The sequence below is a fragment of the Lysinibacillus sp. RU7 genome, from assembly GCF_057837305.1.
Genome location: NZ_JBYQFK010000030.1, coordinates 1 through 57,671 on the forward strand (window position 1 = coordinate 1; position 57,671 = coordinate 57,671).

Consider the following 57,671-nt stretch of genomic DNA (forward strand, 5'->3'; position numbering starts at 1 on the left):
GAGGCTCAACCTCGCCCGCGGAAAGCGTCCGCCCGTAACGGAATGTGCGGTCAAGTACACGTTTTGGTGAAGAGCCTAAATAATATAATAAAACCAGACCAGACCTTATATTTATAGGTTTTGAGTTTGATTATATATAATCAAACTTTTTATATTGTCTGTTTTCGTACAGATTATTGCTTTTGAATAATAAGGGTAAGATTAATTTTGTGATACCATTAAATGTAGATGCCTTCTTCAACTAACGCAGCAGTTTAGTGAAATAAAACTAAAAGATAATGGGTATGATAAAATAAGATTTTACTTGGGCTTCTTTTCACTTTCTTAATATGAATATTTTAATAATGGTAGGAGTGTAGTTATGTTAAAAAGAACCAACAATGCTGGAATGGACGAAAATGAGTTCTGGGATATAATAGATATGTTTGAGTGGAAACACACAGGTGATGACGAAAAAGTTTTAGAGAAGGCAACTAAGTATTTATCAAAAAAGTCTGATGAAGATATATACAAATTTGACGATATTTTATCAAAATTGCTATTTGATTTAGATGGGAAAGAATATGCGAAGAATATTGGTGAAGATGCATATATTAACGAGGATACTTATTTTTCACCAGATGTATTTCTATATTCAAGATGTGTAGTGGTGGCCAATGGAAGGCAATTTTACTACGAAGTCCTAGATAATCCAAAGTCAATGCCAGAGGATATGGAATTTGAAGCACTTCTTTATATTGCAGGTGAAGCATTTGAGATGAAAAATGAAGAGGAATATGATTATTCACCAAAATTTGATTACGAAACATATTGTAACGAAAGTAAATGGAAAGATTAGTTCATAATGTGTTGAGTAAGTTGGAAAACAAATTATAAAGGTTTGTTTTTTTCCTATTAAAGTAACGGGGGTGCGTTAGTTTAATAACAAGTACAGCCACTTCCTATCTGGAGGTGGCTGTTTCTACATATTAGATAAAATAAAGCAATAGGAACAATCCTTGCGAAAACAGCTTTTATATTTCATTAAGAATTTTTTGTATGGCAGTTACATATCCTACCTAGATAAGACGATAGCGGGTTGCCTTTTAAATTTGCTATTTCCCTTGACTACTATAACTTAAAGTTCAGAAAGAACATCTTCTTACTATTTGTAAATAACAATCTCATCGTTTTACCCAATTGAAATAAATGTCATGTTAATAATAATGCCAATTACAATACCGATAATGACCGCAAATAGTCCTAATACGATTTCGTATGGCTTTAATAACATACATTCCCTCCCTTCATGTTCAATAGAATGAATAAAAATCATTATTAACTTAAAAAGTAAATAGTATGACGTAGTCGATTTAGATGCAGTATACGTACAATACTATACAAATAGCACAATTTACCGAAAGAGATTTTTTAATAGATTTATACATATAAAGCGTACTCATTTGCATATAGTAAATAGTATGTATAGATTTCTTTGTACATCATTTCGTGCGCTAAAGGCTCCATCACTAAGCTATTCACTAGTAGCTCTAAGTAAATAGAATTACTATTCTATCAAAATTTAAAAATTTTAGAATTTTTAGTTTACTAATTTAAGTAAATTTGTATATAATGAACTTGAATTTACTTAAAGGAGGTATTTTATGCAAAAAACAGAAAAAACAATACATGAAATATTGTCGAACTTACAAGATGGTGCTCGAATTTTAGTTGGTGGATTTGGTCTATGTGGCATTCCAGAGGTAGCAATCGAGGCCATTCGTCAAAAAGGCGTGAAAGAGCTAACCGTTGTGAGTAATAACTGTGGTGTAGATGATTGGGGACTAGGCTTACTGTTAGCGAACAATCAAATTAAAAAAATGATTTCTTCGTATGTAGGCGAAAATAAAATTTTTGAGCAGCAGTTTTTAAGCGGTCAGCTTGAGGTGGAGTTAACGCCACAAGGGACATTAGCAGAACGCATTCGAGCAGGTGGGGCGGGTATTCCGGCCTTTTATACAGCTACAGGTGTTGGTACGCCTGTTGCGGAAGGGAAGCCTGTAAAAGTATTTGACGGAAAAGAATATATCGAAGAGCGCGGCATTGTAGGGGACTTTGCATTTGTAAAAGCATGGAAGGCAGATAAATTAGGCAATCTTGTGTATCGAAAAACAGCGCGTAACTTCAATCCGATTATCGCAACGGCGGGTAAAATTACTGTGGCAGAAGTAGAGGAAATTGTTGAAGTTGGCGAACTAGATCCAGATGAGATTCATACACCAGCTGTCTATGTGCAACATGTTATTTTAGGGGAATCGTATGAAAAGAGAATTGAAAAGCGCACAACAAGAGCAGAGGAGGTAGTAGGATGACATCTGTGAAAGAACGTATTGTGAAACGAGCTGTACAAGAAATTCAAAATGGGATGAATGTCAATCTGGGGATTGGTATTCCGACACTTGTAGCAAACGAAATTCCGAGTGATTACCAAGTTTTACTACAATCAGAAAACGGTTTATTAGGTATTGGTCCATATCCACTAGAAAATGATGTAGACCCAGATTTAATTAATGCAGGAAAAGAGACGGTGACGGCCGTAGCAGGAGCATCATTTTTTGATAGTGCCGATAGCTTTGCGATGATTCGCGGTGGACATATTGATGTAGCGATTTTAGGTGGGATGGAAGTATCGGAACAAGGCGATTTAGCGAATTGGATGATCCCAGGAAAAATGGTGAAAGGTATGGGCGGTGCAATGGACCTTGTGCAAGGAGCCAAGCGTGTCATTGTTATTATGGAGCATGTATCGAAATACGGTGAATCTAAAATTAAAAAGACGTGCACATTGCCATTAACGGGACAAAAGGTCGTTCATCGATTAATTACAGAATTAGCTGTTTTTGATTTCACAGAGCAAGGCATGGTATTAATTGAAACGGCTCCTAATGTAACAGTCGAAGAGATTCGAGAAAAAACAGAAGCTGATTTTACTGTATCTGAAAATCTAAAAAAATACGCATAAAACAGAGAAAAAAAGAAAATTCGATTAAATTATGCGTTTTTCTAGTAGACTCTACCATTTTCAGATGATATAGTGTAAATAAACTCGGAATGACAAAAAATAGTATAATAGTGTTATTTCGACAGTAAAATAGACGCGAAGAATAAGGAGTGGTTTATAGGAGGAGTAAAATCGATGGTTAGACAATCAGTTAAACAGCGCATTATCGAAACAGCGCTAGATCTTTTTCAAGAAAAAGGCTATCACGGCGTTTCGGTAGATGAAATTGTTGAAATAGCAGGTACATCAAAAGGTGGATTTTACCATAATTTCAAAGCGAAAGATGCATTGCTCTATGAAATACACGATGTATTTATTTCATACGTTTTAAAAGAAACAAAAGTAGCGTATGAACAATATGAAACACCGATTGATAAAGTGTGTGCGATGCTGTATGCATTTACAAATGTATTTCATTTGTATAAGCGACATATTACCGTTTTCTACGATGAAAGTGCGTATTTACCAGCTCATTATAAAACGGTCATTAAGGAAAAGAGAACAGAATACCGTAAGCTAATCGAGCGAGTGATCGAAGACGGGAAAGCAAGTGGGCATTTTAGGAAAAGTACTTCAACGACCATCACGACGATGGCAATCATTGGATTAGTGAACTGGACATACAAGTGGTATTGGCAAAATGGGCATTTAACAATGGAGCAAATTACACTGTACTTTAATGATATTATTTTACGTGGCATCGTGACAGAAAAAGGATATGAAGAAGCGTTTGCAAAAAAACATTTATTAGAATAAAACGGAAGCAACCAGCATATAACATACTGGTTTTTTAAATCAATAATACAAACCGACTAGTCGGTACAGACTGAATAGTCGGAAAATCGAAAGGGGATTATTCTATGAATTTTGAATTAACGAAAGAACAACAAATGATTCGTGATATGGTTCACGAGTTTGCACAGGCAGAAATTGCACCACATGCACGAGAGCTAGATGAAAAACATGAATTCCGTAAAGAAAGCTTTGATAAAATGGCAGAGCTAGGCTTATTCGGTATTCCATTTCCAGAAGAGTATGGTGGATCAGGCGGCGATACGATTTCATATGCACTAGCAGTTGAAGAAATTGGTCGTGCTTGTGGCGGTACAGGGTTATCTTATGCAGCTGCCGTTAGTTTAGGGGCAACACCGTTTTATAACTTCGGAACAGAGGAGCAAAAACAACAATACTTAGTTCCGATGGCGCAAGGGAAAACATTAGGTTCATTCGGTTTAACGGAGCCAAATGCGGGATCAGATGCAGGCGGTACACGTACGAAAGCTCATTTAGATGGCGATGAATGGGTAATCAATGGTGAAAAATGTTGGATTACCAATGCTAGTTATGCACATCAAATCATTGTAACAGCAGTTACAGGACAGGATGAGCGTGGTAAAAACATTATAACAGCAATTATTGTGCCGACGGATACACCAGGGGTAACAATTCGTTCGGACTATCAAAAAATGGGTGTTCGTGCATCGAATACATGTGAAATCGTATTAGAAAATGTACGTGTACCAAAGGAAAATGTTTTAGGTGACGAGAAAAAAGGCTTTGGCCAATTCTTAAATACGTTAGATGGTGGACGTATTTCAATTGCTGCGCTATCAGTAGGAATTGCACAATCGGCATACGATAAGGCACTACAATATTCGAAAGAGCGTGTGCAATTTGGAAAATCGATTTCCAAGCTACAGGCAATTCAATTTAAATTAGCAGATATGGCAATGGAAATTGAATTAGCACGTAATATGGTACACAAAGCGGCATGGTTAAAAGATCAAGGCAAGCCGTTCAAAAAAGAGGGCGCATTCGCAAAATTATTTGCCTCTGAAATGGGCTTCCGCACATGTAATCAGGCGATCCAAATTCATGGTGGTTACGGCTATATGGCAGAGTATGATGTAGAGCGTCATCTACGTGATATTAAATTAATGGAAATCGGGGAAGGTACATCCGAAATTCAACGTGTTGTTATTTCACGTGCTATAGGTTGCTAAGCTTATTTAGAACTTTGACAAATGAATAATAGGAGGAAAGCGTATGGCAGAACTGGTTTATCAAACGATTGGTGAGCTACTGGAAGAAAAGGCTGTAAAGTATCCGGAACGTGAGGCATTAGTGTATGCAGATCGCGATGTACGAATGACGTACAAACAGTTTAATGAACATGCAGATAAAGTAGCAAAAGCGTTGATGGCGATTGGACTTGAAAAAGAGCAACATTTTTCTGTCTGGACAACGAATGTACCTGAATGGCCTGGCCTACAATTTGGCTCTGGTAAAATGGGGGCACCACTTGTCACAGTCAATACGAATTATCGTGCAAGCGAACTAGAATATTTATTAAAGCAATCCGATTCACGGGCGATGATTTTAATCGATCAATACCGAGACCATTCGTTTATTGACACGATGTATGAATTATGCCCTGAACTAAAGGAATGTGAGCCTGGAAATTTAAAAAGTGCTCGCCTACCGCTTTTGAAAACCGTAGTTGTGATTAGTGATAAAAAATATCCGGGCACTTATAGTTATGAGGAGTTTTTAGCTACTAGTGTCAACATTTCTGATGAACAACTTGCAGAACGCAAACAATCCTTAACATATGATGATGTCATCAATATTCAATATACATCCGGTACGACGGGTTTCCCAAAAGGTGTCATGCTTCGACATTCTAACCTTATTAATAATGCGATTAATATTGCAGAATGTATGAAGCTAACATATGAGGACCGGTTATGTATTCCGGTACCGTTTTTCCATTGCTTCGGCTGTGTCATTGGTACGCTAACAATCGTATCAGTAGGTGGGACGATGGTGCCTGTTCAAGAATTCCATCCAGAAGTGGTGCTACGAACAGTGGAAAAAGAAAAATGTACAGCACTTCACGGTGTACCAACAATGTTTATTTCTGAATTAAATTTACCGAATATTAAGGAATTTGATTTATCAACGCTTCGTACAGGTGTTATGGCAGGCTCTAACTGTCCAATCGAAGTGATGAAAGATGTCATTAACGTAATGGGTATGAAAGACATTACAATTTGCTACGGTCAAACAGAGTCATCGCCAGTGATTACACAAACGCGTCCGGAAGATTCTTTAGAAATGAAGACGGAAACAGTTGGTCGTCCGCATCCAAATGTCGAAATTATTATTGCTGAACCGGGTACAAATAAAGAGTTACCACGCGGGGAGCAAGGCGAAATTTGTACGCGCGGTTATGTTGTGATGAAAGGGTATTATAATAACCCAGGTGCAACAGCTGATGCGATTGATGAAGATAATTGGCTACACACAGGTGACCTTGGCACGATGGATGAAAACGGCTTTGTTCGTGTAACAGGTCGTTTAAAAGATATGATTATCCGCGGTGGGGAAAATATTTATCCACGTGAAATTGAAGAATTTTTATATAAACACCCGAAAATACTTGATGTCCAAGTAGCGGGTGTACCTGATGAAAAATATGGTGAAGAAGCCGCGGCTTGGATCATTTTGAAGGAAGGGCAAACGGCAACGGAAGAAGAAATACGCGAATTTTGTACAGGAAAAATTTCTCGTCACAAAATCCCGCGCTATATTTACTTCGTCAACAGTTATCCGATGACCGCTTCAGGAAAGATTCAAAAGTTCAAGCTACGTGAGCAGTTTCAAGGGTTTTCAAAAGCATTACAGTAGGGGAGGTTTCGCTATGTTTAAAAAAGTATTAATTGCGAATCGTGGTGAAATTGCACGACGCATTATTCGCACATGTAAAAAGCTAGGGATTGAAACAGTCGCGGTCTATTCAGAGGCAGATGCAGAGAGCCTTCATGTAAAAGAAGCGACAGAAAGTTATTGTATCGGGAAACCACCCGTTTTGCATAGTTACTTAAATATCGAAGCGATTCTTGATGTAGCGAAACAATCAGGTGCTGAAGCAATTCATCCTGGTTACGGACTACTTTCAGAGAATGCTAGTTTTGCGAAACGTGTGGAAGAAGCAGGATTAACATTTATTGGTCCAACATCAGAAGTGATTCAAGCGATGGGCAGTAAGCTAGAAGCACGTAAAACGATGGAACAAGCTGGCGTACCGATTGTGCAAGGTGTGAATGAGCCGATTGCTGATACGGATGAGGCAGCTAAAATTGCTAGTGATATCGGTTATCCAGTCATGTTAAAGGCATCAGCTGGCGGTGGCGGAATTGGGATGCAGCTTGTCAACAATGAAGAAGAGTTACGAAAAGCGTTTGAAGGCAATCAAAAACGTGCACAAAGCTTCTTCGGAGATGGCACGATGTTTATCGAAAAATTCATTGCAGAGCCACATCATGTGGAAGTGCAAGTACTAGCAGATGCACATGGCAATGTCGTGCCTGTATTTGAGCGAGAATGCTCGATTCAACGCCGTAATCAAAAGGTAGTGGAAGAGGCACCATCTCCATTCATTTCAGAAGAGACACGTCAAAAAATGTTGGATGCAGCAGTAGATGCGGCGAAGCATATTGGCTATACAAATGCTGGTACAATTGAATTTTTAGTAGACCGCGATCAAAACTTCTACTTTTTAGAAATGAACACACGTCTACAAGTAGAGCATCCGGTGACAGAAGAAATTACAGGGATTGATTTAGTGGAGCAACAATTAAAAGTAGCAAATGGTGAGGTACTGTCGTTTACAAGAGAAAATATTGTGAAAAAAGGGCATGCCATTGAAGTACGTATTTATGCCGAGAATCCGGTATCGTTCTTCCCATCACCAGGGACAATTAAACATCTCCAATTACCTGAAGGAGAAGGAATTCGACACGAAGTAGCAGTCGAAACGGGCAGCAATGTAACGCCATTCTATGATCCGATGATTGGGAAATTAATTGTATTTGCGCCAACACGTGAGGAAGCATGTAGCAAGTTAGCGGAGGCACTACGAAACTATGTAGTAGAAGGTATCGAAACGAATATTCCAATGCTACTAGAAACGGTTACGCACCCACAGTTTTTAACAGGGATTACAACAACAAAGTTTGTAGAGGAATATTATTTACCAAAAGCAACAGCAGTAGGTAAATAAGTCGAGAAGGGGCGCGAAAGATTGAACTTTGGCGAGAACACATCGAAAACGTGCCTCTTCTCTACATTCTATTTTAAGCGGAGGGATAGTATATGACAATAGTAAAAGCAAGTATGGCAGGAACAGTGTGGAAAGTTTTAGTGCAAGAGGGCGAAGAAGTAGCGGCTGGTCAAGATGTAGTCATTTTAGAATCTATGAAGATGGAGATCCCAATTGCTGCAGAAGAAGCAGGTACGGTCAAACGTATCATCGCTGCAGAAGGTGACTTCATTAACGTTGATGACGATTTAGTAGAAATCGAATAAGGGAGTGTGACCGATGCAACTACCAAAGCGAGTGCAATTAAAAGAAGTAGGTCCACGCGATGGATTGCAAAATGAAAAAAACTTTATCGAAACCGCACATAAAGTTGCATTAATTGACCGCTTAAGTGAAACGGGGCTCGATTACATCGAAGTAACGAGCTTCGTTCATCCAAAATGGATTCCGCAACTCGCGGACGCTGTGGACGTGTTAAAAGCGATTAAACGTCAAAAGGATATTACGTACGCCGCACTTGTGCCGAATGCTAAAGGACTAGAGCGAGCATTAGCAGCAGAGATAGACGAAGTGAGTGTCTTCATGTCTGCTAGTGAAGGACATAATCAATCAAATATTAATAAATCCATAGATGAAACATTTCCTGTATTAAAGGAAGTGGTGGACGGGGCATTAGCCGCTGGTAAAACAGTACGCGGTTATATTTCCACAGTCATTGCTTGCCCGTATGATGGCTATACAAAACCAGCGCAAGTTGTGCGCGTAGCGGAGAAGCTACTTGACATGGGCATTACGGAAATTTCACTAGGCGATACGATTGGTGTTGGGGTACCGACGCAGGTGGATGCACTGCTGAGTGAAATGTTGCGTTATTTTAAGGCGGAACAGCTAGCGATGCATTTCCATGATACACGTGGTACAGCACTGGCGAATGTTGTGACAAGCTTAACACATGGCATTACGAAATTTGATAGTGCGATTGGTGGGCTTGGGGGTTGTCCGTATGCACAAGGGGCTTCCGGTAACGTCGCTACAGAAGATTTGTTGTATTTGTTACATGAGATGGGCATTGAAACAGGTGTAGAACTAGAGCGCGTCCAGCAAACCGCCTTATATATAGAAGGAATTCTAGGGAAAAAGCTATCGTCCAAGCAAGTAGCAATTGCACGAGGGGAGGAAGAGTCATGCCAGATTTCGTAACGGTAGAAGCACAAGACGGTATTGCAATTTTAACGCTAACAAGAGCAGAAGCCGCGAACGCATTATCTATTCAAATGCTACATGAAATAAATGATGCATTAGAAACGATTCAATATGATCGTTCCATCCGCGTCGTGATTGTGACAGGAGATGGCGAGAAAGCATTTTGTGCTGGAGCAGATTTAAAGGAACGAAAAGGGATGAGCGAGGAAGAAGTGCGGAAAACGGTCGCTTTAATCGGCAAAACGGTTAGTCATTTTGAGCACCTTGCTCAACCAGTCATTGCAGCGATTAATGGGGTTGCATTTGGTGGGGGCTTAGAGCTGGCACTTGCTTGTGATATTCGGATTGCAAGCGATACGGCAAAGCTAGGTTTAACAGAAGCTGCGCTTGGGATTATTCCTGGTGCTGGTGGTACACAGAGACTCCCTCGTTTAATTGGGGTTGGTAAAGCGAAGGAACTGATTTATACAGCACGTCGCCTCTCAGCAAATGACGCATTGGCATATGGCATTGTTGAGCATGTTGTAGCGCCGCAAGAGCTGTTAACTAAAGCAAAAGCACTAGCTGCCGAAATGGCAAAAAATGCACCACTTTCTTTAGTTCAAGCAAAGACAGCCATTCATCATGGCATACAAACCGATATTGCCACAGGCTTACAAATCGAATCATTAGCGTATAACCGTTTACTATATACGGAAGATCGACTTGAAGGGTTAAAAGCTTTTCAAGAAAAACGTTCACCAATCTATAGCGGCAAATAAAAGGGGGATGGGAGAAATGACAAATATTTCAGTTGAAAACAAGCATCAAGAATATAAAGAGGTTATTTCAAAAGGCGGACATGAAAAATACCACGCTAAAAATACAGAGCAAGGAAAATTATTCGTTCGTGATCGACTTGCGCTATTATTCGATGAAGGTTTACAAGTAGAAGATGGAGCGTTTGCCAATATACTTGCAGGCGACTTACCTGCAGATGGTGTCGTAACAGGTATCGGAAAAATTCACGGTCGAACGGTATGTGTAATGGCAAATGATTCAACGATTAAAGCTGGATCATGGGGTGCAAGAACAGTTGAAAAAATCATCCGTATTCAAGAAACGGCTGAAAAACTGGGCGTTCCTTTACTGTATTTAGTAGATTCTGCAGGTGCTCGTATTACAGATCAAATTGAAATGTTCCCAGGCCGTCGCGGGGCAGGGCGTATTTTCTACAATCAAGTCAAATTGTCCGGTCGCATCCCGCAAATTTGTTTATTGTTCGGACCATCTGCAGCAGGTGGTGCGTACATTCCAGCATTTTGTGATGTTGTCGTGATGGTAGAAGGCAATGCATCGATGTACTTAGGTTCACCACGTATGGCAGAAATGGTCATCGGTGAAAAAGTAGACCTTGAAACGATGGGCGGTGCAAAAATGCATTGTTCTACTTCCGGTTGTGGTGACGTACTAGCAAAAACAGAAGAAGAAGCAATTGCCTATGCACGTCAGTACATTAGTTACTTCCCAGATAACTTTAAAAACAAACCAAAAGTAGAAGCACCAAAATTGCCGGCTACTTTTGAAAAATCAATTGATGACATCATTCCAAAAAACCAAAATGCACCGTTCAATATGCATGATTTAATCAATCGCATTATCGATGAAGGTTCGTTTTGTGAAGTGAAAAAATTATTTGCTGCTGAAATCATTACTGGTTTGGCGCGCATTAACGGACAGTCAGTAGGGATTATCGCCAACCAACCACGCGTAAAAGGTGGTGTATTATTCCACGATTCAGCCGATAAAGCAGCCAAATTCATTAGTCTTTGTGATGCATTCCATATCCCGTTAATCTTTTTAGCGGATGTACCAGGGTTTATGATTGGGACACAAGTCGAGAAGCTTGGTATTATTCGTCACGGCGCGAAAATGATTTTCGCCATGAGTGAAGCAACAGTGCCAAAAATTACAGTAATCGTTCGTAAAGCATACGGAGCAGGCTTATATGCGATGGCTGGTCCGGCATTTGAGCCAGATGTATGTATTGCTTTAACGGGCGCACAAATTGCGGTAATGGGACCAGAAGCAGCAGTAAATGCGGTGTATGCGAACAAAATTGCGGCATTACCGAAAGAGGAGCAAGCGGCATTTATTGAAGAGCGCCGCAACGAGTATCGCGAAGAGATCGATGTGTACCGCTTAGCGTCAGAGTTAATTATCGACGACGTCATCGAGCCGAATGAGCTACGCGCTACATTAGAAAATCGCTTAGATGCATACAAATCAAAAGAGCTAACATTTACACAACGTAAACACGGTGTTAGCCCGGTATAAAATGAAGCAATCCCTCGCGAATAAGCGGGGGATTTTCATTTAAATAAAACATTTTATCGATTGTTAAACGATGTAATGTTAAAACGATGAAAGAGTATCTAAACGTGCATAATGATCTTATCCCTAAGACGCAGAGAAGAAGTTGTATGATACATACGGGTGCAATTTCCTAAAACAAAAAACCGGCAAAAAAGATTGCCGGTTGGGGATGCTAAGGAACTTATTTATTACCGTTTTCGTAACTGTTATTTGCAAATCGACCAGAAGCTTGTTGTTTTTTTGCTTCAGCTTGTTGGATTTGTTGTTTAACTTGGTTAACATCAGTCTCAGTTCCGAATTCCACGTTCATTGCGCTACTATAATTTGCATTCGAACCAGAAGCTTGTTGTTTTTTCGCTTCAGCTTGTTGGATTTGTTGTTTAACTTGGTTAACGTCAGTCTCAGTTCCGAATTCCATGTTCATGTTTTGATTAAAATTTTGGTTGTTATTGTTTGTCATGGATTTCACCTCCCGAAATTAGTCTGTACAGAGAGTGTTTTATCATACGTTTAAAAAAATTAACATTTTTCAGGGGAATTTACATGTAATGGCGGTGGAACTAACCAACCTTTACTTTTATTAAGGCGTAACAGTTTGGCACCAAGCTGTGCTTTACTTGTATGGAATTGACCGTACATGAGCGCGATGTCTTCTCTAGTAGACATCCCCATTGCTTGACTGCATGCGACTAAACCAGCAGCCATGTCTACTGATAGTGCAGCACTAATTTCTGGATCATTAAATTTTGCACCTGGAGGGATATCTTCAAGTTTTGCTACAGGACGCTCAGGTGGTGCTGGTGGTAATCCGACACCATTTGTTTTTAAGATGTTTTCTAACATCTTTACTTCGTCTCTTGCAACTTGGATGATATCTTCAATCATTTTTCGTAAATCTTCATCGCCAGTATGATTATAAAATGTTTGGTATCCAGCGATTAGACCATAGTTTGCTGCGAGATTTGTCCATACACCAAACACTTCGCCGTAATGTAATGGTTCGTCTTTTGGATTGCCACTAAGTATACCCATACTTACACTTCCTTCTTTCATTTTGGTCATGTCAGACAAGGATAGTATGGTTGGAAGTTGAAAAAAAATTCATCAATAATTTATTGTTACTAAACAATACGTCAAAAATAATCAGTAACCACCAAAATATAAAAGTTTATACGCATTGGACTCTATAGTGCAATTGTATATTTTCCTTGCGCTATTGCTGATTTTCTTAAGTAGTATCACACCAATACGCTCAAAAACAGTATATATCTACTTGTTTTTCAGTAGATTGAACAAAATTATTTAAAGTAAATATTAGGGTTTTATGGTAAAATAAGTATAAAAACTATAGTGATAAACTAAGGGGATAGAATAATGGACATATTAAAAACATCATCAAAATCTAATCCAAACTCTGTAGCAGGTGCAATTGTTGCAGCATTAAAAGAACACAATAAAATTGAAATTCATTCAGTTGGTGCGGGTGCATTGAATCAAGCAGTAAAAGCTATTGCCATTGCACGAGGTTTCATTGCACCGATGGGGGATGATCTAATCTGTTCACCTGCATTTGCAGATATTACAATCGAAGGTGAAGACCGGACAGCTATAAAATTAATGGTTGAAAAACGTAAGTAATTTGTATGGTCACGAAATAGCAAAACCGCCAGTTAACCGGAGCTTGGCGGTTTTTCGGCATAAAAGGAGTTCAAATCGAAAGCGGCCACATAAAGTATGTGACCGCTATTGGCATAAATATTTTGTATTTTTCCCCTAAAATAACGTGCCTGTGCATTTTTTAATAATTAGTAATACTGGAACTAGCCAAAAAGCGAAGACCTTACTGTATCAATATTAATAAAAAACTTTCTCAATATTGTACTTCGCTCTTAACGTATTAATAGCGTAAGTTTCGTAAATTTCACGTTCCATCGCATCTTCAATTTCGTATACTTCAATTTTATGAATTTCATCACGGTATTTTTTCATTGGTGATACGTTATCTTCAAAGTGCTTTTTAATGCGTTGACGGATTTTACGTGCTTTGCCGACAAATAGTAATTCATTTTCTTGATTGTAGAAAAAGAAAATACCGCCTTTGTCACGTGTAATCTTATGGAAATCGATGAAGCCGAAATACGGTGTAATTTCCACATCACCAGGCTTCAGTACTTGTTCACGTTGGCGGATAACAAGATCCGGTTTTGGTAGTTCAATTTTAATCAAAATCGTCACGTCCTTATAAATAGTAAAAGTAAATTATAACATATAAATACTATAATGCCTAATTTCATTAAAATAATGAATGGAAAAATAAATAAATTAACCGATGCGCTAATTGCAAATTATCCGACATTATAATTTTAATTTTAAATAAACCCCTCGCACAAATCAACAAATAACCACAACTTCTCACGTTAAGTAAATAAGAAAAAATTTTTTTCCATATGAAATAAAAAATATTTTACATATAAAATTGACCAATTGTTTGATTAAGTTATTCTTAAAAGAATCAATATTCTAATCAAATATAACGTACACTTTTTACATTTCATCCGAACTTTTAGTCAGCATTATTTTTAGTTGGAAATTTTGAAACTATTTCTAGAATTTGTCGTCTGTAAGGTGCCGAAAGAAAGAAGGGATTTATTTGGAAGGAAAAGAGGAGCAAATGCAGCAATTGATGTATGAATATACGAGACATCTTGTTCGGATTGCCTATTTATATGTGAAGGATTGGGATGTAGCAGAGGATATTGTGCAGGAAGTATTTATTAAGCATTATGAAACGATGCATTATTATGAGGGACGCGCATCCATAAAAACTTATTTGACACGTATGACGGTTAATCGCTGTAAAGATTATTTAAAAAGATGGAGTACGAGGAAAACGTATTTATTTGAAATCATAACAGCCAAAGTAAGTGGTAGTGAAAGACAGTTAGTAGAACAAGAGGAACGAAATTTATTGCAGCAAGCTATTTTTAGTATGCCAATCAAATACCGAGAAGTGATTATTTTGTTTTACTATGACGAGCAATCAATTGCAGAAATCGCTAGTTTTTTTAAATGTAATGAAAATACAGTCAAAACAAGGCTTGCACGTGGACGTAAATTGTTAAAAATGCTATTAGACGATGTACAAATGGAGGTGCTTGGACATGAATGACTGGAAAGAAAAGCTTGATCGGATGATGGGAGATACGGTAAAGCAAGAGCAAAATATTCAACGTGGTGTTCAGCAATATATGCGGCAAGGAGCACCGAAAAAGATACAGTATTCTTGGAAAATAGCGAGTATACAAGTGTTATTAGTAGCTATAATCTTCATAGTCATTTTGAACGTATCAAACGAATCAGGCACTTTTATAACAGAGGAAAATATGGGACAAGAAGCCCGACCTCTTACTACTATGTATGATTTTCCGATTTTGTCTACAATACAAGATACACAATATATTCACCGTAATGTATTAAGCTCTGCCCTTGTTAAAGACGGAATAACAAAGAATTATTACGGTGTTTTTGAACGAATTGGCACATACGAGTTGAGTAGTGAATTTTACAAAGTAGGGGATATCGTTACATTTTATAAAACAACATCTCAACATAATAATGAACTGCTTCCATACCAGATTGCAGGTTTGCCTGGTGATACGATTCGTGTAACAGACGGTCAAATTTTTATTAATGACCTCCTATATATCAATGAAACATTAGAATTTGCAAAAAAATCTCAACACAAAATGGTACGGGATCGTCAAGCTGAAACATTACAAGCCAATCAATATTATGTAATTAGTAATACACCAGGAGTGGATGGCGTATTTATTGAAGATAGCGTTACAGATGTGAGAAACTTGTTAGGAAAAGCAGTTGGTTTTATATCGGCAGAACAGGCTATTTTTTCACAGGGGCAGTATATTTGGACAGAGACAGATGTAAGTACTTTTCGCACAAAAGATTACGGACCCGAGCAATTTCTCGACCTTGTCTTAATATCAAATTTAACCAATACACGAATTGATGAGGTTTTTGGTAGTGCAACTATTCCTCTTAGCTATCAACCTGTTTTATTTTCACTTACAAATTATCGTACAGTCACAATGGTGAGTGAAACAGAAGCAACTATTTCATATAAAATACCGGGAACGGTTGAAAAAAACATTTATATGCAGAAGGATTCGGCGTTAAATATTTGGTCAGTTAAACGTTTTGAATAGGGAAGTATATGATATCATCAACATGACAAGCATCGAATCATATATATAATCAATAGGTGCTGCCTTGAAAATTCTAGGCAGCACCATTTTCATCATATTAGTGGAAAAATTTCTCTACGCGCTGAATGACCTCATCAGCAGAAAGACCACTCGCTTCTATGACAGGACCTGAAGTGATTGTCTCGCTAATTCCCATAACGTTTGTATCTTGTCCTGTCACTACGCAGCAATCCACTTTTTTTGCGTCTTCTTCGTTACGAAGCTGAATTACTTCATAACCTTTTGCTTTTAAAGCATCTTCAACGTTTGTTAATGATTGTTCAACACCAATTATTTTAGACATGATTGTTCCACCTCCTATTTGTAATGTGTCATATCACAATGCTAATTATTCACGTTTTGTTTTTAAAGTTGATTACGCAACTAACGGGCATACTTTTTCTTAAGAAACAAAATCATGCTTAGAAGTTCATGTGGTAAAATAATGGAAAAGGAGTTGAGTGTGATTAAAACAAGAGCTAATTATCCATTTGTGTACTTTTTAATCGAACCAAATGTCGTGATGGTTTATCGAATTGAATCGGAGGATTATTTAACTAAAGAAGATTTACTAACAAGTGATATGTGGAAGGTGTATGAAATAGAGAATGGTACTATATTTGAAAAATTCAATCACGAAGAACATAAGGTAATCGAAGGAAGTGGATTATGGATAGGACAAAATGAACTGAGCATTATGCTAGAAGAAATAAATACGCATATTCAAAAAAATCGTCATATGTTACGGGCATCTAGTAAATTGCCTGAACAGCAAGGCGTTATGCATATTGTGATGTCAGAGTCGGCAGCAGGGGCTTTGCGAGTAGCATTAACTCGCCCTAAGACGGTTATTGGTTTTCCAGACTCCTTTTCAATTGGTCCCTTATGGAAATTAGATGAAAAAATAGGGCAGATTTCTCGAAATGAATGGTTATACGACAATATCAACTATGAACAAGAAGATGACGACTATCAACACAAGTTTGCCAATACACTACGTCAAATGGAAGATATCCCACATCATACTCCAATCTATATTTGGTATGGAGATAATGCAAATGAACAAGTGGGGCTTCGCTTTATTCTTTATTTATTGCGCCAAAAGACAAATGAGATATTTCTTATCAATTCCACAGCACTTTACGAGAAATATTGTAAGCCAGGGGAAGAACGACCTGTTCTCCAGACAAGTCAAATGGATTCTAATATTTTGGGGCTGTTATTTGAGCATCATAAAAGAGACAATCCATTATGCAAGGAAAAACGCATACAATTTTATACGGAATGGGAAAAGCTCGCTCAAACGAAGGAAGTGTTACGTTTTTGGATAGACGGTGAAATACACGGTGTACCCGAACATCATATAGATCCATTTATACTGGAAGTAGTTGGAAAGTTACATAGTAAGCAAGAGAAGAAGGAATTTATTAAAACTAACATCGTTATTGGGGAGTTAATGGAACAAATGAAAGGGCATATTGATTTATTCTTTTTCGAATATCGCATTAGACACTTAATTTATAGTGGGCTACTTGAGCTGAAAGGAATCCCAAAATCAATGAGGCACTATAGTATAAGACTGCGGTAGTTCCTCTTTGAAATCGAAGATATTTTGAAACAGTTTCATCAAACTAGCTTCGATATTTTGCTTTGTTGCAAATTTCACCATGCCACGTGTTGCCACCGCTAATCATCTCCCACATTTCTTTGAAAAAGGATGTTGAATGATAACCAGAATTAATCATTCGATGATTTTGCCCAATCAGTTCCTCTTTTGTATATTTTGATATTTGACAAAAATAATCGTTTACATATTGAATAACACCTCGATGATCTGTAATAGCCACAATAGCTGATTCATCTAAAGCGGTTTGAATATCATGTAGCTGCTGCGTCGTTAGATGAAAATGCTTTAAAGAATTAGGATGTAAAATAGTCATCACCTTCAATTTCCAATAATATAGAGCTTTATTATCATATTAATCTTATTGAAAATTGTTATCAATTAAAAGTGCATTTTTAAGGGAATTTAGCAGATTCTAGAGTACAAAAGCAGATTGAGGAACCATTTGCATAGTTAAGCAATGTATGCTGAACCTAATCTAAGAGCTGTTTCTGGAAGCCGAGTCCTCTAGCAACTATATTTTTTCAATTAGCTTCCTGTACCTAAAGTTATCATTCGCCTGTTAAATACGTTATGATAAGGGTATTAGTTATTTTTCAAAGGAGATAGATTTATGAAGAAATGGTCTTTTTTACTAGCAGTAACTTTACTACTAGGAGCTTGTAATAATGATGAAGTAAAACAACAGAAGACAGATGACCAAGGGCATGAACAGCATGATCATGTAACAGGAGATATACAAGAGGAAACGAAGAGTGCAGACATTTTACCTTCATTTTTAGATGAACAAACGGATTTAATGCGTGCAACTTATCAAATCGCAGGCCAAGCACCAGATATTTTACAATGGATGCCATGCTATTGTGGGTGTGGAGAATCGGCTGGTCATAAAAGTAACTTAAATTGTTTCGTGCAAGAAATTAAAGAAGACGGTTCAGTTGTTTGGGATGACCATGGTACACGTTGTAATGTATGTGTTGAGATTGCATTAAGCTCAGCGAAGATGCATCAAGAAGGCAAGTCATTAAAAGAAATCCGTCAAGCGATTGACGAATATTACAAAGAAGGCTACGCAACGCCGACGCCAACAGAAATGCCAGCATAATGAGTTAACTCCATGCACCATTGAATAAACACCTAGAAATGTACATAAATACTTATATGCTTCTTAGAGTATTAATAGAAAGAATAAGTAAAGGTGTTGATGTGATGACTTCAAATCAAAAGATGATTTTATTCATTTTAATGATTGGCAACTTTTTGGCGATTATAAGCACTTCAAGCATTAATATTGTGTTGTCTTCATTTATGACGATTTTCGGTAGCGAGTTACAAACGGTTCAATGGGTGGCGAGTATTTTTTTACTCGCTAACGGTTTAATTGCGCCAATTACGGGCTGGCTAGGGGACCGTTATACATTTGCAAAGATTTTTGTCGGAGGCATTATCGTTTTCGCGATTTCTTCCTTGCTATGTAGTGTGGCATGGTCTATTGAATCACTCATATTCTTCCGTTTCTTGCAAGGGTTAGCGGCAGGAGTTATTGTACCAGCGAGTATGACACTCATTTATTTATTGATTGAACGGGAAAAGCAACCGTTCGCTTTAAGTCTCTGGACATTAGGTGCGATGTTTGGTCCTGCGATTGGTCCAACATTGGCAGGCTTTTTAGTCGGTTCGCTATCCTGGCATTGGCTATTTTTAATTAATATCCCGTTTTGTGTAGCGGTCGTCATTCTTTCAAAATATTATTTAAAAGCAAATGAAGAATCGTCGTTATTGGCGCGTTTTGATACGAAAGGTTTTTTGCTTATCGTTTTTGGCACGGTAGGGATTGTATATTCGCTCAATATCGTTGAAACACAGCTCGTATTAGGCATCTCACTATTCTTAGTTGGCTGTACACTCATTATGTTTTATGTGTTCGATAGCTTTAAAAAGCAAAATCCGATTTTAAAGCTTTCTGTGTTTAAAATCCCGTCCTATACATACGGGTTACTCATTTCTTTTTTCTTGTTGTTTAATTTGTATGCGGCTACCTTATTTATGCCGATTTATTTACAAGATATAAGAGGGATTTCCGTGTTGGAAACAGGGCTCATCCTCATGCCAGCTGCTATCTGTATGGGCATTATTAACTTATTTGCAGGCAACCACTATTCCCATCAGCGAATGCTTGTGTTAGGAATTGTCGGTGTTACGGGGACAGTCATTGGTTCGTTTTTATTAGGGCAAATTGATTTAAATACATCCATTGTATTTATAATGGTAGCGTTAACGTTACGGAATATGGGAATTGCGGTGACGTTCACGGTAGTAAGTGCTGCGGGGATGAGTCAAGTCCCGAAAGAACTAAGCGGTCACGGATCTGCTGTGTTAAACTGGCTCCGTCAAACATTCAGTGCCGTGGCTTTAACCGTCATTTCTATTGTCATTAGTGCCATTACGTTATTGATGGAAGGGCAAGGCATTCCGTATAGAGAAGCATTTACACAAAATGTATCAACTATTTTAATCGTAGGCGGGCTAGTGACATTGCTTGTTATCCCGCTGCTGTGGGTTTGCTCTCGCAATTTATTGCAGATGGCTTATGGTGCTTCAACGGTGGATTAAATCGAAATGCTTATTATTTAAAATGGTTTTATTCAAGAATATGACTAATTATAAACGAATCCCCCTAAAATTCAGTGATTTAGGGGGATTTAATTATTATAAAATTTAAATATGACATGTGTAAAGTGACTCAATCAATAATCCTCATCTTAATTCGTTATGGAAGTACGGTGGTGATTATTTTCGTAATATGTGATACATTCCTCAATAAATTGAATGATTTCTTTTTTTATAGGATATAGTTGCATCGTAGCAGATTGCTCTTCATCTTTCCTAATTTGCCAAAATGCCTCAACGAGTACTTGATTATCTCCGAATGTTTCCTCAGATAATAGTAAAATGTCTTCAGCAATCAGTTGACCGTGACGTGAATGCGGTATTTGTTCCTCTTCTATACATAGCTCTATTCGTTTAATGATATTTATCCACTTTGTAATGTTTCCTTGAGAATCCTCCATTTTTGGTAAACTCTTTATTAGCTGAACTTGTTCTTCTTCATTAAATAGCTGATTCAATAACAGTTGTTTTTGTTCTAGTTTTTGTTGTTTGTTTTTAGTAAGTAGAGGTAACAATTGCATCCAGTGCAATTTCCCCTCAATCTTTAAGACGTTTAATAGTGTTTGAGTATGAAGAAGCGATTGTTCAAGTGCTTTTTTGTCTGTTTCTAGCTGCATTTTATGTACGGTTAGTACTTTTTCAATGGAGAGATCATTAATAATTTGTTCAATATCTTTGAGAGACATAGATGTTTCTTTTAATAATGAAATCTTTTGCAATAATAACAAATCACTTTCTGAATAAAACCTTTTCCCATTTTCATCTTTTAATGATGGTACGGCTAAGTTGATTTGATCGTAATAGCGTAAAGTTCGTACTGACATATTCAACCTTTTAGCAACCTCACCTGTCGTAAAATATTCCATATTTTCCTCCTTGAAAAAAGTGGTTGAAGGTTACGTAACGTCACCATATATGATGAAGATAGCATAGAAATGATGGAGGAGGAAGAACAAAAATGAATAATCAAAATAAATGGTCTCAAAAAGAATGGAGCTGGAGAGAAGGGGGAATATTGCTGTTCGTCGTATTAGTGATTATCCCCATTTTTGTAGAAGGATACTTGCAGAGACTGATAGAACAGCTATTGCAAAACAGTTTATATGCAGGCACTCTTACAGGCGCTATTATGGCTATTGTGTTTGTTCTATGCACTTATTTTATCGCATTAAAACCGCATAAACTTAGTTGGGCATCAATAGGGCTACGTGGATTTCCTTTATCGTATTGGAAATGGATTATTTTATGGTTAATGGTCCTTATAGTTTTAAGTATAAGTATTCTTTTGCTGATGGACTTATTGCAAATCAGTTGGGAAAATAATAAGACAGAAGCACTCAAAACAGATGTAAATGGCACAACGATCCTTATAGGATTTATATCAGCATCCATTATTTCGCCAATCTATGAAGAGATATTTTATCGTGGATTTTTATATAAGTGGTTGCGTATAAAATATGGCGTAACGATAAGTTTGTTGGTAAGCCCCTTTATCTTTATGATCGTGCATATTCCCACTTATAATACATTGCCTATTACTTTTCTTTCAGGGCTGATTTTTGCCTGGACATATGAAAAAACTAGTTCAATTATTCCGGCCATTATGATCCATGCAGCTTTTAACGGAATTGCTATTCTCATGACATTGATTTCTTAAAAATACAATTTGAGTCGTGCATATTTTCTATCTATATGTCCAATAGATTTCGATGATTTCAAAAAAGGTAGAGGTTATTTCCTCTGCTTTTATTATTTGGTGTAAGGGGTAAAAGTTAATGAAGTATCTTAGCTGTGACATGTTATACATATTAAATCAACAAATGAAATTTTTTTTGCAACGAATTCCAATTTTTATCGTCTATAGCGTGAAAATGAGGTGATGTGATGCGAGAGGAACTGTTACATGAAGCAATGGATTTGCATACCGAGCACCTATTGCGGCTTGCGTATTTTTATGTACAAAGCTGGGAAGTAGCAGAAGATATTGTACAGGAAAGCTTCATTGCGCTTTATGAAAAAGCGGAACAGTATAAGGGAGAGGCTTCTCTCAAAAATTACTTGAGGAAAATTGTAATTAATCGTTGTCACGACTATTTACGTAAGAAAAAAAGGTGGCAACTTTTTCTCCCATTTAAAAATGCAAAAAGTGCCGAACAGGAAATCGTCCTTTCAAATGAAAAAACAACATTGCTACAGGCTGTAATGAAACTAAATGAGAAATACCGAGAAACCATTGTATTGTATTATTTTGAGGAACTTTCAACCGTCCAAATTGCACAATTACTCGTATTGAATGAAAGTACGGTAAGGTCACGTTTAAAACGAGCAAGAGATGAGCTGAGAAGATATTTAGATGACTCACAATGGGAGGTGCTTTTACATGAATCACTTTAAGAAACGATTAGAAGAGCAAACACCGATTTCATCAGCTCAAAAGCAACGTGTAAAAAGAAGCGTATTAAGTCAAAAAGGAAAGAAGCAAAGTATGGGATTCATCCCGATAGTAGCGTCCTTTACGTTTGTCGTTGTTGTGATAGTAGGAAGCTTTATGTTACTGAATACAAATTCTTCACAAATTGAAACAGGTACAACGCCTCCTATTGAATTTACAACCATTTACGATGTGATGGTGGGGGACGGAGAATCCGTGTCGGTAGCCGACATGGATCAATGGAATAGTGAGCTTTACTATTATGATGACCGTCAGCACATATTTCAGAAACGTCATTTTAATCTATACACTACATTAGTGACAGATAGTGATCTTTTAGAGATAGGGGATTTAGTAGGGGTGCTTGATGAAAAGCAAAAAGTTCCGATGATTGGAAATGTTATCGCCACACCGAATGACCGAGTAAAAGTAGAAAATGGTCAATTATATATAAATGACAAACTGTTCGAGCAATATTATTTTGCAGGGATGGAGAAGAACGTTTTTGAAGAGAAGGGCGGGAACCTACTTGAAGTGAAGCTAACAGAACAACTGGAAGTAAATACATTTGATTATGTCATTGCTTCTTACGATTGGATAAATGCCCCTGTTTTAATGGCTAAAGAAGCAAAAGAGGTTTATAAAATCGAACATATACAACGTTCTTCAACAGATGAACAAGAGCAAGTGGCAAGCTATTTAGAAACGGGAGATGAACAATATTTAATCGGTGTGTCACCAGAAATGATTTTAAAAACGTATTTATTTACAGTGAGTGATAATCATAATACAGTTCCTAAATTGAAAGCATTAGCTCTAAAAGAATTTAGTATTGTATGGCCATATGATTTGATCTATCATGAGGAGAAATTTGAGGAAATGCTTCAACATGTTCCGGCATCTATTTACCAAGGTACAGCAAGCATGCATATCAAAGGTTGGGATATTCCGTTTGTTACTGTAGAATTTCAAAAAATCAATGATGTTTGGAAAATTTCCAAGATTGAGTAGTGTATTAATAGAATAAGACTGTAAACAAACCAAGGTTTTAAATTTGTCTACAGTCTCCTTTTTCACTAGATAGAAACTTTAAAGGGTTGGTAAAGGCATGATATTATAAACCGTTACAATAGGGAAGTTTATCACTATTTGATTTATATAGTTTGCTGTCCTTTTATAAAAATGCTATTTTGATACTATTTAATATTTATTGCTTATTCGGGTTGCGATCAATGAACTCATTAATTTCATCTTTTAAGCGATATACTTGTGTGAAATAAAGACGTTCGGGTACATTATCACGTACTAGCCATTCTTTTAATACGTTATGGTGAAAAGTCACGAAGTACTCCATTAAAATTCCTCTGTCAATGCCTTGTTTTTTTGCCATTTCTGCTATAGAAAGACCTTCCTTCCAGTAGGCATCGTACTCTTGTTCAGTTAAGTTTAATAATTCATAAATTTCTTCGTAGTTATATTTTAGACTGTATTCGTATTCTTTTTCTACATTATCATTATTTTCCAAGTCCATTAAATCAGTATTATTAGCTAAAATTAAATCAGCATTATTCTTTTGTACTATATCGGTATTTTTAACTTCACTATCATTATTTGAATTTTTCTCCGCATTAGCCAAAAGCGTGAAGGAAAGGAAAGTTGAAATCAGTAGAAGAGGAATATATTTTAAAATCCTTGTCATTCTTTTTCTCCTTATATTGTAATTATTTATTTCAAGTGCAGTTTGTATAAAATTAAGAAGTATTATACGGGAATTCCTCAAATAGAATAAATTGTTTCATTTAAAAATGCAAAACCATTCAGGAAGATGGAGGTGATACTATGAAAATCAGAATATTTTTCTTAATTGTCGGAATATTGTTTGTTTCTGCTTGTGGACAAGAAATTGTTAAGGAAGAGCATGAAACATATTTATTAAATAAAGGATGGGAAATAAAAGAGTCTATGGAAATGGAAACCTATATATTAGATATTCCTAATGAAATGCTTAGTAATTATGAAGCGAGTGGTGTGACAGTTTTAAGTGAGTATTTAGGGGAGGAAGTTACAAAATATTCTTATGAGTTAAAAGAAAAAGATATGGAAGGAGAACGTTTGAAAGCAGTACTATTTGAAGCCGAAGAAGCGATTATTGGAGGTTATGGGATACTTCCAAGTTGGACACCTGGTGTATTTAATTTGGAGGATAAAGAACGCCTAATCAACGAACAAATGATTAAACAATAAGAGCTAGTAATGTTAAAAATGAAGTGACTCTCCCATTTAAGTAAGTCTTACTTGCCACGACTGAACTTCACTATTAGATGAAAGTCAAGCGACAAATGAAAAAATAATGGTATTCATTAATCCAATTATGATGCGCATTTTTAGTCTGTTACATCTATGGATAGTGCCGATTTATTGGACAATGAGTGCTTTATTATTAATAGCACAACAATTATTAATTGAAAAATATGTAAATAGAATAACCAGCCCCTCTTACGAAAAATGTAAGAGGGGTTTGCTAATTTTAATAACCATATTCTAAATTTGGGACGAGTTTGAAAAATATAACAATAAAGTCGTTTAAAAATCTAACTCTTATTAAACACTTGCTCCAGATTGTGGAGAATGGAGTTTACTACTATTTATGATACGGTTCACCATGATGTATCTAAATGAGGGATTTTATTATTTTTTTGTTATTTATCGTGATTTTAATTTCTACAAGGGAATTTTGTTTTTAGTACAAAGTAGGGATTGGATAACAGGCAACCGTTTCAATAAATCTTTCATCAAAACCATAGAACGTCCAGAATGTACCGTTCCACCTATATCCTGCAACTTCAACAGTATATGAATAAACACCCAAAAGGTTAAAAAGGACAAATAACTATGGATAGAATGTATATAAATCAGCTTTTTATTTTTACCTAGATAATAATTATTAATAAAATAATAGAATTCTCATGTTTCTAAAACACCATTGGATAAGTTGCCCTAATATCCCAAAATAGCTACATTCTGATTTTGCAAAACAAATCCATTATCCGACCATCCTAAAGTGTTCAAAATATACCCTAAAGAATCTGCATTATATCTTCCAGCGATTTTTTGATAAGCCAATAGCTCATACTTTTTATCCGAATTAAAGTCAACAGGATATAAGCCACTTAGAGGATTTACAAAACCTGTAATAGGACTTTTCAGTTTACCATTTTCATCATATATTTCAGTTAAATACTCAGCACCTTTTGTTGAAATATCTATCATGTACTTTTTATTATTGATTTTACTGACAACTTCCACTTTGTAGTAGTCTTGATAAGTAATCTCATATTGATATTGCTCATTATATACATTGAAATCAAACAGTAAATGTGCGGTATTTCCCACAAAGGAATAAATATAATGGTACATGATTCCACCACTACCGCCTGTAGCAATACTTATTAAAATATCATCTACTCCATTCCCAGTAAAATCCCCCAAGAATACAGTAGGATTGTAGCCAGCATTTTCTCGAAGTGTAACACTTTTAACAGTGCCAGTTCCTCTATCTTGAACGAGCAGAGTTATATTTTGAGTAAATGGACTAGCTGGAGTCTTTATTCCGGTTAAATAAACATTATCAAGCACTCTATCCCCCGTTACATCACCACGAGCAAACGAAACAATCTTTGGCTGATTCATAGTTGTCCTAGAATAATAGTTATACATCATAAACTCCTTTTTATGAGGATTTGCATTATCATTTTCTAACCGTCTTAAAGAATTAATGCTCTTTATAACTAGCCTTCATTAAGTAATATCTAATCACCAGCTTCTTAAAATTTATAAAGCCAACTGAATTAACATTAGAATATTATACGTACCCCGCTCTCGAAGTTTCCTAAAGAATGAATTACGTTTATTATTCAACATAAAGGAGGGGGAAAAATGAAGAAATACAATTCTTTTTCTTGTACGGTTACCATGATTCAAGATTATCTAGTAGGTTCAGATGAGGAATTAAAAGGGTGTTTTAAATTAATGTCCTTATTAAGAGAAGATGGTTCGATAGTAAATTTCGTTTTTCTCGAGATTTGAAGTATTTTTATCTAATTTACCCATCAGCCTATAAAGAATATATTAAAACCAACAGTAAATAGGTAAGAAGTAAGGGGTGAATAAATTTACCAAATTGGGATAACCTTAAGAAAATTCGCTGATTGGCGAGCCTGTTAAAGCGAAGATAGAGATGTAGTTTCACTTACACTTAATTCCTAAAGTTGGCCACTACGTCGAATCAGCCACTTGCTTAGCAAGTGGCCTTTTACATTCTGTTACTCATGTATATTTCAGCTTTTTTTTACAGGAACCATATCTAATTATTTCAATAGTCGTTTTTATATAAAATAACCTCATTTACTTATGATACGGTTCTCCATTATCAATGGTAAACGCCATCCTCAACAACCTAGCCTCATTGTTGAATAGAATCATTCGCATTTTTTAACAACCGTATTGTAAATTAAATAATTTTTTGTTGTTTAACATCTGGTATGAGATAGCCTGATCTAAGAATTGATCTGTCTTATAAGGAAATATAGGTACCTGCCACTTTATTATAGATGCGTTCATCTTTTACATTGCAAATAAGAAATAGCAAGCTCAGTACGGGTTGTAACTTGAAACTTACGATATAAGTTTTGAAGATGTTTCTTCACCGTATTTTCACTGACGAATAGTTGTTTGGCAATATCGATATTTTTATAGCCCCTACAAATATACGCTAAAATTTCTTCCTCTCGGTCCGTAACATGAATGGTACTTTTAGGCTTAGTATATTGGTGTAGCAAATACTGATTTTCAATCGTCTGTTTTAAATAGAGTAATGTTAACATGTCCTTTTGATTAAAACGTGGCTCATGATTTTTTCTGAGTAGGCCAATTGCTGCGACGGATTCCTGATCCTTTTTTATATACATGACCATTTCGTCATCATAGGCATTTGCCTTTAGAAAATATTTTTTGTAGTATTCCATATGCTTTGGAGGACAATCATGATTTTCATGCATTAATTGAATGGATTGTTGCTTTTGAATATTCGTAGGGTGTAAAGGGTCATAGTATTGATACGTAGATAAGTAATTTTGTATAGTATGTTGGTCCATATTGTATAGTACGGGTGTATCATGCAAATGCTCGTCTGATACTTCCCAAAAGAGCGTATGATGGAAATGCAAGTTCTGGCTGAATAACTGTAATACAGCGTATTTAAAACCTTCGTTGCTTTGAGATAAATTTATATTCGAGATTTGGTAAATCGTTTTCAAAATACTTTCATACTCGTTTTTTGCAAACACATAAATCACCACTTTTTCTCTTTTATGTATTCTATATTCTCTTAAAATAAATATTATCCTTTTGGGTAATATCTTTTTTTATTTTCTGTATTTAAACTGAGTGTAGGAAGTGAGTGGTTTTCATACATGAAATGAAGGAGTGGTTACATGAATTTACAGGAGTATGCTTCATATGATGGATTGGGACTAGCTGAATTAGTAAAAAACAAACAGGTGACACCAAAAGAGCTTGTACAATTAGCGATTCAAGGGATAGAAAAAGTCAATCCAGCGATTAATGCGGTAGTGAGTGTTCTTGAAGAGCAAGCAGATCATGCCATTACGAATTTAGATGAAACACAACCTTTTGCCGGTGTACCATTTTTGATTAAGGAATTAGTATTACATGCAGAAGGGGTTCCTCACAGCATGGGGAGCCGTATTGCAGAAAACACAGTAGTACCTGTGGATAGTGAACTAATGAAGCGGTTCAAAAAAGCAGGATTGGTGTTGTCAGGTACAACGACAACACCAGAGTTCGGCTATAATGCAGCAACGGAAGCGGTTGTTTATGGACCAACACGAAATCCATGGGATCCGAATTTTAGCCCAGGTGGATCTAGTGGCGGATCGGCGGCAGCGGTTGCTAGTGGGATTGTACCAATTGCCCATGCAAATGATGGGGGTGGATCTATTCGTATCCCAGCTTCCTGTAGTGGATTAGTAGGCTTAAAGCCGACACGTGGACGCATTCCAGAAGGACCGTTCAATAGTGAATTATTAAATGGAATTGCAATCGAATTTGCTGTTACAAAATCCATTCGTGATACAGCTGCACTACTTGATCAAGTAGCGGGGCCAGATATCGGCAGTTATTCAAAATTAGAAATGAACCATGCTCCTTACAGTAACTTAATTCAAACACAGGTAAGACCGTTAAAAATTGCTTGGACAACTGAACCAAATTCGGGTGTACCGGTGGATCCAGAATGTGTAGAAGCGGTTCATAAAACAGTCCAATTATTAAAAGAATTAGGACATGAGGTTGTAGAGGCAAGACCGAAGTATGAACAAGCTGCTTTTGCAAAGGCAACAGTGAACATTTGGACAGCGAATATTTATATGATGATTCAAGGGGCAGCAGCTAGTAGTGGCTTGAAGCCTTCACCAGAATACATTGAATCAGCTATTTGGAAATGTTATGAGTATGGTCGTGAGTTAAAGGCGAGTGAGTTATTAGAGGCAACAGCAGTCAATGCGGGTGTATCTCGTCAAGTTGCGACATTCTTTGAAGATTATGACGTCTTATTAAGCCCAACGATTGCTACATTACCAGCGAAAATTGGTGAGCTAAATGCGAATAATCCATCGATTGATGCTGTAGAATGGACAGAGCAAATTTTCACGTATGCACCATTTACGAATTTATTTAATGCAACAGGGCAGCCTTCATTGTCATTACCGATCGCTATGAGTAAAACAGGCTTACCAATCGGTTTACAATTTACAGGGAAATTTGCAGATGAGTTAACTTTACTACAATTAGGCAAGCAACTAGAGGAAGCGGTACCGTGGAAAGATCGCATACCAAACATTCATGTGAGCAAGCCTATCAACCAAAATGTAACAACGGTTTAAGTTAGAATGAGGATTAATTTTAAGGCAGCTTCGGGAAATAGATCATTTTCCGAGGCTGCCTTTTGTTTAGGCTCTGTTAAATTTCAATGTTGATGAAGCGTAAAAAAATAGAATTTCTATTTTTATTCAATTAACGCACTCCGTTACTTTAAGTGAGATGTTTCACAAATCTCCTTTGCTCTACGTTCCATTGATTTAGAGTAACCAAAACAATCTCTAAATAACTTCCTGCCAATATATTTTTGAAAATTAGTGTATTTATAGCGGTAAAACTCGTTCCAATAGCTAATCATTCTATTATAGCTTTTGCAAAACGAAACAATATTTTCAAGACAAAATCTTTTAATCCGTTCGGTATCCTGCTCTTTTAAAATATCATAAGTCATCTCTACTATTTCTACTACATATTCATCACATATTTTTACGATATAAGGAATAGCCCAGTCTTCATAATCCATCTGAAGCAATGAATAAATATGCTTTTGGCGAACAAACCCGTCACAACTTCTTGAATACATACAATGCAAAATCATTTTTTGTCGTTGACTTAAATTTTCTTTCACTTCATCTGCAATATCAATGTAGTAGGTACGATAAGGAAATCTAATCACTTTATTATCTTGAACATATTGAATAGTATCCTCGGACACACCGCTAGTGACATTATTATAAGTTTTATGAGGAATCATTCCAACCACTGTCGTCACATCATCTCTTAAATAGTTTGGAAATCCATCTTGAAACATCCAATCACATCCTTGCTTCGTATAAGGCTACAAAAGTGTAAAAACTGCTTTGTAGTTGAATAAGTAACAAAATTTATATCGTGAACTTAGATAACCTAAATGTATGATATGTTTCTGTATTTTGTATTAGATTTCCTTTAATAATCAAGTCTTTCAAAGTGACTTCATTTCTCTGGTGTTGAACACTTTCTTTTTGAATGGCTTTTAGAATATCAGTTGCTCTCACGTTCATTACTAATCTTTAAATAGTTACATCAATCATAGAATATCAGTTCTTGTAAATCAATTTTCAACAATAAATATTAACAAAGCCTTTGTTTAAAATGTGTGAGTGATGTTTACTAAGAAGCAGGGGATAGCACTACCATGTTAGAGAAAGGTATTTACTAATGTCGAATCGAATGTAACATAGAAGGATTGAAAAACGGGAGTGAAATAAGAGAATGGATCAAGATATGCTACAGAAAAAATTGATATTATTTTTCCTTCAAGATCATATTAGTTTTCTTACGAATAAAATAGAAGCTGATTTTCATCAGCATCATTATATACAAGTAACACTTGCGTTGGATGAGCCTTTTACACTTGAAGTAGAAAATCAAGTGTTCCATACCATAGGAGCGATTATCGATTCGAATAAAGCGCATAAATTGCACGGGACGAATGGTTGGCAACTGTATTTATTAGTGAATCCAGAGTCTATTTTTGGTGAGAATTTACGACAAAAATTAAATGACACGAATGGTGTTTATATTTTTCAGCAGATGCATCAGGAGCTGTTAACAACCATTCATCGCATAAAAGCTGTACATAATTATCAACAGTACGATTCATTTTTGCATCATTTAAAACAAGCGTTGGCTATTCAAGTAGTGACATCACAATCGATGATTGATCCACGTATTCAACAAGTGCTTGAGTATATTAAAGGTACAGCTCTTGAGGAAGTGGAGATAAAGAGGCTAAGTCGTTATATCTATTTATCGGAAAGTCGATTGTCACATTTATTTAAACAGGAAATGGGCATTTCTTTAACGAGTTATTTATTGCATGAAAAGATAAAAAGAGCATTTCAACTCATATTTAGTGGTTCAAGTATGACAGATGCAGCGATTGAAGCGGGGTTTAATAGTTCGTCGCATTTTACAAGGAGTGCGAAAGAAAAATTAGGCATGACTCCTAGTGCGATTAAAAAAGATAGCATCTATTTGAAAGTATGAGGCTGAATCACCCTTTATAGTAAAAGTAGAAAGGGTGATGGAATTGAATGAATTTTTAAAAGAGACTCCGATGTTAGACTTTCAGCATCCTGATATTCAGCAAATAGTGGAACAGCGAAAGTGGCACAATTTATCGGAAAAAGAAAAGATTGCACAGATTTATGATTTTGTGAGAAATGACATTAAGTTTGGCTATAACAGCAGTGATGATATATCGGCATCACAGGTGCTCCAAGATGGATATGGACAATGTAACACAAAAAGTACACTGCTTATGGCACTGTTACGAGCAGTTCATATTCCTTGTCGGATTCAAGGGTTTTACATTGATAAAAAAATGCAAAAAGGGGCATTAACAGGTTTAGCTTATTTCTTTGCACCAGAGAAAATTGTCCATGCTTGGACAGAAGTATATGTTGAAGAACAGTGGTTGGCGTTGGAAGGGGTTATTATCGATGATCGGTACTTACAACAAGTAAAGGATAGGCTGAGCTGTGTCAATAATGGCTATATTGGTTACGGTATTGCAGTAGAGCAAAAAGAGGAGATTAATCTATGCTTTAAAGGCCAGAGTACGTATATTCAAAGTTTCTCTATTACAGATAAGCTTGGAATTTTTACAAGCCCTGATGAATTTTTTCAGCGATACAACAATACAAAGAGCTTTGTCAAAAGAGTGCTGTTTAACTTTTTACGTAAAAGAATAAATAGACGATTAGAGCGTATAAGAAATACTCCATCTACAAATTAAGGGAATAAAGTTATTTAAAAGCAACTAATATTTGAATGTTTTGCGAGCGTTCCCTTATACTCAAAAGGGAACGTATGTTTATTTTTCGGGTAGGATGCTAAGTACGAGATGATTTCATGAGAGGGGAATAGAATGGAAAAAGAGAATATGCGATTAGTGCATCTGATTGAATATGCTAATTCAAAAAGTGGAGCAAAAGCCTATTTTAGAGAGGATTGGGGCTGTTATTATTTTGATTTACAAGGAAAACAATTTGGACTTATAGGAAACAAAAATAATCGATATGTTCTTACTGTAAAAGGCATTCCTGAGGAGAATGAGATTTTACGTACAGTGTATCATGATGTAAGTGCTGGTTATTATGCTAATAAAAAGCACTGGAACTCCATTAATCTGGAAACGGATGAACTATCTAATGATGAATTAAAAAGAATGATTGATCTATCGTACCAATTAGTTTTTGAGAAATTACCAAAAAAAGTGCAATCTTCTTTAAAGGAAGAGCATCAACAAAATGTAGATTGAAGATCATATTTTAAGCGATTTTATTTTATAAGTCTTCATAACAACTATGGTATATAAAAAAACCTTGCTAACTATCATACATACAAAAACCAAGGAACACGAACCTAAAGGTGTTCTTTGGTTTTTATTTTTTCCTTTAATTTTAGAATAGCTTCATTTTAGAAAAATGATATGAATGAAAATCTAATGCGCATGATGATGTTCGTGCTGCGTATTGAAATTACATAAAAGTGTATTTTCATGCTTGTGTGAGGCTGGTTCCAGTTGGATAGTGACATGATGTATCGATAAATGTTGCAGTTGATGCTCTAATGTTTGAAGTATAAGTTGGCTTTCTTTTATAGTTAGTGTGTCTTGAACGACGGCATGGCAAGATAATGCATTTTGTCCACTTGTAATGGACCAGATGTGAAGGTCATGCAGGTCAAGTATACCTTCTGTTTCACGGAATGTACGGATAATTTCATCGATATTTACATTCGACGGTGTACCTTCCATTAAGACATGGACGGCATCTTTTGTGACACGGAAGCCACTCACTAACACTAAACCAGCGACAATGATACTCGCTAATGGATCAGCCCAACCCCAATCGAAAAAGAGAATAAGAAGCGCGGCAATAATAGCGCCGACCGAGCCGAGCATATCACTAATCACGTGTAAAAAGGCAGCTCGCATATTCAAATTGTCCTTTGTATCGCCCCCGCGCATTAAAATCCAAGCAACCACAATATTTACAAGTAATCCGATACTCGCAATGTATAACATGCCTGTTGAAGCCACTTCTGGCGGATTGGCAAAGCGCCCGATTGCTTCGTAGAAGATGAAAAGGGCGATAGCAATTAAAGTAATGCCATTAAAAACAGCAGCCAAAATTTCAAATCGTTTATAGCCATATGTTTTTTGATTATTTGCGGCTTTCTCTCCGAGGGAAAAGGCAAGAATACCAATAGCAAGGGAGATCGCGTCGCTTAACATATGACCGGCATCGGATAATAGCGCTAAACTATTCGTAAGTAATCCGCCAATGACTTCGACAATCATATAGCCTGCAATGATAATAAAAGCAATGAGCAAAGTTTTTTTATTTGCTCCGTGTGTATGGTCATGACCATGACCATCATGATGGTGTCCCATAATTAAAACCTCCTACATATGTTTGGCATGCTCAATCATTTGTTGTAAAACGGCCATTACGTGCTCATCGTCCTGTGTGTAATAAATCGTCGTTCCTTCTCGACGAAACTTCACTAATCGCATGTTTTTTAAAAATCGCAGCTGGTGTGAAACGGTAGATTGCTTAAGATTGAGGTGTTCTCCAATCTCATGTACGGCATATTCTTGCTTAGATAATAAATGTAAAATACGAATACGTGTCGGATCTCCTAAAGCTTTAAACGTTTGTGAAACTAAAAATAATACTTCCTCATCTAAATCTCTTACAGTTGTTTCCAATTGTTCATTATTCATAACAATACACATCCTTTTATATTAATATATGCTTATATGATTAATTGTTCATATATAAATATAATGCGTAGTATGTAATAAAGTCAAACTTTTTCGAAAATACAGTGGTTTTATTTATTTCTGTACAAAAGCTTTTCATCAATAATTTAAATAACAGCTGACACTTGTACATATAGTGAAGCATAATGAAAAAGGAAAGAAGTGAGAGAGCAAATTAATGGAAAATTGGATTGAAGGCATTATGAGTGAATGGGGATATATTGGGATTGCTTTATTGGTGGCATTAGAAAATATATTTCCACCTATTCCTTCTGAGTTCATTTTAACATTCGGTGGTTTTATGGCTATTCGAACTACCATGACTGTACCCGGTGTCATTATGGCTTCTACGATTGGCTCGGTAGCAGGGGCGATTTGCCTTTATAGTATTGGTAAGTTAGTACAATTATCGACTTTAAAACGATTGTTAGCAGGGAAGGTCGGATGGCTTCTTCGACTTCGTCCGCAAGATATTGATTCGGCCGCTGTATGGTTTCAAAAGCATGGATTTGCAACGGTGTTCCTCTGTCGGTTTATACCGATTATTCGTAGTTTAATTTCGATTCCGGCTGGGATTGCCCGGATGCCGTTCTTACTTTTTATTCATTATACAGCACTTGGTACATTGATTTGGAATACGGTATTAATTATGTTGGGTGCATGGGCGGGGGATAATTGGTCAAGTATTGTTACGACATTTGATCAATACAAATATTATCTCTTAATCCCCGTAGGCATTTTTATTATTTATTCCATGCTTCGTTTGAATAAAAGACAAAAGGAGATTTGATGAAAGCTAAATGGGGTTTACGCATCATTTTATTATTTGGTGTTTATGCCGTTGCGATGTATTTTTATATTTTTTACAGTAGTAATAACAGTATACCAGACGTATTAAAAGGAACTGCAGCAGATCCAAGTACTTATATGACAGGACGTGAACTATATTTAAGTGAGAGCTACTCGAAAATCAGAAATTTTTTATACTTTATTAAAACACCATTTGAATGGCTAATTTATCTTTTTATTTTAATAACAGGTCTATCCAAACTACTCGAAAAGTGGAGTTTAAAGTCAAAATGGACGATTGTAAGAAACGCCTTATACGTATTGTTGCTATCGGTCGTAACGTTTTTATTGTTGTTGCCCATTAATTATTGTGCTTATTTTTTTGCCAAGAGCTATGGGGTGAGTACACAACCTTTTCAACAATGGCTGACACAATATGCGATGAACTTTGGTTTGGAATTTATCACATCACTCATCTTTGTCAGTATTTTATATTTCTTTATTCGCCAAGCAAAACAGCGTTGGTGGGTGTATGTATGGGCAGTCCAAATTCCGATTACGCTGTTCTACGCATTTATACAACCACAAATCATTGACCCCCTCTATAACGATTTTACTGCGATAGAGGATAAACAGCTGGAGGAGAAAATACTGGCACTGGCAGAGCAAGCAAATATTCCAGCAGATCATGTATACGAAGTGGAAATGGCGGATGAAACAACCGCGATGAATGCGTATGTCAATGGGATTGGCTCGAATACGCGAATTGTATTATGGGATACAACGCTGCAGCAATTATCTGAAGAAGAGGTACTATTTGTCATGGCACATGAGATGGCACATTATGTACATAAGGATATATACAAAAATTTACTTTATTATTTTGGTATTACGTTCATCTTGTATTGGCTAATCGCTAAATGGATGCCTCGAATTATTGCGAAGTACGGAGCCATTTTAAATATTAAGCGTATGGAAAGCCTTCATTCCTTACCGTTGTATTTAATCCTTTCATCGATGTTGTTTTTTGCAACGAATCCGCTAGATAACGCGGTGAGCCGTCATCACGAAATACAATCAGACAATTATGCGTTAGCATTAATAGAAGATGAAGAAGCAGCTATTTCTTCATTTCAAGCTTTAGCGAGAGCGGGACTTAGTGAGGTAAACCCGCCGCTACTTGTAAAATGGTTCCGCTATACACATCCACCGCTAGTGGACCGGATTTATAATTTAATGGAACAATAAGGAGAATAACCATGTCCTCTGCGGTGGGACTTGGTTATTTTTATTATGCTATAATAGCAAAGAGGTGAATGAAATGTTTATATCAGAAAAGCAAGTAGAAGTCCGCTATGCAGAGACGGATCAGATGGGGGTAGTCCACCATGCAAGTTATATTATTTGGTGTGAGCTTGGACGTACACAAATCGTCAAGGATTTAGGGTTTAATTATGCCGAATTAGAGCGTTCTGGCTATGTTTCCCCGGTATTAGATATATCTCTTCAATATAAAAAAGCGATGCGTTACGGTCAGGTTGCTACAGTCCGTACTTGGATTGAATCGCATGGTAAATTGCGTACTACATATGGCTATGAAATTTTACATGAAGATGGCTCAGTGGCCGTAACAGCTACGAGTCAGCATACGATTATTCGAAAAGATACATTCCGTCCTGTAGCGCTTCGTAAAATCGACGAGGCGTGGGATGAGAAATATAAGCAAGAAGCGCGAATAGTTGAATAGGGGAAAGGGGGTGTTTGGAACGTTTTCACGTTCTGGATACCCCCTTTTTAATCAATAGATACTAAGAAATATTATTGTGGCGGTGGTCGTAAAGATTCCGTACTTAGATGGCTCCTTTTTCACTTTCAAGGTATTTAAATTGTTGGTATAATTAAGTTTGTGACTATTTTTGAACGAATGAAGGAAAGGGTGTTCAGATGCAGACAGTAGCAACTGAGAAATTGCGTTTACATATCGTACTGACAAATACAGCACGTGAAGCGATTAAGCAGCATGTTCAAGATGAACACGCCTTTTTTAATTTACAAAAAGCGTTTGTTGTGTTCGTTGAAAAACTTGAAACGGATGGTACACAGCTTTCCTTAACGCTTTATTTTGACCCCCAAATCAATAAAGGGCTTGCAAAGAAATTCCCAGAGCGCGTTTGTATTATGGATTGCTTATTTGATATGAAAAGCGGTTTAGTAGCGAAAAGCTTCCGGACACGTGGTATTGGTACGCCAGTTGCGACGAATCGACGTGAACGGATGTTAGTTCATTTTGTACCAACACGGATTAATGGTCATACATATCCGGATAAGTTTATTACATCGCTTGCCAATCTGCCGTTCTCTAAAGAGCGATATGATTATATTAATAAGCGCATTACGAGCTGGGAAGGGTATTTAAAGGTTTTAAATAAAAACGCAGAAATTGAAGACATTGAAGCGAACTTTTCAAGTCCCCGTTTTAATGCCGAGTTTTCACATGTTGTCATGCAGTTATCGGGAATCGATGCTAAGCAGTGGAAGCAATTGAAAGGTTTAAGTTCTCGCGTACGCGGCTATCACGTAGATTTAGGAGACGTTGTGAAAGTCAATCGTGGTGATCGTACCGTAGAAATTGAGTTAAAACCGGATATGGCGCGTCGTGCACGAAAAAACGAGCTTCATTTTGAATCGAATAAAATCGAATTTAGTAATGCAGCGACAAAAGCACAATTACAACGCTTGCTGCGCGGCTTTGAGCGATTGAAAGAAGGACTTGCAGCGAATGCGAACTTAGAAAATATCTTATTTGAAGATAAACCGGTTATCGCAGAGCGCCGCCAAGACGTCGAATTACAATTTCATAATTCATTAAATGAATTCCAACAAGCGGCTGTTGTCGGAGCCATGAGTGCGGAAGATTTATATGTTATTCAAGGTCCTCCAGGCACAGGGAAAACAACGGTTATTTCTGAAATTTGTTATCAAAATGCCAAAGCAGGCTTAAAAACGCTTGTTGCCTCTCAGTCCAACTTAGCCGTAGATAATGCGTTAAGTCGTTTACTTTCAAACAAAGATATCCGTATTCTTCGTTATGGTCGAACAGAATCAATCGAAGAAGAAGGGAAAAAATTCATCGAAGAAAATGTTTCAGCCTATTGGAAAACACAAACGTATGAAACGATTACAAATGAAGTAGAGCATCATGCTTCAAAAGAGCAGCAATTAAATCAAGAAATTGCTGAAACGAAGCAGAAAATTGAGACACTGACAACGCAAAAAGCGGAGCTAGAAGAGCAAATTGAAAAGAAGCAACAGGCACAAGAGCAGCTTGCTGAAATAGAGCAATCGATTACCGCCTTAAAAAAGCAGCTAAGTTCATTGAAAAAAGAGCGAGAGGAAACAGAGGCGGCACTGGAAAAGCTTCGTGCTAATATTGCCGGCTATGAAGCGGACATCGCTAAGTTAGATGAAGATTTATCCCAATTTGATACAGAAGATGTCATGCAAAAGCGTTTAGAAGAGGCAACGAAATTGTTCGATGAAGCATCTGTAGAGCTGGAATTAGCGGAATTATTAGCAGAGCAAGCAGAGGTACGTACACAACTTACCGCTTCCGAACAAAAACTGCAGCACTTAACAGGCGGCATATCTGCTATTGAAGCACAGGCACAAGAAATTACGGCATTAAAGAAAGTGTATGAAGTCGAACGCTATATGGAGGAGCGCGGTCTTCGTCGTAGCTTCGTATTGGATCGACTTCTCATGTCTCTCGGTGAACGTCAGCAACAACTCGAAAAATATAAAGGTATTAAAGATATCGCTGCACGCCTCGATAAAGCGATTGTTTATAGTGAAACGACACTCGGTATTCATGTCAATCACTTGCCACTCCCACCGAATCACACATACTCTATTGGAGAAGTAAGTGATTTTTTATCCAAGCTCAGTAAAGCATTTGTGGAGAAGAAAATTAACACGACAAATGGGACCCGTTCTATTCAAGGGCTACATTTACGAAAAGCATACATCGATGAGCAAATGCATCATTATAGTGCTTTAATCAGTGACACGGTCATTATTTTTGAACGTTTAAAAGAAGGACTCATTGCCGCCTTACAAGAACAGCAAGGCGCAAATGAAGGTGTCATTCAATCACTGCAAGATCAAATTCAACGATTAAAAGGAAAGTTAACCGTTACATCGATGCATATCGAGTCACTACCAGTGCAAGAGGCGCGCCCAGTAGAAACATTACGTACAATGCGTATTGAAGCAGACAAAACAAAAAAAGAAGCAACGAATTTACTTGCTAGCATGGCAGAAATTACATCTGCCAAAGCACAAAAGCAAGAAGCGCTTCACATTGTCCAGCAAGAGCTACAAAGCGGAGAAAAATTATTAGCAGAAACAGTGGCTACATTAAAAGACGTCAATCATACAGGACTCACCCTTGAAAAAGAAAGACAAGAACTGGAGCTACTCATTAAGCAAAACCCTGAACAAGCATTAGCGAATGTTGAACAAGCGCTTGTTACATGCACAGCTCAAATAGCAAAACTGGAGGAGCGTATTGCACTTCTTCCTGTTACACAAAACTTGCAAAAGCAGTGGCAACAGATGCTGGCATCAGCGAACGAGCATGACTTAGATGAAATTCGTAAGCTGTATGTGAAGCATGCGAATGTGATTGGGACAACATGTGTAGCTTCAGCTAATCGTGAGTTTATGGATAACTACCCAACATTTGATGTGGTCATCATTGATGAAGTATCGAAAGCGACGCCACCAGAGCTACTACTCCCAATGCTAAAAGGAGCAAAAATCATTTTAGTAGGGGATCACCATCAGCTACCACCGTTAATTGGCGATGAAACATTTGAAGAAACGCTGGAACAAGTATTAAAAGAAAGCGATACATTTGAAGAAAAACGAGAGCTTGAAAAACTGCTAGAAGAATCGCTATTTGAGCGTCTATATAAAAACTTACCAAAAGCGAATAAAACAATGCTTGCTATTCAGTACCGTATGCATGAAAACATTATGCAAACAATCGCACCATTTTATAAAAATGAAAGTGATGAATTGCAATGCGGCTTAGCTGATTCTGATGCACTAAGAGATCATCAGCTTGAAACAATGCATTTCAATCGTAACCATCATTTACTTTGGTTTGATGTGCCAAATGAAAAGCCTTATTTCGAGCAACGTATGCAGGAGGGAGCAAGTTTATTTAATGAAGCAGAACTCGCGATCATTAAAGACCTTCTTCTTGATATGAATGATGCAACGGAAAAAGCAAAAGCAGCAGGCAAGCTAGAGCAAGATGCTTTGAAATCGGTTGGTGTTATTAGCTTTTATGCAGAGCAAGTGAAGCGTATTAATCGCCTAATCGAACAGGAAATTAGTGTGCCGCATCTCCATATCCGTACAGGTTCAGTCGATAAGTTCCAAGGGATGGAAATGGACGTGATTTTAGTGTCAATGGTACGAAATAACGGGGGCAACGGGGAAATTGGTTTTGCCAAAGATTATCGTCGCCTAAATGTTGCACTTTCAAGGGCACGTGAATTACTCGCACTCATTGGCAGCACGGAAATGTTTGCACAAAAACCAAAAAGACGAGAAGTACGTGATATGTACAGTCATGTACTTGAAACAGTCAAAACACAAGACGGCTACCGTGCATTTAAGGAGGTTCACTAAATGGAACTGACCACATTACAAAAGCAGTTAGCCTCTCAGCTTACACAAATGGACGGAGCGAAAATTGTCCATGACATGCGCTTCTGTATTCCAGTTCATACGTTTAAAGTAACGTATCATCCCGTCTTAAAAAAGCCGATGGATATTTTAATGAAAATGATGCTACTATCTTTTCAAACGGGTGTCTTTCAAGACGGGGAAACAGTAGCGGATGTGCTGCTTGTCGAGCCGCTTTTTATTAACGATTTATTAAATAAAATGATAAAGACAGGTCTTGTTGAAAAAGACACGACGTTACAGTTAACTCCGAAAGGCGAAAAGCAATTAGCAGAGGGCGTTTATGAGGAAGAGCTTGATGCGGTAAGTGATGTATTGCAATACAGTCCGCTTCATGAAAGCTTTTTGCCTGGGGATATTGAGGCCGTTCTAGATTTTGATGAATTCCCAGACGAATTATCGTATGCAGCTAATATGGAAGTAGGACAACTAGATGAACAACAAATGATTGAGCTTCTAACCGAGCAGCAAGAAGCGGAAGAAGAACTGAACACATACGTTACATCTATCCTATCGAGTGAAGAAATTCAAATTAATGATGTACCATGCCTAGCCTTTATTTTACACAATGAATCGGAGGATGCATTGTATGCGCGTGTTTATAATACGCTAACAAATGAATGGGACAAGCAACTAGAAGACGTATTACATGCCAATGAGCGGGCGATGTGGAAAGAACGTTATTTGTAAGAAGCATAAGAGGATGAAAAGAACTGTTTTCCAAAATGGAGACAGTTCTTTTGTTTGTTTAATGTAACAGAGTATATTCCCTAGCTTTTATGTAAAACTAGGTGGTCCGATTTGAAGAGGTATGCCACAACTTTTATATATAATAATTTAGTTAACCTAAAGGAATATGGGGAATTTTTTCTTGTTATTTAAACTTAGGCAAGGATTATTATGACTGATATGATACATCTTTAGAAGCAGAAAAGTTTTTAGAGAACAAGCTGGAAGCGTTAATCCCAAATCAGCCTTAGTCGGTAAAAAATCAAGCACATATGCATATCAAAAATGATGTCTCTGTCTACCTTTCTTCTTATGATGGAGTGGCTAATTTTCCAGAAACATCAACTGCCCTAGCTGTAAAAATTCAAAATAAGGAATTACTTATTATGGATCCATATGGCCTTCATGATGTATTTCATCATATAGACATCCCGTCAGATTTATGCGGATTTACAACGGTAAGCAAAGAAATATCCCAAAACGAGGGTTTGGGAAGGTTATAAGAATGACTTTTGAAACTTTTATAATTGAATTAACGTAAATATAGTACTTCTTGTAGGGAGGGGGTTATTGTTTTTATTTATTATTTTTTATTTAGTTTAGGTGTGTTATCAGTTATAGGCAGTGCGATTTTTTTTATTCGTATGTATAGAACGAGTGAAATTACGTTTTGGCCGATTATGAAAATGCTGAGCAGTTTTCTAATTGGGCTTCTCCTTTTATGGATGACTGTTCCAAGTTTAAAATATGTAATAACGAAAGACTTTGATGTTGTTAATGGTAAATGTACGATAGAAATATCTTCATCTGGTCGTTCTTCTGATTCAACTTTCAATATGCTTCATACAGACGAACAATTTACTTTCAATGAGATTCCTGAACTTGATGCTTATGGCAAATCAATTCCGTATTACTGTGAGGTTACAGTGACCAAAGACCGTATGTGGGCAATGGATTATAAAATTTATGATTTAAAGACAGGAAAGCTTATGGATTCACACACAGATGAGTAGCTTATTCTTTGAAAAAATATGAAGAATAAATATACATATGTAGCTGAAATAACGTTCCCAAATGAAAGTTTGGAAACACACAAAAAAGCCATGAATGTTGTGATATGAACGTTTCATGGCTTTCCCTATGGGCATTATTTATCCCGCTTTTTATGCAGGAAGCTTAAACACTAGATACCTCGATATCGACTTACTGTTTAGTGTTCATAAAATTGCGTATATTTCTTAGCGTTGTACATCCCCATTTTCCTGACGCTACCTCATATAGTAAGGCTTACACCAAAATTTCATTAACATATGGAATTATACAAAATTTATAGAAGTAGCATGAAAGAAAAACAATGGCATAAAATTTGGTCAAAATTAGTGATAAAAAATAAAAGAGTATTTCTTCTGTAATGAAATCATGTTTAATTTTTATTCAAACTTTTATATCAAGCTGCAGTACTACTTAATTTAATGTTTGGAAACAGTGAAATGCACTTTAGTATTGAAGTATCCATCTTGTACTGTTAAAATTTTCTAAACATAATGAAGAGAAGAGTAGATAATAGCTGGTTCCTTTTTAGAGAGCTTGGTGAGATGAAAGCAAGGGCGCTATTATTGAAGCAAGGCTTGGAGTGGTGTGTCGGATCTACAATAGTGGTGGTATAATGTCAGCTTACGTTATAGAGCAACGGTATAAATCAATATGGTTGTACTGAATAAGGTTATGTATAGTGATGTACATAATGAAATAGGGTGGCACCACGTTTCGTAAACTTGTCCTATGAATGCGTCCCTAAGATGATTTTGAAGGTGTATGGGGAAAAAAGCAGATGGACGAAATAATCCTCGTTCAAAGCTAATTTTAAACTGCCTTTCTAAATTTTTTGTCTACAATTCGTTATGAGACTTGTGCTGAGAGGAGAGAGGAATATATGAAACAAGCATTAGCTTATTTTGAAGGAAATCAGTATGATCAAGCTTTTCAACGAATTAAACAATTAGTTGAGCAAGAGCGTTCGGTCGAAAATTTACATAATTTAGCCTGGATGTATGTAAACGAGGAAGAGGATTTGAATTTAGGGCAAAAATTATTAGAGGAAGTTATGGAAATGGAACCACATCATCCTTTTCCATATGCGCTACTGGCAGAAATATATTTGAAGAAAAATGATTTATTAAGAGCTGAAGCTTTATTATATAAAGTGATCGAAATGGGTCGACTTCCATCGGTCGTTCATAATCTAGGTGTGCTACATGTCAAAAGAAAGCAATGGAAAATGGCCGCTGACTATTTTAGAGAAATTGCTAAGCCGTCAAGCTATGAGCAAATGATTGAGGTTTACTGTCACATTCGAGCAGGGGATGACAGGGCAAAAGATTTATTGCTTCAGTGGGATGAAGAGCAAGACGATTTTATGGGTTGGAGTGAAGCAGCTGATTTATGGATAGAACTTGGTGAATTGCTGATAGCTAAAAACTTGTTCGAAAAAGAATTAGATATAATTAGTGTATCATCACACTATGTAATCAATCGTTATAGTTATGTGTTGTATCAATTAGCGCAAGAAGAAAAACTTTTAGACATCCAAAAGAAATCGTTGAAACAGATTGAACAGTATATTGAAGAAATACAAAGGGAAGACGATTGGATTGAGGAAGAACGGCAAGAGCGAATTCAAGAGTTAAAAGAACTGCATCAACAATTCGAACATTTTCCTGCAAAATTGAAATTAGGGTTCAAACCACCATTTGAAATCGATGTTTACGTTGAAGGTGGTTGCTACTTATTTGGTTGTGTGCGGCATGGCCATGCTTTTTATAATTTGTGATAAGTGAATAGGATTTAAATACATCACTTCCTTTAAAGGTTTTATGTATTTAGATGCGACTTATTGGACGTAACGCTGCAACATACATAAGTGTAAAATGTCGTGTTTCTTATGTATGCTGTAGCGAAGCGCGGACGATGCCCTGCATGCACATCTTTATATAATGAAGTGTGCTACATATAAATGGTATCTCAATTTTCATTGATGGAACATTTATCTAGAAAAAAGCCCGCAATTGGCTAGGATTTCATTTGCACTTAGTAAAGTAGCTTCTTTTATTCCTACATGATTAATTTTCATAAAGGACTGCACAGCTTGATATCCAACTGCATAGCCTGCAAATGGTGATAAGCCAACAGGTTGATATCCTTGTTCTTTCGCAATCGTATCGCCAAACATATAACTGCTAACTTCAGCAAACCCCTTTACATGTAAAGCCTCTTTTATCACTTCCGTTGAATAAGCCAAGTCTTCCTTATCAAAATCACTAACCCAAGGACCTAAAAGTTCTTCTCCATAAAGTTCTTTTGCAAAGGATTCCGCTAATCCCTCAATGATTAAATAATCACCAACTGTAATGTTGCCATGATCCCAATCGAAATAAGAAAAACGAATATTATGGTGAAATTCATGCGCAATGACAGCTGGAAGTTTAGAAATGGTGTAGGTATTAGGAAATAGAATGACTTGAATAAATCCTGGAATTCCTCCAAAACCAGTATATCCTTTTTGTAATTGGAGTTTCTTTGGATTGGCTATATACAGACCAAATTTTAATTCATCCGTATTTAGCGTTAGATTGTTTACGCTCATAAAATCCAAACAACGCCGTAAAGCATCATGTACCGTCTGTATAGCTTGAGCTTTTTTTAAGTGTGCTAGTGCTTCAGTTCCTATTTCTGTTTCCCATACATTAAGGTATCCAAGCATTTCTGTAGCCATAATAACATCGTAGCCATCTGGGTACTTTGAAGTTAAAGGAACATTAATTATATTCCACATCTCTTCAAAGGGTTTCATCATAGTATATCGAAAATAGTTTTCTCTTTCGTTATGTAGCGTAAATAACCTTTCATATTGTTCCAGTGTATTCTCAATTATTATTTTCATTGCTACTCACTCCTTTAAAGGTAACTATAGGGGATGACGCAACGTAAAAGTCAATAAGATATCCATTTTATTGAAACAATTGGAAATTTAGTTCGTATATAGATAAGAAGGCAATAGTGCATTCAAAATAACTGTAGTACTTCTAGTTATCTGAAGTGAGAAGGAGGATTAACGTGAAAAGGGTAATGGTTGTAGGAAGTTCAGGTGTTCTTGGGAAGTTAATATGCACGGAGCTACTTCGGATTTTTGGCAATACCATTCACTTAGTCGTAAGTGATTACAACATGAATAGGGGAAAAGGAATAGCTACAACGCTTGGTAGTGGTGTTCGTTTTCAATATTTAGATATTTATCATAAAGAGAGTGTTGAACAGGCACTGCAAGAGGTAGATATCATCATTGTTGCGACGAAGCAAACAACACCGATTATTCAAAAGGTATGTATTGAACAGAAGGTCTTTTGTATTGATGTAACGGTGTTTGGTGATTTCGTACATAAAGTAAGTTTATTGAATGAAGTGGCAAGAGATCAACAAATAGGGTCCATTGTCATGGCGGGGTTTATTCCGGGTTTATCGGGCTTACTAATTAAAAAAGCAGTTTCTGATTTTGATCAGATTTCAGCCGTGAATATTGGCTTTCTCCAAAATACAAATGCAAAAGCAGGAGTAACCGGTATATTAGATATGCTTACCTTAGTAAACCAAGATATAACTACAAAAGAAAATGATAAGAGATTAGCAGGTTTTACCGAAAAAAGAAGGATGGAATTTCTGCCTTCATTTAAACAAAAGGAAGTGAGACTTATTGAACATCCGGAAAAGTTATTTATAGAAATGAAATTAGGCATTCGCAATATTCGTTATTGGACGGCATGGAATCATAATGCTTTTAATAGAGTCATCTCTAGTTTAAAACAATTTCATCTCATTGATTTTATACTTAATATGAAGCAAAAGAAAATTCTTTCGACAGTTGTTAAACATAATCCAAATAAACCTGAACATGCTTTTCTCACAGTAGAGGTGAAAGGAATAGTAGGCGGTCAAAAGTGTATTAAAACCTTAGCATTATCTGTTTTTTCAGATTATCATGTCACAGCAATGGTTACGGCTGCACTAGCTAAAATTGCTTCTGAGAAAAATTTGAAAGGAGTTTTATTCCCTTTTGAAATGACAAATCTAGATGAAATTTTGTCGATTATGGATTGTGAGGAAATAGCATTGGAGAAGAAAATAATCTATTTCAATTAATGAAACGAAGACAGAAAATAAGCTTCATTATAAATCAAGAGGGAGAAGTTAAATATGCCTTATTTAAAAATGACAGATGGAGTAGAAATTTATTATGAAGTTTATGGGGAAGGGCAACCGCTTGTTTTTATTCATGGCTTAGGTGCCTCTTGTTCGATGTATAAGCCGCAAGTAGAGTATTTTAAACCGTTCTTTAAAATTATCCTAATTGATTTAAGAGGCAATGGGAAATCCGGAAAGCTTGAAACGAATATACAAGGTGTGTTATCGAAACAAGCTGATGATATCAAACAGCTTTTACACTATTTACATATAAAAAATGCACTGTTTGTAGGAGTTTCTTATGGAGGTGTTTTAATACAAAAATTAGCGATTGCTCATCCTAAAGTGGTAAGGGGACTAATTATAGTTGATAGTTTTTGTGATACTTCTATCAATTCCATTCAAAAATTATTTGCGATGGTAGGAGCCTATCAAACTTGGGTTTTACATATGCCTAAAAAGTGGATCGCTAATTTGACAAAGTCCTCTTATAAGCATTGGCCACTAGCTAGTGAGGAGATGCATCATATTATTTTAAATATGCGAACGAAGGAGACAAAGATTCAAAGAAAAGCCGTTAATAAAGTGAATTTTACGAAAGAGTTAAATGCTATAAACGTGCCTGTTCTATGTCTAGTGGGGGATTATACAACTTTGGGTATACAAATGATGATGCAAGTAGCTAGTTGTATGCCTAATGCAGAAATAGCGATAATTGAGAATTCTTTCGATCCGAGTAACCTTTGCCAGCCAGAAGTATTTAACCATTTAGTTCGGAACTTTATGCTGAAATTAGATGTTCCCACTGACATACTTAAATAGTACTGTACGTTTGAATAATCAATAAAGTTTCAGAAAAATAAAATCATTTCCCAATCGAACTCTAATTATGTATTAATTTTGAATTTTTAAATAAAAATTACCATATTTTATTTATTCCTTTATCATTAGTAGTGTAACAAATGAAAGGGGGAAGGTTGAATGATAAAACGATTGTTATCATTCATTTTAGTAGCAGCGTTAGCCGTTTCAATACCAGTTACTGCTTTAGCAAACGATACGACGTCTGTTACAAATGAAAGTAACCAAGTGACAATTAAAGCTTTTCTTGAAAAAGCCGTCACTGCTTTAACGTATGAGCATGGTTCGGACTACATGCGAGCAGAAATTATAGAAAATTGGCTTGGGGATGATCAGTTCGAAGATGAAAACGCTTATATTACACAAGATGAAGTTGCACTTGTGTTAATAAAAGCGTTAGGTTTAGAAGAGGATGAGGAAACACTAGCTGACTATAAAAAATCAGCTGCAAAACTAGGATTCTTTAAAGGGATTTCGATTTTACAGCCAGTTACAGAAACAAATTCATACAAAATCTTTGATAATGTACAACAATATTTAAAGAAAGATATTGATAACACAGGAGTAGCTGAAATTTCAGTAGAAGATTTCATGAGAAACCCTGGTAATGCAGGCTACCAACTTTCTCCAGATGGACAGTACATTTCTTTTGTGTCTGATTGGGAAAGCCGTTTAAATGTGTTCGTCAAAAACATGAATGATGACAGCGAGCCAGTACGAGTAACGAGCACAACAGATCGTAATATTGCCGGATTCTTCTGGAAAGATAATCATATTTTCTATTTGAAAGACAATGGTGGCGATGAAAACTACCATATTTATTCTTCGTCATTTAATGGAGCAAAAGAGCAAGATTTAACACCATATCCGAATGTAGTAGCATATCCGATTCATTATTTAAAAGACGTCAAAGATGAAATCTTAATTATGATGAATAAAGAAGATGCCACTGTATTTGACGTGTATAAATTAAATGTAACAACAGGCGAAACAAAATTAATTGCAAAAAACCCTGGGAATATTCAAAGCTGGATTCCTGATAGCAATGGGCAAATTCGTATGGCTGTTGCAACAGATGGTGTTGTAGGGGCTGTTTTATACCGTGAAACGGAAGAAGAGGAATTCAAACCATTTATTAAGATTGAAGCGGGTGATACGGTATCGCCACTAGGGTTTTCACAAGATAATCAATCGATTTACGCTGTATCGAATAAAGGGCGTGATAAGATTGAACTAGTCAAATTTGATTTAAAAGGCAATGAAGAAGTTATTTTCTCCAATCCTAATGTAGATATTGCTGGAGCATTGTATAGTTCATCGAAAGATCAACTTCTTTACGGTGCATACATTACGGATAAAGTACATTACGAGTTTTTCGATAGCGAGTTTGAACAAATTTTTAATCAAATCAAAGAAAAGCTAGGTGTGCATGAGAGTGAGCTAGGTATTAACGATTATAATAAAGAAATGACGAAATTTATCGTAAGTGTTTCGAGTGATACAGTGTACGGTCAATACTACTATTATAATGCTGACACGGATACAATTACACCATTAGCAGAGCTAGCCTCTTGGTTAGATGTAAATAGCTTAGCAGAAATGCACTCTATTTCATATAAAAGTAGAGACGGCTTAACGATTCACGGCTATTTAACATTACCGAAGAATAAAGTAGCTGAAGATTTACCGCTAATTGTGATTCCGCACGGTGGACCATGGGCTCGTGATGTATGGGGATTCAATCCTGAAGTGCAGTTATTAGCAAACCGCGGCTATGCCGTTCTGCAAATGAACTTTAGATCATCAACAGGTTACGGGAAAGCGTTTGTAGATGCAGGGAATAAACAGTGGGGCTTAAAGATTCAAGATGACATCACTGATGGTGTACAATGGGCGATTGATCAAGGTATTGCAGATCCTGAGAACATCGGTATTTACGGTATTTCATTTGGTGGATATGCAACATTAGCGGGAATTACATTTACACCAGACCTGTATGCAGCTGCTGTAGATTATGTAGGGATTTCAAATATCTTTACATTACTTGAGACAATTCCACCATACTGGGAAACGCAACGCGATATATATTATGAGCGAATAGGACATCCTGAAAAAGATAAGGAATTGTTAAAAGCAGCTTCACCAGTATTCCATGCCGATAAAATTAAAACCCCTTTATTTGTTGCACAAGGAGCAAATGATCCGCGTGTCAATAAGCAAGAGTCTGACCAAATCGTTGAAGCGCTAAGAAAAAGAGGCGTTGACGTGCAATATATGCTCAAAGACAATGAAGGGCATGGCTTTAGGAATGAAGAAAACCGTATTGAATTTTACAATGCAATGGTTGACTTCTTTGCAGAACATTTGAAATAAGATAAAAAGTAGCCATCTCAAAGCCATTTTGAGGTGGCTACTTTTCGACCATCGAAGGGGTGATATTTTTTAGTAACTATTGATCAAGAAGTGCAGGAGTTGTCTGTTTGAAAGAAAGATGTACTGTTTGGAGGAAAGTTATACCACTTATAAAAAAGTTGAATGGAAATGTGATTATTTCACTTTTTCTTTTCTAAAATATTAGTATTCATTTTTATAATATCCTAATAAAATGAATGAGATAACTTATGAGAGAGGGCTATATGAGTATATACAAAACACAAACTGGAAGAGAAATGTCACTAAAGCTTTATGATGCTCAATTGAAGAAATTGGATTATTCATGTGAAGATGTTTACGTTCACACCCGTTTTGGAAGAACACATATCATTGAAACTGGCAATCTATCGGGTGAACCATTGTTAGTATTTCATGGTGGGAATAGTACGACTGCCTACAATTTATTAATGTACAGATTCCTGCTTAAGGATTTTCATATCTATGCAGTTGATCTTATTGGTCACCCTGGAAAAAGTGATGAGGTTAATCTCTCTCCTCGTAATTATGATTACGGAAAGTGGGCAAGTGACGTTATAACAGCGCTGGGTTTTGATAAAATAGCTTGCTTTGGAGCTTCATTTGGAGGCGGAGTTCTGGCAAAACTGATGTGTATCGCACCGGAGAAAGTAAAAAAATCCGTATTAATTGTGCCATCAGGTATTAACAATGCCTTTCCAATCAGTACTGTAAAAATGATGATACCCCTACTCAAATATAAACTAACAAAGAAAGAAAAATATATAAAAGAAACAGCTTTATTTATGGCTATTAAAGAAGAAATTCTTGATAAAGATACTTTAGATATGGTCAAAGATAGTTTCGATCATGTAAAAACAAAAGTAGGAATGCCATCCAATGTGAGTGAACAATTAATGCAACAGTGTAAAGCACCGACACTTATTATGGCAGGAGAAAAAGATTGTTTATTTCCAGCGAAAAAAGTATTACCAAGAGCAAAAAGAATCATACCAAATAACACGGCTCATATGTTAAAAGGGTGCGGACACATGCATATGATGCCAGAGCGTGAAAAGAAAATGATCATTGATTTCTTGAGTGTTTAGTAACTCTAATTGTCATAGAAATAACGAGTATTAAAATAGTCAAGCTTTTATAAAAATTTCATACTTAGTTAGAAAGGGAAACTCCATTTTGATCAGTCTTTTTTGAAAATGGAGTTTTCATATTTACTTTTAAAAAAGACTTAAAACACATTTTTTAATCAAACTTTATTGAAAAGGGGTGTCCTAAAAGTTTGTATTTGCCCCTTTTCTTATTGGATATCTTTGGCATACTTAAGGCAAATCAGCACGTAATCTTACTATTTAATTAAATTATCCAACTCACTAAGGTTATGTATTTCTGTGAACATATTATAGCTCATAGATTTATTTCTATTAATCCATATCCCATTCATTCCACATTTTTTACTGGCAATGACATCAGCTACTAGCTCGTCACCGATAAAATAAGTCTCCCGTGGATTTACGTTGGCTTGGCGACAAGCTTCTGAAAAAATCTCAGGATTAGGTTTAGCCACTCCAACGTCACTTGCCGTAATGATATAGTCAAAATAGTGACGTATCCCTAGAAACTCCAATTTTTTTATCTCTTTAATGTAGTGGCCATTACTTATAATCCCAAGTTTAAGTTGCCGTTGTTTTAATCGATCAAGGCAGGGTACTACGTCATCAAAAGTATTACAATGCTTACTGTAGTACTTGAGTAAACCATCAAATCTACTTTCTGCATCTTGATTGGTCAGATGATAGCCAAAAAAGTCTCTCATCTGTTTTCTTTTAAGTTCTTGAAATGACAAGTCTTTTACTAAATTTTCTTTTAAGTAATTTGTATACGATCTATACCATAAGTCCATGAATTCGGTTCGACTCATTTGCAACTCATGTGAATACTCTTTATAAAAATCAATTGTTGCTAGGAGATCTGCCCGTTCACGATCAAATAAGGTACCATCAAGATCAAAAAATATCACGTGTCCTTCCCTCCAAAAAATAATAGATGGTTGAAGAAATTCTATCAACTGTTACCAATATTTCTTTTTCAATCTCAAATTTTGTTTTTCAATCAATTATAACTTAGCATAAAATAGAAAAAACTTCATATTATTAACAATTTTTTAAAATTTCTGTTTTTTGTTATTCGCTATATTTGTGATAAAAATGTTGTCTTATTTTAATAACGGAATAGCGCGTAATGTGTTCCATTCCAATTTTAGTTGTTTTAAAGCTTGCTACAAATTTGTAGTGGGCTTTTCTTTATAAGTCCCATCCATTTGACGTTTTTGTAAAATAACTTTGAAATCCAATTTACAAAATGGTGAACTCCCTATATTTCACTTTTCTCACAATGTTTCTTCAAATTTCTCACATAACTTTCCGTTACGATGTAGCCATTAAAGTAAAAGGAGGCTACAACAATGAATTTTCCATCTGTTGACTTTACGTGGTTTGGAAACGGAACAGTTATTGCAGCGATAGCGATTATCCATGTCATGATTAGTCATGGGATCGCAATCGGAATGACCGTACTGACGGTATCAGCTGAATACCGTGCAATGAAAAAGAAAAATAACGAATTAAATGAACTCGCTAAAAAGATGGCGAAATGGATTTTAATTATTACGACGACAATGGGGGCAATGACAGGAGTAGGGATATGGTTTTCAACGACTGTTTTGCAGCCCGACTCCATTGGCTCACTACTTCGCATATTTTTCTGGGCATGGGTTGTTGAATGGATTGTCTTTATCACGGAGGTTGTGTTGCTGATTATTTATTATTACACATGGGATAAATGTCAAACGATTGCCCAGCGTAAAAAACATATTAATTTAGGGATTGCGCTTGCCCTTTTTTCATGGCTGACGATGGCGATTATTACAGGTGTTCTTGCGGCAAAGCTAACACCGGGAAATTGGATTGAAACGAAATCGTTTTGGGATGCATTTATCAACCCAACGTACTTACCGTCACTCGGTTTCCGTATGTTCTTAGCGGTCATGTTAGCGATTACCATTACGTCATTCTTTGTGAGATGGCGATTAAAGGATAAAGAATTACAGTCAGAAATGCTCAATGTTTTTGCTTTCTGGGGGGCGATTAGCTTACCGGGAACGATTATCACAGGATTATGGTATTTAAAAAGTATTCCCGCAGAAACATATGACATGATTGTGTGGTCTACGGGCATGAGTGATACGATGTTTCAGATTATAAATGGGGTAGGGTTATTACTACTCATCGTCTTTTTATTCTGGATTACAGTAAAACCGAAAACATTGCCATGGATTTTATCACTTGCTGTATTTGCGACTTCATTAAGCTTTATCGGGGAATTTGAAATGGTTCGGGAGTCTATACGTAAACCGTATATTATTTATGACTACATGTATGCCAATGGTTTGCTAGCAGAGAGACAAGATGAGATCAATGAGGAAGGCTATTTAGCGAATGCTGCTTGGGCTACATATGATACGGTTGACCAATATACAACAAAAGCAGAAGCAGGACGCGATATTTTCATTGGTCAATGTTTAATTTGTCATACGGAAAATGGTTGGCGTTCCAGTCGTGCGATGGCCAATCGTGTGGATGGCTGGTCTGAAGAGTCAATCAAAACATTTATACCGACGATGCACAATGTCCGTAAAGCGATGCCACCGTTTATGGGGACCGAAGAAGAACTAGAAGCACTTGCCGCCTATTTAGCGAAAATTACAGAACAGGAAAACGAGGTAGCTGCCAATGAATAATATGGTGCTTAGTTTCATATCGAACGACATTAATTTGCCGATTCCTGCAAATATTGGATTACTCGAAGTCCTGATCGTCATTACATTTATTTTGCATATCCTATTTGTGAATTTTACGATTTCACTAGCTTCAAGCGCGGTATTACTTGAAGGAGTAGGCATCATCAAAAAAAATAGTAAGCTAGATGCAATGGCAAAAATTTGTTCATGGCATGCATCGGTTCATAAAAGTATTGCTGTTGTATTAGGGGTTGGACCGCTACTAATCGTCAGCGTTATTTATACGCAGTACTTTTACAACTCCACGATATTAATCGGTAAAGCATGGTTAAGTGTAATACTCCTATTAATTATTGCATTTCTTTTACTGTATTTATATAAGTTCACGTGGGAGCGTTGGCAACAGAAAAAAGCGCTACATATGATGGTGGGGGGACTTGGTGCAGCGATTTTGTTGTTTGTACCGCTCATCTTTATCGTCAATGTTGTGTCGATGCTATATCCCGAAAAATGGGGCGATGCACAGGGGTTCTTTCATAGCCTGATTCACTACCCACAAATTTGGCAGCGCTATTTCCATTTTATTTTAGCGAGCTTAGTTGCTGGTGGATTTTACTTATTTGTTTATTACACATGGAAAGGGCGAAAACAGAAAGCCATTTTAGAGCACGAGCAAGGATTAAAAAAGTTTGGTGTGAAAATGGCTTTATGGGTCACATTATGCCAAATCGCTACAGGATTTATTTTATTATTCTCATTTGAGACAAATATTCGGATGCTGTATTTAGGCGAAGATGTATTATTAACCTCTCTATTAGTTGCCTCTATTGTTTTAACGATTGTACTTTGTGCACTTCTACATGTAGCAGGAGAGCGAAATAGTGCAAAAGCATTTTTCTTATCTGTCGCAACATTCCTCCTCATTCTTGGGGTCATGGGGTATATGCGCCACGAACTACGTGAGAATTACTTGCAGCCTTATATGGAAGAGCATCCCCGTGTCACAATGGATGAAATAGATTCAAAAAGATAGTAGTCGTTCAGGGTGAGCCCATAACAGGGGCTCATCCTGAATGCTTATAGAAGGTTAATAATGAAATTTGACACGGACGGTTGCACTGATTGTCATTTCTCCTTGTTCGATAGGGGTTGATATGGCCTCATTTGCCATTGCTACCTGGCGATAGAGAGCAGGGCCTTCTGTACGTTCTTCCACAATTTCGATTGGTTGAGGATACAATGGTAAGTGCATTGTCTCTGCTATCGTTTTTGCTTTCATCTGCGCATTTTGTAGTGCTAAACTGAGTGCTTGTTGATAATAGACGTCTGCATTCTCGATTTGAAATTGCAAGGAAGAAATCTGATTTGCGCCGTTTTGTACAGCCACATCCATCACCTTCCCAGCCTGGCTAATGTCTGTTACTTTCACGGTAATGGCATTTGTCACCACATAGTCCCTAAATACTTGCTTCCCTTCAATATAATCATACGTTGGAGAGATTGTATATGCGGCTGTTTGAATAGCTTCTCTTGGTACATTTAATGCTAAAATCGATTGGATAACACGATTCATACTGTTTGCATTGTCTTGCTGTGCTTTTCGTATATCTTGCCCGCGTGTACTCACCGCTATTTCAATCTGAATATAGCTTGCTTTTGCCGTTACCTTGCCATTTCCTGTCACTGTGAGCACACTTCGATGAACATTTGTACAATGCATGGCATGCCACCTTCCGTATTCTTCATACTACTCATACTATGCGTTTGTTCTTTGAAGATTGTCAGTCATCACCATTCGGCCTGCTCTCGGGGTAAAAGGGGAGTATTATATCCCTCATTCTTCATGTTTAGCTATGTATTTATTGCTCCCAGGAAGCTGTTTGATTTCCTTCCAAGCTGTAATAGCATCGTCTCGCGTTTTTCCGCTATTTTTGGGGTCTGCAAAATAATCTTGGATGAACTGATTATATTCAAATTGTGGGGCGATTACTTTCTTATACGCGGGATCCTTTTTGCGTTCTAATTCTTCATACCAAGCGTTGACAACATCACGATATGTTTTTCCGACGTTTTCTTTAAAATAATTTTGAATATAGGTAGAAAAATGAAAATTAGGAATTTCAGCTTTAAAAAAGGCTCTTACGGCTTGACTACAACGATGATTTTCAGTAATCACCGTATCCAAACTCAAATCGGTAGCTATGTTTTCGATGGAGAGTGTTTTTCTTTTTTTGAGTGGCTGTTGTATTTCGCCTGTTTGAAGGAATACAGCAATTCGATCAGTTAGCTCCAATTTAGCTCCAGAAATACTCATGCCATTCTCACGACAAAATGATTGTAGCTCTTCTTTCAACCAGTAATAATTGCGAAAATCTTCTACATTTAAATCTTTGGTTAGTGGTGGTCTCATATCTTACACCTCCATTTGAATTAATTACCATTATAGAACGTATATTCTTATTTGTCATCTTGTTTATATGGGGAATTATCCTTAAAATAGTTTGTTTTATCTGTTCATAGATTTAAATATACATAGAATTATTGTTTATGAACGAAATTTGAAGCTCTATTTCCTTCCATCTAGTATAATGTGTTAACCCATTTTTTGTTATATCTATTATCCTAAAAATACAGTTAAATAAGAGCAAGGAGTGATCACATGAAGAAATTAGAAAACGAATTCATGGCCTTAATTCCAATAGGTAGGGAACACGTCAATGGCATTTATAAAGCGGCACAGGACAAGCGAATTTGGGAGCATCTGTCGGTGGATTTAACGGAGCGAGAACGAGTCGTAGCGTATGTACAAGAGGCAATCGAGAAGCGTGAGGCTGGAACAGATTGTGCTTTTGTCATGGTTGAAAAAGCGTCAGGAAACATTGTTGGTTGTACATGGTTTTTAGATATTTCACGTGAGCATAAACGCCTTGAAATCGGCGCTACATGGATTACACCTGCATATTGGCGAACAGCAGTTAATACAAATTGTAAATACTTATTGCTACAATACTGCTTTGAGGAGCTGCAGTTCAACCGTGTGCAAATTAAAACGGGGCATGAAAATATCCGTTCACAAAGAGCGATCGAACGAATTGGCGCAACAAAAGAAGGGGTTCTCCGTAATCATATGATCCGAAAAGAAGGCACCATTCGCCATACAGTGATGTATAGTATCACGAAAGAAGAATGGCCACATGTAAAAAAGCATTTTGAAGAAAAGTTATTATAGATATATTTCTTTGTGCATTCGGACGGTCAATGAGTAGGAAGCAAGATGTTATTAAGTGGATTTTTATTCCATATACATTGTTTTCTTGTATAATGAATAGTTGTAATATTTAGTTATTTAATTAGAGACATTCATTAAGGGAGGACGTATCATGCCAGTCATTACTATAAAGTTAGCAAAAGGAAGATCGGTCGAACAAAAACAGCAATTTGTAAATGCAATTACGGCAGAGGCAGAAAAAATTTTGAATGCCAAAAAAGAGTGGATAACGATCATATTTGATGAATATGACCGAGACAATTGGGCTAGTAATGGGCAATTGCATTCGATCCAATTCGGCGAAGGTTATGGTAAGCAAGGAACAGAATAATTCATCCAATCCGATAGCAGGATATATGGATAGCATTTAAAAAGAATGGGATTTAAAGGGGGGATTTTATGAGAGTGATTAAAGTAAGTTCCAT

The 57,671-nt window shown here is 36.6% G+C and carries 57 protein-coding genes and 2 pseudogenes (1 of these 59 running past the window's edge); 42 read left to right on the top strand and 17 right to left on the bottom strand.

Features of this window, described 5'->3' with window-relative positions:
• The first annotated feature begins 361 nt into the window (after positions 1–361).
• From AC3II9_RS17960 to AC3II9_RS18010, 11 genes are all read left to right on the top strand, one after another.
• Positions 362–838, top strand: a complete 477-nt coding sequence (locus tag AC3II9_RS17960; RefSeq protein WP_489157644.1) for a DUF4240 domain-containing protein — start codon at positions 362–364, stop codon at positions 836–838.
• 805 nt (positions 839–1,643) lie between these two features.
• Entirely contained in the window at positions 1,644–2,351 is a 708-nt protein-coding gene (locus AC3II9_RS17965; RefSeq protein ID WP_391370635.1) for a CoA transferase subunit A, read from the top strand.
• The gene (locus AC3II9_RS17970) at positions 2,348–3,001 is read left to right on the top strand and encodes a CoA transferase subunit B (RefSeq protein ID WP_489157646.1); all 654 of its coding nucleotides are present in this window, start codon (positions 2,348–2,350) and stop codon (positions 2,999–3,001) included. The genes AC3II9_RS17965 and AC3II9_RS17970 overlap by 4 nt, the downstream gene beginning before the upstream one ends.
• 174 nt (positions 3,002–3,175) lie before the next feature.
• Positions 3,176–3,796 carry a TetR/AcrR family transcriptional regulator gene (locus AC3II9_RS17975; protein ID WP_489157648.1) on the top strand — a complete coding sequence of 207 codons (621 nt, stop codon included), beginning with the start codon at positions 3,176–3,178 and terminating at the stop codon, positions 3,794–3,796.
• A 104-nt stretch (positions 3,797–3,900) separates the two neighbouring features.
• Positions 3,901–5,043, top strand: coding sequence for an acyl-CoA dehydrogenase family protein (locus tag AC3II9_RS17980; RefSeq protein WP_489157649.1), 1,143 nt, complete (start codon positions 3,901–3,903; stop codon positions 5,041–5,043).
• A gap of 43 nt (positions 5,044–5,086) precedes the next feature.
• The gene (locus tag AC3II9_RS17985) at positions 5,087–6,730 is read left to right on the top strand and encodes an AMP-binding protein (RefSeq protein ID WP_489157651.1); all 1,644 of its coding nucleotides are present in this window, start codon (positions 5,087–5,089) and stop codon (positions 6,728–6,730) included.
• A 13-nt stretch (positions 6,731–6,743) separates the two neighbouring features.
• On the top strand, positions 6,744–8,105 hold the full coding sequence (locus AC3II9_RS17990; RefSeq protein WP_489157653.1) for an acetyl-CoA carboxylase biotin carboxylase subunit: 1,362 nt from the start codon (positions 6,744–6,746) through the stop codon (positions 8,103–8,105).
• Between the two features lie 92 nt (positions 8,106–8,197).
• Positions 8,198–8,410, top strand: coding sequence for an acetyl-CoA carboxylase biotin carboxyl carrier protein subunit (locus AC3II9_RS17995; protein WP_391370651.1), 213 nt, complete (start codon positions 8,198–8,200; stop codon positions 8,408–8,410).
• A 13-nt stretch (positions 8,411–8,423) separates the two neighbouring features.
• Positions 8,424–9,344, top strand: a complete 921-nt coding sequence (locus AC3II9_RS18000) for a hydroxymethylglutaryl-CoA lyase (RefSeq protein ID WP_489157655.1) — start codon at positions 8,424–8,426, stop codon at positions 9,342–9,344.
• Entirely contained in the window at positions 9,329–10,108 is a 780-nt protein-coding gene (locus AC3II9_RS18005) for an enoyl-CoA hydratase (RefSeq protein WP_489157656.1), read from the top strand. The genes AC3II9_RS18000 and AC3II9_RS18005 overlap by 16 nt, the downstream gene beginning before the upstream one ends.
• A 16-nt stretch (positions 10,109–10,124) precedes the next feature.
• Positions 10,125–11,663: an acyl-CoA carboxylase subunit beta gene (locus tag AC3II9_RS18010; RefSeq protein WP_391370659.1), complete on the top strand. Its 1,539-nt coding sequence runs from the start codon at positions 10,125–10,127 to the stop codon at positions 11,661–11,663.
• 220 nt (positions 11,664–11,883) lie between these two features.
• Here AC3II9_RS18010 and AC3II9_RS18015 read toward each other — a convergent pair whose 3' ends face one another.
• Together AC3II9_RS18015 and AC3II9_RS18020 are read right to left on the bottom strand one after the other, a co-directional pair.
• Complete coding sequence (locus tag AC3II9_RS18015; RefSeq protein WP_489157658.1) at positions 11,884–12,162, bottom strand: gamma-type small acid-soluble spore protein; 279 nt, start codon at positions 12,160–12,162, stop codon at positions 11,884–11,886.
• A 59-nt stretch (positions 12,163–12,221) separates the two neighbouring features.
• Complete coding sequence (locus AC3II9_RS18020; RefSeq protein ID WP_489157660.1) at positions 12,222–12,734, bottom strand: DUF3231 family protein; 513 nt, start codon at positions 12,732–12,734, stop codon at positions 12,222–12,224.
• Between the two features lie 342 nt (positions 12,735–13,076).
• Here AC3II9_RS18020 and AC3II9_RS18025 point away from each other — a divergent pair, with 342 nt between their 5' ends.
• The gene (locus AC3II9_RS18025; RefSeq protein ID WP_489157661.1) at positions 13,077–13,340 is read left to right on the top strand and encodes a stage V sporulation protein S; all 264 of its coding nucleotides are present in this window, start codon (positions 13,077–13,079) and stop codon (positions 13,338–13,340) included.
• Positions 13,341–13,556: 216 nt separating this feature from the next.
• On the opposite strand, the gene AC3II9_RS18030 is transcribed toward AC3II9_RS18025, so the two are convergent.
• Positions 13,557–13,928 carry a nucleotide excision repair endonuclease gene (locus AC3II9_RS18030; protein WP_489157663.1) on the bottom strand — a complete coding sequence of 124 codons (372 nt, stop codon included), beginning with the start codon at positions 13,926–13,928 and terminating at the stop codon, positions 13,557–13,559.
• Between the two features lie 424 nt (positions 13,929–14,352).
• Between AC3II9_RS18030 and AC3II9_RS18035 the strand changes: the two genes are divergently transcribed.
• On the top strand, positions 14,353–14,871 hold the full coding sequence (locus tag AC3II9_RS18035) for a sigma-70 family RNA polymerase sigma factor (protein ID WP_489157664.1): 519 nt from the start codon (positions 14,353–14,355) through the stop codon (positions 14,869–14,871).
• Positions 14,864–15,925 carry a S26 family signal peptidase gene (locus tag AC3II9_RS18040; RefSeq protein WP_489157666.1) on the top strand — a complete coding sequence of 354 codons (1,062 nt, stop codon included), beginning with the start codon at positions 14,864–14,866 and terminating at the stop codon, positions 15,923–15,925. Before AC3II9_RS18035 ends, AC3II9_RS18040 begins: the two co-directional genes overlap by 8 nt.
• Positions 15,926–16,022: 97 nt before the next feature.
• Here the strand turns inward: AC3II9_RS18040 and AC3II9_RS18045 are convergent, their stop codons facing one another.
• Positions 16,023–16,268, bottom strand: a complete 246-nt coding sequence (locus AC3II9_RS18045; protein WP_391370675.1) for a YkuS family protein — start codon at positions 16,266–16,268, stop codon at positions 16,023–16,025.
• A gap of 159 nt (positions 16,269–16,427) precedes the next feature.
• Between AC3II9_RS18045 and AC3II9_RS18050 the strand changes: the two genes are divergently transcribed.
• Entirely contained in the window at positions 16,428–17,552 is a 1,125-nt protein-coding gene (locus tag AC3II9_RS18050; RefSeq protein ID WP_489157668.1) for a DUF1835 domain-containing protein, read from the top strand.
• Between the two features lie 43 nt (positions 17,553–17,595).
• Here the strand turns inward: AC3II9_RS18050 and AC3II9_RS18055 are convergent, their stop codons facing one another.
• Positions 17,596–17,904, bottom strand: coding sequence for a PAS domain-containing protein (locus tag AC3II9_RS18055; protein ID WP_489157670.1), 309 nt, complete (start codon positions 17,902–17,904; stop codon positions 17,596–17,598).
• 297 nt (positions 17,905–18,201) lie between these two features.
• On the opposite strand from AC3II9_RS18055, the gene AC3II9_RS18060 reads away from it, so the two are divergent.
• Both AC3II9_RS18060 and AC3II9_RS18065 read left to right on the top strand, forming a co-directional pair.
• On the top strand, positions 18,202–18,693 hold the full coding sequence (locus AC3II9_RS18060) for a PCYCGC motif-containing (lipo)protein (RefSeq protein ID WP_489157671.1): 492 nt from the start codon (positions 18,202–18,204) through the stop codon (positions 18,691–18,693).
• Positions 18,694–18,797: 104 nt separating this feature from the next.
• Positions 18,798–20,201, top strand: coding sequence for a DHA2 family efflux MFS transporter permease subunit (locus tag AC3II9_RS18065; protein WP_489157673.1), 1,404 nt, complete (start codon positions 18,798–18,800; stop codon positions 20,199–20,201).
• Positions 20,202–20,350: 149 nt separating this feature from the next.
• Here AC3II9_RS18065 and AC3II9_RS18070 read toward each other — a convergent pair whose 3' ends face one another.
• Positions 20,351–21,124, bottom strand: coding sequence for a MerR family transcriptional regulator (locus AC3II9_RS18070; protein WP_489157674.1), 774 nt, complete (start codon positions 21,122–21,124; stop codon positions 20,351–20,353).
• A gap of 92 nt (positions 21,125–21,216) precedes the next feature.
• Between AC3II9_RS18070 and AC3II9_RS18075 the strand changes: the two genes are divergently transcribed.
• The 3 genes from AC3II9_RS18075 to AC3II9_RS18085 all read left to right on the top strand — a co-directional run bounded on the left by AC3II9_RS18075 (position 21,217) and on the right by AC3II9_RS18085 (position 23,700).
• Complete coding sequence (locus tag AC3II9_RS18075; RefSeq protein ID WP_489157675.1) at positions 21,217–21,915, top strand: CPBP family intramembrane glutamic endopeptidase; 699 nt, start codon at positions 21,217–21,219, stop codon at positions 21,913–21,915.
• A 227-nt stretch (positions 21,916–22,142) separates the two neighbouring features.
• Positions 22,143–22,652 carry an RNA polymerase sigma factor gene (locus tag AC3II9_RS18080; protein WP_489157677.1) on the top strand — a complete coding sequence of 170 codons (510 nt, stop codon included), beginning with the start codon at positions 22,143–22,145 and terminating at the stop codon, positions 22,650–22,652.
• The gene (locus AC3II9_RS18085) at positions 22,639–23,700 is read left to right on the top strand and encodes a S26 family signal peptidase (protein WP_489157679.1); all 1,062 of its coding nucleotides are present in this window, start codon (positions 22,639–22,641) and stop codon (positions 23,698–23,700) included. The genes AC3II9_RS18080 and AC3II9_RS18085 overlap by 14 nt, the downstream gene beginning before the upstream one ends.
• 196 nt (positions 23,701–23,896) lie before the next feature.
• Here AC3II9_RS18085 and AC3II9_RS18090 read toward each other — a convergent pair whose 3' ends face one another.
• Entirely contained in the window at positions 23,897–24,388 is a 492-nt protein-coding gene (locus tag AC3II9_RS18090; protein ID WP_489157681.1) for a hypothetical protein, read from the bottom strand.
• Positions 24,389–24,528: 140 nt separating this feature from the next.
• On the opposite strand from AC3II9_RS18090, the gene AC3II9_RS18095 reads away from it, so the two are divergent.
• A complete protein-coding gene (locus AC3II9_RS18095) occupies positions 24,529–24,933 on the top strand; it encodes a hypothetical protein (protein WP_489157682.1) in 405 nt (134 codons plus the stop codon).
• Between the two features lie 753 nt (positions 24,934–25,686).
• Here the strand turns inward: AC3II9_RS18095 and AC3II9_RS18100 are convergent.
• Both AC3II9_RS18100 and AC3II9_RS18105 read right to left on the bottom strand, forming a co-directional pair.
• Positions 25,687–26,406: a VCBS repeat-containing protein gene (locus tag AC3II9_RS18100; RefSeq protein ID WP_489157683.1), complete on the bottom strand. Its 720-nt coding sequence runs from the start codon at positions 26,404–26,406 to the stop codon at positions 25,687–25,689.
• Between the two features lie 899 nt (positions 26,407–27,305).
• Positions 27,306–28,034 (bottom strand): response regulator transcription factor, encoded by a 729-nt coding sequence (locus AC3II9_RS18105; protein WP_489157685.1) that lies wholly within the window; start codon positions 28,032–28,034, stop codon positions 27,306–27,308.
• 147 nt (positions 28,035–28,181) lie between these two features.
• Between AC3II9_RS18105 and AC3II9_RS18110 the strand changes: the two genes are divergently transcribed.
• The gene (locus tag AC3II9_RS18110; RefSeq protein ID WP_489157687.1) at positions 28,182–29,651 is read left to right on the top strand and encodes an amidase; all 1,470 of its coding nucleotides are present in this window, start codon (positions 28,182–28,184) and stop codon (positions 29,649–29,651) included.
• Positions 29,652–29,794: 143 nt separating this feature from the next.
• On the opposite strand, the gene AC3II9_RS18115 is transcribed toward AC3II9_RS18110, so the two are convergent.
• Both AC3II9_RS18115 and AC3II9_RS18120 read right to left on the bottom strand, forming a co-directional pair.
• Entirely contained in the window at positions 29,795–30,397 is a 603-nt protein-coding gene (locus tag AC3II9_RS18115; RefSeq protein WP_489157689.1) for a hypothetical protein, read from the bottom strand.
• Between the two features lie 73 nt (positions 30,398–30,470).
• A pseudogene (locus AC3II9_RS18120) lies at positions 30,471–30,587 on the bottom strand (IS1595 family transposase); the annotation flags it as partial.
• 253 nt (positions 30,588–30,840) lie between these two features.
• Here AC3II9_RS18120 and AC3II9_RS18125 point away from each other — a divergent pair.
• The 3 genes from AC3II9_RS18125 to AC3II9_RS18135 all read left to right on the top strand — a co-directional run bounded on the left by AC3II9_RS18125 (position 30,841) and on the right by AC3II9_RS18135 (position 32,893).
• Positions 30,841–31,617, top strand: coding sequence for a helix-turn-helix domain-containing protein (locus AC3II9_RS18125; RefSeq protein ID WP_489157691.1), 777 nt, complete (start codon positions 30,841–30,843; stop codon positions 31,615–31,617).
• A gap of 37 nt (positions 31,618–31,654) precedes the next feature.
• Positions 31,655–32,368, top strand: a complete 714-nt coding sequence (locus AC3II9_RS18130; protein WP_489157693.1) for a transglutaminase-like domain-containing protein — start codon at positions 31,655–31,657, stop codon at positions 32,366–32,368.
• A gap of 132 nt (positions 32,369–32,500) precedes the next feature.
• Complete coding sequence (locus AC3II9_RS18135) at positions 32,501–32,893, top strand: MmcQ/YjbR family DNA-binding protein (RefSeq protein WP_489157695.1); 393 nt, start codon at positions 32,501–32,503, stop codon at positions 32,891–32,893.
• 183 nt (positions 32,894–33,076) lie between these two features.
• On the opposite strand, the gene AC3II9_RS18140 is transcribed toward AC3II9_RS18135, so the two are convergent.
• Together AC3II9_RS18140 and AC3II9_RS18145 are read right to left on the bottom strand one after the other, a co-directional pair.
• The gene (locus AC3II9_RS18140; protein WP_489157697.1) at positions 33,077–34,030 is read right to left on the bottom strand and encodes a cation diffusion facilitator family transporter; all 954 of its coding nucleotides are present in this window, start codon (positions 34,028–34,030) and stop codon (positions 33,077–33,079) included.
• 12 nt (positions 34,031–34,042) lie between these two features.
• Complete coding sequence (locus AC3II9_RS18145) at positions 34,043–34,363, bottom strand: ArsR/SmtB family transcription factor (RefSeq protein WP_489157698.1); 321 nt, start codon at positions 34,361–34,363, stop codon at positions 34,043–34,045.
• A 217-nt stretch (positions 34,364–34,580) separates the two neighbouring features.
• On the opposite strand from AC3II9_RS18145, the gene AC3II9_RS18150 reads away from it, so the two are divergent.
• The 8 genes and pseudogenes from AC3II9_RS18150 to AC3II9_RS18185 all read left to right on the top strand — a co-directional run bounded on the left by AC3II9_RS18150 (position 34,581) and on the right by AC3II9_RS18185 (position 44,507).
• Entirely contained in the window at positions 34,581–35,192 is a 612-nt protein-coding gene (locus AC3II9_RS18150; RefSeq protein ID WP_489157700.1) for a DedA family protein, read from the top strand.
• Positions 35,192–36,439 (top strand): M48 family metallopeptidase, encoded by a 1,248-nt coding sequence (locus AC3II9_RS18155; protein ID WP_489157702.1) that lies wholly within the window; start codon positions 35,192–35,194, stop codon positions 36,437–36,439. Before AC3II9_RS18150 ends, AC3II9_RS18155 begins: the two co-directional genes overlap by 1 nt.
• A 73-nt stretch (positions 36,440–36,512) precedes the next feature.
• The gene (locus AC3II9_RS18160; RefSeq protein WP_489157703.1) at positions 36,513–36,938 is read left to right on the top strand and encodes an acyl-CoA thioesterase; all 426 of its coding nucleotides are present in this window, start codon (positions 36,513–36,515) and stop codon (positions 36,936–36,938) included.
• Between the two features lie 197 nt (positions 36,939–37,135).
• Positions 37,136–40,891, top strand: coding sequence for an AAA domain-containing protein (locus tag AC3II9_RS18165; protein ID WP_489157705.1), 3,756 nt, complete (start codon positions 37,136–37,138; stop codon positions 40,889–40,891).
• Entirely contained in the window at positions 40,892–41,638 is a 747-nt protein-coding gene (locus AC3II9_RS18170; protein WP_489157706.1) for a nucleoside-diphosphate sugar epimerase, read from the top strand. It abuts the gene before it with no gap.
• A 302-nt stretch (positions 41,639–41,940) separates the two neighbouring features.
• A pseudogene (locus AC3II9_RS18175) lies at positions 41,941–42,180 on the top strand (nucleotidyltransferase family protein); the annotation flags it as partial.
• A 102-nt stretch (positions 42,181–42,282) separates the two neighbouring features.
• Positions 42,283–42,690, top strand: a complete 408-nt coding sequence (locus AC3II9_RS18180) for a hypothetical protein (RefSeq protein WP_489157708.1) — start codon at positions 42,283–42,285, stop codon at positions 42,688–42,690.
• 920 nt (positions 42,691–43,610) lie between these two features.
• Positions 43,611–44,507 carry a tetratricopeptide repeat protein gene (locus AC3II9_RS18185; protein WP_489157710.1) on the top strand — a complete coding sequence of 299 codons (897 nt, stop codon included), beginning with the start codon at positions 43,611–43,613 and terminating at the stop codon, positions 44,505–44,507.
• Positions 44,508–44,720: 213 nt separating this feature from the next.
• Here AC3II9_RS18185 and AC3II9_RS18190 read toward each other — a convergent pair whose 3' ends face one another.
• The gene (locus AC3II9_RS18190; RefSeq protein ID WP_489157712.1) at positions 44,721–45,617 is read right to left on the bottom strand and encodes a DUF2268 domain-containing putative Zn-dependent protease; all 897 of its coding nucleotides are present in this window, start codon (positions 45,615–45,617) and stop codon (positions 44,721–44,723) included.
• Between the two features lie 173 nt (positions 45,618–45,790).
• Here AC3II9_RS18190 and AC3II9_RS18195 point away from each other — a divergent pair, with 173 nt between their 5' ends.
• The 4 genes from AC3II9_RS18195 (at position 45,791) to AC3II9_RS18210 (ending at position 51,270) form a co-directional block, all read left to right on the top strand.
• On the top strand, positions 45,791–46,870 hold the full coding sequence (locus tag AC3II9_RS18195; RefSeq protein WP_489157714.1) for a saccharopine dehydrogenase NADP-binding domain-containing protein: 1,080 nt from the start codon (positions 45,791–45,793) through the stop codon (positions 46,868–46,870).
• A gap of 54 nt (positions 46,871–46,924) precedes the next feature.
• On the top strand, positions 46,925–47,734 hold the full coding sequence (locus tag AC3II9_RS18200; protein ID WP_489157717.1) for an alpha/beta fold hydrolase: 810 nt from the start codon (positions 46,925–46,927) through the stop codon (positions 47,732–47,734).
• A 159-nt stretch (positions 47,735–47,893) separates the two neighbouring features.
• Positions 47,894–50,146: a S9 family peptidase gene (locus AC3II9_RS18205; RefSeq protein ID WP_489157719.1), complete on the top strand. Its 2,253-nt coding sequence runs from the start codon at positions 47,894–47,896 to the stop codon at positions 50,144–50,146.
• A 248-nt stretch (positions 50,147–50,394) separates the two neighbouring features.
• Positions 50,395–51,270 (top strand): alpha/beta fold hydrolase, encoded by an 876-nt coding sequence (locus AC3II9_RS18210; RefSeq protein WP_489157721.1) that lies wholly within the window; start codon positions 50,395–50,397, stop codon positions 51,268–51,270.
• 257 nt (positions 51,271–51,527) lie between these two features.
• Here AC3II9_RS18210 and AC3II9_RS18215 read toward each other — a convergent pair whose 3' ends face one another.
• Positions 51,528–52,199 (bottom strand): HAD family hydrolase, encoded by a 672-nt coding sequence (locus AC3II9_RS18215; RefSeq protein ID WP_489157723.1) that lies wholly within the window; start codon positions 52,197–52,199, stop codon positions 51,528–51,530.
• Between the two features lie 444 nt (positions 52,200–52,643).
• On the opposite strand from AC3II9_RS18215, the gene AC3II9_RS18220 reads away from it, so the two are divergent.
• On the top strand, positions 52,644–53,978 hold the full coding sequence (locus AC3II9_RS18220; RefSeq protein WP_489157725.1) for a c-type cytochrome: 1,335 nt from the start codon (positions 52,644–52,646) through the stop codon (positions 53,976–53,978).
• The gene (locus AC3II9_RS18225; protein WP_489157727.1) at positions 53,971–55,011 is read left to right on the top strand and encodes a cytochrome ubiquinol oxidase subunit I; all 1,041 of its coding nucleotides are present in this window, start codon (positions 53,971–53,973) and stop codon (positions 55,009–55,011) included. The genes AC3II9_RS18220 and AC3II9_RS18225 overlap by 8 nt, the downstream gene beginning before the upstream one ends.
• A 54-nt stretch (positions 55,012–55,065) precedes the next feature.
• Here AC3II9_RS18225 and AC3II9_RS18230 read toward each other — a convergent pair whose 3' ends face one another.
• Positions 55,066–55,698 (bottom strand): SIMPL domain-containing protein, encoded by a 633-nt coding sequence (locus AC3II9_RS18230; RefSeq protein ID WP_489157728.1) that lies wholly within the window; start codon positions 55,696–55,698, stop codon positions 55,066–55,068.
• Positions 55,699–55,812: 114 nt separating this feature from the next.
• The gene (locus tag AC3II9_RS18235) at positions 55,813–56,388 is read right to left on the bottom strand and encodes a DUF6434 domain-containing protein (protein ID WP_489157730.1); all 576 of its coding nucleotides are present in this window, start codon (positions 56,386–56,388) and stop codon (positions 55,813–55,815) included.
• A 249-nt stretch (positions 56,389–56,637) separates the two neighbouring features.
• Between AC3II9_RS18235 and AC3II9_RS18240 the strand changes: the two genes are divergently transcribed.
• From AC3II9_RS18240 to AC3II9_RS18250, 3 genes are all read left to right on the top strand, one after another.
• Positions 56,638–57,207: a GNAT family N-acetyltransferase gene (locus AC3II9_RS18240; protein WP_489157732.1), complete on the top strand. Its 570-nt coding sequence runs from the start codon at positions 56,638–56,640 to the stop codon at positions 57,205–57,207.
• Positions 57,208–57,358: 151 nt separating this feature from the next.
• Positions 57,359–57,577, top strand: a complete 219-nt coding sequence (locus tag AC3II9_RS18245) for a tautomerase family protein (protein ID WP_489157734.1) — start codon at positions 57,359–57,361, stop codon at positions 57,575–57,577.
• 68 nt (positions 57,578–57,645) lie between these two features.
• A protein-coding gene (locus tag AC3II9_RS18250) for a hypothetical protein (protein WP_489157736.1) crosses the window boundary here: on the top strand, positions 57,646–57,671 show its 5' end (the start). The gene runs 142 nt beyond the window's last position; only the first 26 of its 168 coding nucleotides appear in the window; its start codon is at positions 57,646–57,648; its stop codon lies off the right edge, out of view.

Excerpts from the sequence above, each read along its gene's own strand:
- AC3II9_RS17960 (WP_489157644.1), top strand. The coding sequence starts at position 362 with ATGTTAAAAAGAACCAACAATGCTGGAATGGACGAAAATGAGTTCTGG.
- AC3II9_RS17965 (WP_391370635.1), top strand. The coding sequence starts at position 1,644 with ATGCAAAAAACAGAAAAAACAATACATGAAATATTGTCGAACTTACAA.
- AC3II9_RS17970 (WP_489157646.1), top strand. The coding sequence starts at position 2,348 with ATGACATCTGTGAAAGAACGTATTGTGAAACGAGCTGTACAAGAAATT.
- AC3II9_RS17975 (WP_489157648.1), top strand. The coding sequence starts at position 3,176 with ATGGTTAGACAATCAGTTAAACAGCGCATTATCGAAACAGCGCTAGAT.
- AC3II9_RS17980 (WP_489157649.1), top strand. The coding sequence starts at position 3,901 with ATGAATTTTGAATTAACGAAAGAACAACAAATGATTCGTGATATGGTT.
- AC3II9_RS17985 (WP_489157651.1), top strand. The coding sequence starts at position 5,087 with ATGGCAGAACTGGTTTATCAAACGATTGGTGAGCTACTGGAAGAAAAG.
- AC3II9_RS17990 (WP_489157653.1), top strand. The coding sequence starts at position 6,744 with ATGTTTAAAAAAGTATTAATTGCGAATCGTGGTGAAATTGCACGACGC.
- AC3II9_RS17995 (WP_391370651.1), top strand. The coding sequence starts at position 8,198 with ATGACAATAGTAAAAGCAAGTATGGCAGGAACAGTGTGGAAAGTTTTA.
- AC3II9_RS18000 (WP_489157655.1), top strand. The coding sequence starts at position 8,424 with ATGCAACTACCAAAGCGAGTGCAATTAAAAGAAGTAGGTCCACGCGAT.
- AC3II9_RS18005 (WP_489157656.1), top strand. The coding sequence starts at position 9,329 with ATGCCAGATTTCGTAACGGTAGAAGCACAAGACGGTATTGCAATTTTA.
- AC3II9_RS18010 (WP_391370659.1), top strand. The coding sequence starts at position 10,125 with ATGACAAATATTTCAGTTGAAAACAAGCATCAAGAATATAAAGAGGTT.
- AC3II9_RS18015 (WP_489157658.1), bottom strand. The coding sequence starts at position 12,162 with ATGACAAACAATAACAACCAAAATTTTAATCAAAACATGAACATGGAA.
- AC3II9_RS18020 (WP_489157660.1), bottom strand. The coding sequence starts at position 12,734 with ATGGGTATACTTAGTGGCAATCCAAAAGACGAACCATTACATTACGGC.
- AC3II9_RS18025 (WP_489157661.1), top strand. The coding sequence starts at position 13,077 with ATGGACATATTAAAAACATCATCAAAATCTAATCCAAACTCTGTAGCA.
- AC3II9_RS18040 (WP_489157666.1), top strand. The coding sequence starts at position 14,864 with ATGAATGACTGGAAAGAAAAGCTTGATCGGATGATGGGAGATACGGTA.
- AC3II9_RS18045 (WP_391370675.1), bottom strand. The coding sequence starts at position 16,268 with ATGTCTAAAATAATTGGTGTTGAACAATCATTAACAAACGTTGAAGAT.
- AC3II9_RS18055 (WP_489157670.1), bottom strand. The coding sequence starts at position 17,904 with ATGACTATTTTACATCCTAATTCTTTAAAGCATTTTCATCTAACGACG.
- AC3II9_RS18060 (WP_489157671.1), top strand. The coding sequence starts at position 18,202 with ATGAAGAAATGGTCTTTTTTACTAGCAGTAACTTTACTACTAGGAGCT.
- AC3II9_RS18065 (WP_489157673.1), top strand. The coding sequence starts at position 18,798 with ATGACTTCAAATCAAAAGATGATTTTATTCATTTTAATGATTGGCAAC.
- AC3II9_RS18070 (WP_489157674.1), bottom strand. The coding sequence starts at position 21,124 with ATGGAATATTTTACGACAGGTGAGGTTGCTAAAAGGTTGAATATGTCA.
- AC3II9_RS18075 (WP_489157675.1), top strand. The coding sequence starts at position 21,217 with ATGAATAATCAAAATAAATGGTCTCAAAAAGAATGGAGCTGGAGAGAA.
- AC3II9_RS18080 (WP_489157677.1), top strand. The coding sequence starts at position 22,143 with ATGCGAGAGGAACTGTTACATGAAGCAATGGATTTGCATACCGAGCAC.
- AC3II9_RS18085 (WP_489157679.1), top strand. The coding sequence starts at position 22,639 with ATGAATCACTTTAAGAAACGATTAGAAGAGCAAACACCGATTTCATCA.
- AC3II9_RS18090 (WP_489157681.1), bottom strand. The coding sequence starts at position 24,388 with ATGACAAGGATTTTAAAATATATTCCTCTTCTACTGATTTCAACTTTC.
- AC3II9_RS18095 (WP_489157682.1), top strand. The coding sequence starts at position 24,529 with ATGAAAATCAGAATATTTTTCTTAATTGTCGGAATATTGTTTGTTTCT.
- AC3II9_RS18100 (WP_489157683.1), bottom strand. The coding sequence starts at position 26,406 with ATGTATAACTATTATTCTAGGACAACTATGAATCAGCCAAAGATTGTT.
- AC3II9_RS18110 (WP_489157687.1), top strand. The coding sequence starts at position 28,182 with ATGAATTTACAGGAGTATGCTTCATATGATGGATTGGGACTAGCTGAA.
- AC3II9_RS18115 (WP_489157689.1), bottom strand. The coding sequence starts at position 30,397 with ATGTTTCAAGATGGATTTCCAAACTATTTAAGAGATGATGTGACGACA.
- AC3II9_RS18125 (WP_489157691.1), top strand. The coding sequence starts at position 30,841 with ATGGATCAAGATATGCTACAGAAAAAATTGATATTATTTTTCCTTCAA.
- AC3II9_RS18130 (WP_489157693.1), top strand. The coding sequence starts at position 31,655 with ATGGAATTGAATGAATTTTTAAAAGAGACTCCGATGTTAGACTTTCAG.
- AC3II9_RS18135 (WP_489157695.1), top strand. The coding sequence starts at position 32,501 with ATGGAAAAAGAGAATATGCGATTAGTGCATCTGATTGAATATGCTAAT.
- AC3II9_RS18140 (WP_489157697.1), bottom strand. The coding sequence starts at position 34,030 with ATGGGACACCATCATGATGGTCATGGTCATGACCATACACACGGAGCA.
- AC3II9_RS18145 (WP_489157698.1), bottom strand. The coding sequence starts at position 34,363 with ATGAATAATGAACAATTGGAAACAACTGTAAGAGATTTAGATGAGGAA.
- AC3II9_RS18150 (WP_489157700.1), top strand. The coding sequence starts at position 34,581 with ATGGAAAATTGGATTGAAGGCATTATGAGTGAATGGGGATATATTGGG.
- AC3II9_RS18155 (WP_489157702.1), top strand. The coding sequence starts at position 35,192 with ATGAAAGCTAAATGGGGTTTACGCATCATTTTATTATTTGGTGTTTAT.
- AC3II9_RS18160 (WP_489157703.1), top strand. The coding sequence starts at position 36,513 with ATGTTTATATCAGAAAAGCAAGTAGAAGTCCGCTATGCAGAGACGGAT.
- AC3II9_RS18165 (WP_489157705.1), top strand. The coding sequence starts at position 37,136 with ATGCAGACAGTAGCAACTGAGAAATTGCGTTTACATATCGTACTGACA.
- AC3II9_RS18170 (WP_489157706.1), top strand. The coding sequence starts at position 40,892 with ATGGAACTGACCACATTACAAAAGCAGTTAGCCTCTCAGCTTACACAA.
- AC3II9_RS18185 (WP_489157710.1), top strand. The coding sequence starts at position 43,611 with ATGAAACAAGCATTAGCTTATTTTGAAGGAAATCAGTATGATCAAGCT.
- AC3II9_RS18190 (WP_489157712.1), bottom strand. The coding sequence starts at position 45,617 with ATGAAAATAATAATTGAGAATACACTGGAACAATATGAAAGGTTATTT.
- AC3II9_RS18200 (WP_489157717.1), top strand. The coding sequence starts at position 46,925 with ATGCCTTATTTAAAAATGACAGATGGAGTAGAAATTTATTATGAAGTT.
- AC3II9_RS18205 (WP_489157719.1), top strand. The coding sequence starts at position 47,894 with ATGATAAAACGATTGTTATCATTCATTTTAGTAGCAGCGTTAGCCGTT.
- AC3II9_RS18210 (WP_489157721.1), top strand. The coding sequence starts at position 50,395 with ATGAGAGAGGGCTATATGAGTATATACAAAACACAAACTGGAAGAGAA.
- AC3II9_RS18220 (WP_489157725.1), top strand. The coding sequence starts at position 52,644 with ATGAATTTTCCATCTGTTGACTTTACGTGGTTTGGAAACGGAACAGTT.
- AC3II9_RS18225 (WP_489157727.1), top strand. The coding sequence starts at position 53,971 with ATGAATAATATGGTGCTTAGTTTCATATCGAACGACATTAATTTGCCG.
- AC3II9_RS18230 (WP_489157728.1), bottom strand. The coding sequence starts at position 55,698 with ATGCATTGTACAAATGTTCATCGAAGTGTGCTCACAGTGACAGGAAAT.
- AC3II9_RS18235 (WP_489157730.1), bottom strand. The coding sequence starts at position 56,388 with ATGAGACCACCACTAACCAAAGATTTAAATGTAGAAGATTTTCGCAAT.
- AC3II9_RS18240 (WP_489157732.1), top strand. The coding sequence starts at position 56,638 with ATGAAGAAATTAGAAAACGAATTCATGGCCTTAATTCCAATAGGTAGG.
- AC3II9_RS18245 (WP_489157734.1), top strand. The coding sequence starts at position 57,359 with ATGCCAGTCATTACTATAAAGTTAGCAAAAGGAAGATCGGTCGAACAA.